Here is a 57,671-nt window from a genome sequence, read left to right as displayed (position 1 = left end):
CATGCGTCGGATGCTGGATGCTCCCCGATCCAGACCGTGGTCCGTAGTAGGGCCTTGGCGGGATCCCAGTGCGGTCTAGGACCGGCACTCTCCTACTTAGTCTCGCTGGACATACCCGCTCGCGTACCCACCGGTGACCCGATCGGTGGACCCGGCAGCCGGCACTGGTCGAAGATTGGCAGACTTCCAGGGCGTTCTGAGACCCTCGGTCCGGCTGCCGTCCGCCTCATATGTTGAGCCCGTTTCGTGTGAGCTCATCCATAACGGAGCGCACTGCACTCTCAGCGATGCCAACGATTTCTTCAACTTCAGCCTTGGTTGTCACCAGAGGCGGAGCGAAGCCCAGAATGTCGCCATGCGGCATAGCGCGAGCGATAAGACCGCGCTCACGCGCTGCCTTGGAAATTCGTGCACCAACCTTGAGCGCGGGATCGAAACGCTGTTTCTTGTCGCGATCGGCCACGAACTCGATTGCGCCCATAAGGCCAACGCCGCGCACTTCGCCGACGATCGGCAACTGCGCGAATTTCTCCCTCAGCAGCGCTTGGAAGAATGCCCCGACCTCGCGAGCGTTACTCGGAAGGTCCTCTTTTTCGACGATGTCCAGCACCGCGTTGGCTGCGGCAGCCCCAATCGGATGACCTGAATAGGTGTAACCGTGAGAGAATGCACCGACCTTGTCCGCCCCGTCCTCCAGGACCTTATAGACCTTCTCGCCAACAATTGCCGCGGAAAGTGGGAAATAGGCCGAAGTCAGACCCTTTGCGACGGTGATAAGGTCTGGCTCGATGCCGTAGTGCTGCGAGCCGAACATGGAGCCAGTCCGACCAAAGCCTGTTATGACTTCATCTGCAATGAGGAGCACATCGTGCTTTTTGAGCACGGGCTGGATTGCTTGCCAGTAACCTTTCGGCGGAGGCGTGATACCGCCGGTGCCGAGCACCGGCTCGCCGATGAAGCCCCCAACATTGTCCGGGCCCAGGCGTTCGATGAGCTGGTCAAGTTCCTCGGCGCGCCGCGCTGAAAATTCGCGTTCGGACTCGCCTGGGTTCGCGCCCCAGTAGTGATGTGGAACACCGGTGTGAGCGATCTGCGGAAGCGGCAGGTCCATGTGGTCGTGATAGAAGCTCATGCCCGTCATTGAGCCGGACACGACACTGCAGCCGTGATAGCCGCGCTCACGCGAGATGATCTTCTTCTTGTTCGGCTTGCCACGCAGATTGTTATAGTACCAAACAAGCTTGGCCTGGGTCTCGTTGGCGTCCGAGCCGGACATACCGTAGAACACTTTGCTCATCTTGCCAGGTGCCATCTTTACGAGGCGATCGGAGAGAATCGCGAGCTCGTCCGTCGTGTGCGCCGCATACGAGTGGTAATAAGCGAGCCGATAGGCCTGACGCGAGATCGCTTCTGCCACTTCGGTGCGGCCATAGCCGACATTGACGCAGTAGAGACCGGCAAAACCATCGATAAACTTGTTTCCATGCGCGTCTTGAATGCGGATTCCCTTCCCGGTCTCGACGATCGTTGGCTCGCCAAGCTTGCCGGTGGCAAAGTCCTTGAGTTGCGTGAAAGGGTGTAGGACAGCGTTTCTGTCCTTCTCGCTGATATCCTTGATGTTGATAGTCATGGCGCTTTCCTTTCAGGCTGCGATGTTGCCGATGCACACGTATTTGGGTTCGAGATATTCGACGAGACCATGTCTCGATCCCTCGCGGCCAAGGCCGGATTGCTTCCATCCGCCGAAGGGTATGGGAGCTCCGGTAAATTTCGGGGTGTTGACGGCGACCATGCCGTATTCCAGTTGATCAGTCAGCCGCATGGCGCGGTTGAGATCCCGCGTGTAGACATATGCCGCAAGGCCCATTTCCGAGTTGTTGGCCCGGGCGAGCACCTCCGCCTCATCGTCGAAAACCAAGATTGCCGCCACCGGACCGAAAGTTTCTTCCTTGGCAACCAGCATGTCGTCTGTGACGTCAGCGAGCACAGTCGGGGTTATGAAATTGCCCCCTAGTCTTACTGAGTCAGAAAGTCGCGGATGCGGGGGATTCGCGCTGGTCGCGGATTTGTTAGCGTGCTGATTCGTGATCAGGGAAGCGCGCCATGGCCAACTGGACGACGGAGAGTGAAGCGGCGTTCGACGCCTATGTCGATGCCTTGATTGGGGTGATCGGCCACGCCGACCGCGCTGAGCCGCTGAAGGATTACTGTCTCGGACTTCTGATGCCGATTGAGCGCAAGAGCGTGGAGCCGTTGGCGGCCGTCACGGCGCCGTCGCGGGTGGCGGCCAAGCATCAGTCTCTGCTGCATTTCGTGGGACAGGCGCCGTGGTCGGACGCGGCCTTGCTGGCACGGGTTCGCGACTGGGTCCTTCCACGGATCGAGCAGCGTGGACCGATCCGGGCGTGGATCGTCGACGACACGGGCTTTCCCAAGAAGGGCAAGCACTCGGTGGGCGTGGCGCGCCAGTATTGCGGCCAGTTGGGCAAGCAGGACAACTGTCAGATTGCGGTCAGCCTGTCGATCGCAAATGACGCAGCCTCGCTTCCGATCGCCTACGAACTGTATCTCCCGCACAGCTGGGCGGAGGATCCGGAACAACGCAAGAAGGCCAAGATTCCGGCGGAGATCACGTTCCGGACCAAGCCGCAGATCGCGCTCGAGCAGATCAGGACGGCCAAGGCCGAGGGCGTCGCGCCCGGCGTGGTTCTGGCCGACGCCGGATATGGCGCCGACGGCGGTTTCCGCGCGGGCCTGTCCGAGCTCGGTCTGACCTATGTTGTGGGCGTTCAGCCGACCCTCAGCGTCTGGCGCCCAGGCGAGAGCCCGCTGCCGCCCAAGCCTTGGAGCGGAAGAGGCCGGCCGCCGTCTCGGGTCGGCCGAACCGACAATCACAAGCCGATCTCGGCCAAGGCCCTGGCCGAGGAGTTCGACGCCGAGACCTGGCGCACGATCGCCTGGCGTGAAGGAACCAACACCGAGCTCAATTCCCGCTTCGCCGCCGTGCGCTTGCGGCCGGCCTCCAGGGACTACAATCGGCCCGAGGCTCACGCCGAAGAGTGGCTCCTGATCGAGTGGCCTGAAGGCGAGGTCGAGCCGAGCAAGTATTGGCTCTCCACCTTGCCGGCCGACGCTACGATCACCCAGCTGGTCGACGCCGCCAAGCTGCGTTGGCGGATCGAGCGAGACTATCAGGAGCTCAAGCAGGAACTGGGACTGGGCCACTACGAAGGCCGAGGGTGGCGGGGCTTCCACCACCACGCCAGCCTCTGCATCGCCGCCTATGGCTTCCTGGTCTCTCTGCGGGAGACGATTCCCCCCTCAACTCCAACTCGCGCCCAGGGCCGCCAAACACCTGGTCTTCCCAGCGGTTATCGACCCCGCGGATCCTCCGATCCGACCAGAGCGGCACGTCCCGACCTCGATCCCGACCATCAGGCGACGCCTGACCGTGGCCCTGGCCAACCGTCTGCAACGATGTCCGTGCTGCACAAGGGCCATGGACAGTCCGCGTCACGCCAATTTATGACGCAGTAAGACTAGCAGGCTGTTGAAGAAGTCACGCGCGCTCGCAGACGAAGCCTGAATCGTCGGCATTGTGGATGTAGAAGTGGCCGACGAGGCGACCCGCGGTGCCGATCATCGCCCATCCGCGACCGCAAGCGGGATCGCTTTCGTCGTGACCCTCCCACGAGAATTCCGCGCAGGCCGAGCCGTCTCGCGCGCCGTAGCGGACATCAAGGAAGCCTTTGAGGGCGCCGAAGCCGATCTCGCCTTCCGCCGCGCCTTTGAACGTCAGATGCGCCTCTTCGACGAGATCGAGGAAATCGTTGTCCCAGACATCCATTTCGACGATACGCCAGCGACCGGCAAAGGCCTTGGCGATGGCTGGAACCTTGGCCATGTCAGCTGGTCCCCGCGATGAGCTTCGGCAGCCGCACCAGATTGTAGGCGGCGGCAGCGAAGGTGAAGCCCCATCCGACGCGGTCCCGGCCGCGGAACTTGGTTTGGCGCTGACCGGCGACCGTCTTGATCCAGCCGAACGCCTCTTCAATGCGCTTGCGAATACGCTGACTGACAGCATAGCCGCTATGCCGGGTGGTGCGCCCGTCGATGGCCGAACTACGGCCGCTGGTGTTCTGCGCCACATGCGGCGTCACCTTCATCGAACGCAGTTCGTTAACGAAGTCCTCCGCATCGTAGGCCTTGTCGGCACCGAGCGTGATCGCCTGCGGTCGGTCGGCGCGAGGCTCGACCATGTGCAGTGCCGCTACCCGCTCGGCATGCCCGTCGGCCAGTGTCAGGCAGGCTTCGACCAGCAGGCCGTGGCGGTTCTCCATCAGCCCATGTCCCATGAAGCACAGCTTGGCCTCCTTGCCTTTACCCTTGCGATAGAGCCTGGCGTCAGGATCGGTGGTCGAGCCATGTGTATCGTTCGACCGCTTCTGGCCATGGAAATCCGCTTCGGCGTTGCGCCCGTCGCCTTGAGCCGGCGGCTCGCCCGAGCCGTCTTTCGGCTTGACGCTCTTCATCGACGCCCAGGCCTCGATCAGCGTCCCGTCGACCGAGAAGTGATCCGTCGACAGAAGCCTCTTGACCTTGGGCTGCGCCAGCACCGCGCTCAGGAACTTTGCAGCGATGTCGCCCTCCAGCAACCGGTCGCGGTTCTTGGAGAACACAGAATGATCCCAGGCCGCATCGTCAACGCCAATCCCGACGAACCAGCGGAACAGAAGGTCGTATTCCAGCCGCTCCATCAACAGCCGCTCCGAGCGGATCGAATAGAACGCCTGCAACAGCATCGCCCGCAGCAGCTTCTCCGGCGGGATCGATGGCCGTCCGATCGGCGAATACATCGCCGCGAAGTCCCGCTCCAGCGCCGACAGCGCCTCGCTCACGATTAACCGGATCGCCCGCAACGGATGATTGCGCCGCACCCGCGCCTCAAGGTCAACATAGCTGAACAGTTCGCCAGTTCGATCGTCGCCGCCGCGCACTCGTCACCTCCGAATCCCTTCGGAACCAGTGAATCACCGCTGCGGTCCGGTGGCGAGTGCCTTTTTCAACAGCCTGCTAGTCTTACTGAGTCAGAAAGTCGCGGATGCGGGGGATTCGCGCTGGTCGCGGATTTGTTAGCGTGCTGATTCGTGATCAGGGAAGCGCGCCATGGCCAACTGGACGACGGAGAGTGAAGCGGCGTTCGACGCCTATGTCGATGCCTTGATTGGGGTGATCGGCCACGCCGACCGCGCTGAGCCGCTGAAGGATTACTGTCTCGGACTTCTGATGCCGATTGAGCGCAAGAGCGTGGAGCCGTTGGCGGCCGTCACGGCGCCGTCGCGGGTGGCGGCCAAGCATCAGTCTCTGCTGCATTTCGTGGGACAGGCGCCGTGGTCGGACGCGGCCTTGCTGGCACGGGTTCGCGACTGGGTCCTTCCACGGATCGAGCAGCGTGGACCGATCCGGGCGTGGATCGTCGACGACACGGGCTTTCCCAAGAAGGGCAAGCACTCGGTGGGCGTGGCGCGCCAGTATTGCGGCCAGTTGGGCAAGCAGGACAACTGTCAGATTGCGGTCAGCCTGTCGATCGCAAATGACGCAGCCTCGCTTCCGATCGCCTACGAACTGTATCTCCCGCACAGCTGGGCGGAGGATCCGGAACAACGCAAGAAGGCCAAGATTCCGGCGGAGATCACGTTCCGGACCAAGCCGCAGATCGCGCTCGAGCAGATCAGGACGGCCAAGGCCGAGGGCGTCGCGCCCGGCGTGGTTCTGGCCGACGCCGGATATGGCGCCGACGGCGGTTTCCGCGCGGGCCTGTCCGAGCTCGGTCTGACCTATGTTGTGGGCGTTCAGCCGACCCTCAGCGTCTGGCGCCCAGGCGAGAGCCCGCTGCCGCCCAAGCCTTGGAGCGGAAGAGGCCGGCCGCCGTCTCGGGTCGGCCGAACCGACAATCACAAGCCGATCTCGGCCAAGGCCCTGGCCGAGGAGTTCGACGCCGAGACCTGGCGCACGATCGCCTGGCGTGAAGGAACCAACACCGAGCTCAATTCCCGCTTCGCCGCCGTGCGCTTGCGGCCGGCCTCCAGGGACTACAATCGGCCCGAGGCTCACGCCGAAGAGTGGCTCCTGATCGAGTGGCCTGAAGGCGAGGTCGAGCCGAGCAAGTATTGGCTCTCCACCTTGCCGGCCGACGCTACGATCACCCAGCTGGTCGACGCCGCCAAGCTGCGTTGGCGGATCGAGCGAGACTATCAGGAGCTCAAGCAGGAACTGGGACTGGGCCACTACGAAGGCCGAGGGTGGCGGGGCTTCCACCACCACGCCAGCCTCTGCATCGCCGCCTATGGCTTCCTGGTCTCTCTGCGGGAGACGATTCCCCCCTCAACTCCAACTCGCGCCCAGGGCCGCCAAACACCTGGTCTTCCCAGCGGTTATCGACCCCGCGGATCCTCCGATCCGACCAGAGCGGCACGTCCCGACCTCGATCCCGACCATCAGGCGACGCCTGACCGTGGCCCTGGCCAACCGTCTGCAACGATGTCCGTGCTGCACAAGGGCCATGGACAGTCCGCGTCACGCCAATTTATGACGCAGTAAGACTAGTGGACTGTCCTGTCCACCAACAACGATCCGGGCTCCAGCACAAAGAGCTTCGGACACCTGTCGCCTGCACTTTTCGGCGACGGAAGGTTTGGTCATTGGGCCAATATCCACCCCAGACTCGAAGCCGTGCCCGACTTTTAGTTTACTGCTGGCCTTCGCGAATTCTTCCACAAATCGGTCATAGCTTCTCCTTTGGACATAAATCCTGTTGGCTGCCAGGCAGTCCTGACCGGATGTCGCGAATTTGGCTGCCACGCACCCTGTCACGGCAGCCTTCAACGGAGCGTCATTGAAAACGATGAAGGGAGCATTGCCACCGAGCTCAAGTGAGGCCTTCTTCATGGTCTTCGCGGACTGCTCAAGCAGGATCCGACCAACTTCGGTCGAGCCCGTGAAGGAGAATGCCCGCACATCGCTATGCTCGAGCAGCCGCTTCGCAAGCACGGGAGCGTCTCCCGTGATTACTTGAAACACGCCGGCGGGGAGTCCTGCGTCCTCGGCAAGACGGGCAAGGGCCAGAGCTGACAAGGGCGTTTCCGGGGCGGGCTTGACAATCATGGTGCAGCCGGCGGCGAGCGCGGCTCCAGCCTTCCTAGTGATCATCGCCGATGGAAAGTTCCAAGGAGTTATAGCGACCGTCACTCCGACCGGCTGCATCTGCACGGAGAGTCGGCTGCCCCTAAGATGGCTCGGGATAGTCTCGCCATATGCTCGCTCGCCCTCGGCTGCAAACCAGTCAAGAAAACTAGCGGCATATGAAATCTCACCGCGCGCTTCGGTCAATGGTTTGCCTTGCTCGGCGCTCATGATGATGGCGAGATCTTCCGCGTTCTCGCGCATACCTGCGGCCCATTTCCGCAGGTATGCACCCCGCTCCGAAGGAATAACATCGCGCCACTGTTGAAATGCGCTTCTTGCGAAGTTGACGGCAGTGTCCACATCGGAAATCTCACAGGCTGCTACCTGAGCCAGTTCCTCGCCACTAGCCGGGTCCACCACCGAAATTGTTTCGACCTTGGAGAGCCAAGCACCATTCACATAGGCGCATTTTTGCAGGAGGTCTTGCCGTTTGAGCCTCTCTAATGCGGCGCTTGCTAAACCTCTCATCTTTAACTCCAAATCGACCATTCGCTTTCATCAAACTAGCTCGGTAGCTGCGGTTATTGGCGGCGCGATGCAGGGCTGCCAAGGCGTTCTCCTGCGAATAATGCCGTTCTGCTGAGTTTTTCTCCGTTTGCTCTCTTTCAGCTTTGTTAGGGCGTCATCGAGCAAAAAGGATTGTTTGGCGAGCTCGATATGACAGGGGCATCAGTAGAGCCGGCCTCGCCATGGCGAGTATGGACATGATCAAGATGAGGCCAACCTCCTCAACATCGGGCGGAGCCTCCTCCAGGTGGATGGCGGAATCGATCAGCGGCGTGCGAGGCGATAAGAATGAACAGCTTCGCCGGCACCCACCGCTGGGACTAAGTTGCCGAGGCGATCTGCAAGGTCAGCGTCAACGTGCGATGTGGGTTCCGCACTCGGGCATCAGGTCCACTAAGAATGCCTCATCCTTCCAACCCTGGGCGAGGCGGTAATTGTCGCGAAGACGTTCGCCGAAGATCGGTATTAACGGCGAGCCGATCAACCGCTTGTCCTCCTCAGAAAGCGCCGACTCTTCCAGACCAGGAAGCTAAGCTGCGGGCAAAGTCACAAAAACGCAGGTTTTCTGCACCCGAACAGCCGGGTCCTCGCGAAGCAGTGCCCTGAAGCATGCTAGGTTGTCGATTGGTACGGATAGGCAGGGACGAACGCTTGGTCCGGCAACCACCCACTGCAGAGGACAATTACGAATGGACTATGACAAACCCTTCCTGCCTGCGGAGTATCGACGCCGTGTTCATGACGTTAAGACACGGATGGAGGAAGCAGGACTTGACCTGCTAATCTGCCAAGATCCCGCCAACATGTGCTGGCTGACCGGCTATGACGCCTGGTCCTTCTACACGCCTCAAGTGGTCCTGCTGCACCTCCAATCGGAAACACCGGTGTGGATCGGACGGCTGGTGGACGTAAACGGTGCTCGAGCTACGACAGACCTGCCATCTGAGAACATCATCAATTTCTCAGATGACCGACTCCATCATGTGGAACTGCATCCCTACGATGAAGTCGCCGAAATCATAAAATCGCGGGGGTGGGGATCTGATCGGATCGGGGTTGAGCTTGATGCGCATTTCTATACTGCGCGAGCACACCAGCACCTTGTTAAAGGTCTTCCAAATGCGAAGTTTTCCGATAACCGTGGGCTCGTCAATTGGGCGAGACTCGTTAAATCTGACGCTGAACTCGTCTATATGAGGGAAGCCGGCCGGATTGTAAGCTACACTATGCGCATGGCGATCGAAAATCTGAAGCCGGGTGTGCCGGAGTACGAAATTGCGGCTCAGATTTACGCTTCTCAAACACGAGGTATTGACGGAAAATACGGTGACTATGCCAGCCTCTGTCCGTTGATTCAGGTTGGCGAAAAAACGAATGCTCCACACCTCACATGGTCGGATAAACCGTTGCCGTCATCGGGGCTGGTTCTCTTGGAGATTGGCGCAGCGAGACGTCATTATCATGCGCCACTGACCCGTACCATTTACATGGGAAAGCCACCTGAAGAAGTCAGGCATCTCGCCAATGCCATCGTGGAAGGTGGCGACGCTGTACTCGAAATGGCAAAGCCGGGTGTAGTCGTCGACGAGTTGAATGCCGTCTGGCATAGCGTCCTTAACCGGCACGGGTACATCAAAAAAGGCCGTTCCGGCTACTCAATCGGCATGAACTTTCCGCCGGACTGGGGCGAACGTACAGTCAGCATTCGCGCCGGTGAAAAGGCTGTGCTCCAGGCGGGCATGTGCTTCCATTTCCAATCCGGGGTGAGACCTGCTGCCTTCGGAGCCGCAATATCAGAGTCGTTTGTTGTTACCGAAAAGGGTGGTGAGAGGCTGGCCGATGTAGCCCGTGAGTTGATAGTCGTGGGCTAGCCGCAAGCTCGATTATTTTCTCAGCCGGATTGGGAAGGTGTACCGAGTGATAGCTTCCCGATCCATGACCTACCATTCTTACCCAAGTGATTCTGCGTGCCGAGCTTTAGCGAACGGCCCCATGCAGTCGGGAGACGCGTGGTCAAAAACAGGGGCGTTGTTTCCATTGGTCGGTGATGTGATACCGAGAAATCAATGGAGTGCGACCACCTGGCGCGAAGTGTGGCCCTTGGGCGCTGTCGTCCTGTCTAGAAAGCACAGGGGATGACGGAACCTTACAAGCCGGCGCATTTTGTTGCTGGAAGACGGTGCGCGTTGGGAGTCAACCACTTTCGCATCCATTGGTACATTGCTCGACCACTTCTTTCTCGCCTATCCCTTTCCTTGGTGCCGCCGGTCAGGATGCCAGAGCAGTTCGCGTCGACGTCAGGCTGATCGAAGGCCGGGCGTATCGATGAAAAGCGCCAAGCCGAAGCGAGCGTCCTCGTGCGCAGCCCGATGACGGCTCAGGTGAGCCGCCGGCTGGGCCTTCAGCGCCGCAGTTCCGCGATCGATGGGCACGACCCCTCACGGCGGTCTGCCGTCAGCCAGCGCATAAGGACGTGCATCGAGGACGGTAGCCGCCAAGCAAAGAAGCAGCCTCTGTTCGTAGCATCAAGGCCACACCGAGGCATCGATAATAGTCCACCCAGCACTGCGCTGGCCACTCGGCGCACATATTCGGCGGAAGGACAGCGAAATACGCAGAACGGAACCGTCCCGGTAGCTGATTAGCATGATTCCGCGCGCGGTCGTCGCCTAACCTGTCGGAAAATGACCGGCTCTGGATCGATTGGCGGATACGGCGGAAGCGATTCACAAAGCTCAAGCTGTGCTGCCCGCGAATGAAACCCGAACAGGAATACATATGACCACCAATCCGCCCTTCCGTCCTCGAGAAGTCCCCACTCGCCACCACGAGATTGTCATAGTTGGTGGGGGCATTGCCGGAGCGAGCGTCGCCTTTCATCTTGCAAAGAACGGTAAAAAGGACATTGCGCTTCTAGAGCGCAACACTCTGACGTCAGGCACGACTTGGCATGCTGCTGGTTTGATCATGCAGACCCGCGGTACACATGCACTGACTGAGATCGCAAAATATAATGCAGAACTCTACGCCACTCTGGAGGCCCAAACTGGACAAGCGACCGGGTTCAAGCGAAATGGTACGCTTGGGGTCGCCAGAACCAAAGAGCGCCTTCACGAAACGGCGCGCAATGCCTCAATTGCCAAGAGTTTCGGTCTTGAGGCCAATATGATCTCGCCGAGCGAGGCGAAGAAGCTCTATCCGGCCCTCAACGCTTCAATCATCGAAGGTGCAGTCTTTATCCCGGGAGACGGTCAAACTAATCCTGTCGACACATGCATGGCACTAGCTATTGGCGCCAAGAAGAATGGTGTAAAGATCCTTGAGAACACTGGAGTCATAGACCTTTGGCGAACAGCAGACGGCCACTACCAGGTTCGAACTAACTCAGGTGTCATTGAAGCTGAAGTTCTTGTCCTCGCGTGCGGGCTTTGGACCAGAGACCTGGCATCCAAATTGGGCGCGCGGGTCCCGATCTACGCGGCCGAGCACTTTTATGTGGTCACCGAAGCGATGGATTTTGCGTCGCCCAACCTACCTGTCCTGCGCGATACCGATGGTCATGTGTATCTGAAAGAAGACACGGGCAAGATCCTGGTGGGTGCCTTCGAGCCTTGGGGCAAGCCTTTGCCGATGGGGAAGCTTCCGAAAGAGACAGCCTTCATCGAACTCTGGGAAGACTGGGAACACTTTGAACTCCCGATGACCAAGGCGATAGAAATTGTTCCTGATCTCGCCAATGCGGGCATTGCTAAGTTTTTTAATGGTCCTGAGAGTTTCACTCCCGACCTTCTGTTCATGATTGGTGAAGTTCCTGGGTCGAAAAATCTTTACGTTTCGACCGGTTATAACTCGGAGGGTATTGAATACGGCGCGGGAGCAGGGCGTGCTCTGGCAGAGTGGATCATTGCCGGCGAGCCGCAGATGGATACGAGCTTCGTCGATGTTGCCCGATTTCATCCCTTCCAGATCAATAAGACATATTTGCACGATCGTACAGCCGAAGTGCTGGGCCTTCACTACAAGATGCACTGGCCGAGCTACCAACCTGAGACCGCTCGCGGTGTGCGCAAAAGCGTACTACACGACCGGTGGGAGAAGCTTGGAGCTAGCTTTGGGGAGGGCATGGGCTGGGAGCGGCCCATGTGGTTCGCAGGGGAGGAAGGACGGACGAAGAACGTCTATTCCTACGACGAGCCGAATTGGTTCAAATACACCAGTCAAGAATGCCATGCCGCTCGGAATGATGCAATTCTGTTAGACCAGAGCTCGTTTGGAAAACATCTGGTCCAGGGCCGTGACGCTTGTCGTTTCCTTCAGTGGCTTTGCGCGGGAAATGTGGATGTGCCCGCAGGGAAGCTTGTGTATACACATATGCTTAACCAAAAAGGTGGGATTGAAACAGATATCACAGTAAATCGCTTGTCGAAGACTGAATTCCTGATCATTTCGTCGGCGACGGTTCATCCAAGGGATAAAGCGTGGATTGAAAAGCACATCACAGGTGAGTGGAACGTCACGATCACAGACGTTACGTCTGCCTACGCGGTGCTGTCGCTGCAAGGGCCAAAGTCGCGCGAGATTCTGTCCCAGGTTACTGATACAAATCTTGCCAACGAAGCCTTTCCATTCGCGACCAGCCAGGAAATCGACATCGGGTACGCACGGGTGATAGCTAACAGGCTGACATATGTTGGAGAGCTTGGTTGGGAGCTTCATATTCCTACCGAAATGGCTCAACATGTCTTTGATGTTGTTTGGGACGCTGGTAGAGCGTTTGGGCTTAAGCCAGCAGGGTACCACGCGCTCGAACATCTGCGGTCTGAACGCGCATACCGGGAATACCAGCTCGATCTTACTCCAGTGGACACATTGCTCGAGGCGGGTCTGGGATTTACAGTCGATTGGGATAAAGAATGCGGCTTTCTCGGCAGGGACGCGTTGAAAGCCCAAAAAGACGCGATGCCCCTGAGAAAGCGGCTGGTATCATTCAAGCTTCGTGATCCAAAACCTGTTCTCTTTCACGAAGAACTTATCCGCTGCGACGGCCGGATTGTCGGGTATATTTCGTCTGGCGTGAAGAGCTTTACCCTCGGAACGTCAATCGGAATGGGATATGTAAGCGATCCCGCCGGTGTCACGAAGGAATTGATTGAAAACAGTCGGTGGGAAATCGAGATCGCCGGCAAACTCTATGAATCCGATGCGTCACTCCGGGCGTTTTTCGATCCAAATGGAGATCGGGCTAAGCAATAGGGTCCCGCTACTTACTTGCGGATTCTAAGGCTAGCGGCGGCAATCAGCTGCGGCATTTCTCAGCACTTTCAGCCTGGCCCTTCTTGAAGGGGTGACATCTCGCCGACATTAACGACCCTTGTGCTCGAGGGCGGCTGGAAACAGGCCCTCGGGTTTGGAGCCGGACAGCGGGAATTTCGTCAAGGTGGGTAAGACCGTATGTCCGCCTCTGTCGGTGAGGTGGCTCGCCCTACACTGCGCGTCCGAGGGTTGCTCGGGCGGGCCGAGCCGATCCTCATCACAGGAGGACGAGCCGTGGCAGATTGTAGGGAAGCATTTGTCGGAATCGATGTCGCGAAGCTGAGGAACGCCATCGCGGTTGCGGACGCGGGCCGGGAGGGAGAGGTACGCTTCTTCGGCGAGGTCGACGCGTCGGAAGAGAGCATGCGCCGAGTTATCCGGCGGGTCGCCACCAAGTTCGATCGGGTGTATTTCTGCTACGAGGCTGGTCCGACCGGCTATGGTCTCTATCGGCTGATCCGATCGTTGGGCCATGAATGCACTGTGGTCGCGCCATCGTTGATTCCAAGGAAGCCCGGCGATCGAGTGAAGACAAACCGCCGGGATGCTCTTGCGTTGGCTCGGCTGCTGCGCGCCGGCGAACTGACCGGGGTTTGGGTTCCTGATGAAGGTCACGAAGCCATGCGGGATCTCGTCCGCGCCCGGGCGGCCGCGGTCGAGACGCTTCGCGTCCATCGGCAGCATGTGAGCGCCTTCATGCTCAAGCACGGGCGTATCTATCCCCGCAAGAAGGGCTGGACGATGCGCTATTTGCGCTGGCTCCAGGAGCAACCGTTCGATCACCCGGCGCATCAGATCGCGCTTCAGGAAATGGTCGAAGCGGTGCGTGTCTCGAAAGAGCGGGTCGATCGGCTTGAGGGCGTGATCGAGGAGTTCGTTCCGGCTTGGTCGCTGGCGCCGATCGTGCGGGCGCTCCAGACCCTGCGGGGCGTAGACCTGATTGTTGCGGTGACATTTGCCACCGAGGTTGGCGACGTGCAGCGGTTCGAGAGCCCGCGCCAACTCATGGGGTATCTCGGCCTCGTCCCTGGAGAGCGATCGACCGGCGAGACCGTCAGACGGGGCGGCATCACCAAGGCGGGGAACGGCCGCGTTCGCCATATGCTGGTCGAGAGCGCATGGACCTATAGGCATCCGCCGAGGGTCGGTGCGAAGAAGCTGTACCGTCTGGAGCAGGCACCACCAAAGGTGCGGGAGATCGCCTGGAAGGCGCAGACCAGGCTGACGGCCCGCTATCGAATGTTGAGCGGACGTGGCAAGAGAACAACGGTGGTTTGCACAGCGATTGCCCGTGAACTGGCCGGCTTCATGTGGGCCGTTGCAAGGGAGGTGCAGGCGATCAGATCGTAGACCGCTGCGATGGCTTTCATCTCGCGCATGGGCGGAGGCGGGACCACGGCAGGGGAATGCCCGTCAGACGCTTTGTGGCCGGCAAATCGACCGACGCCCGCAGTAAGATAGGAACAGCCCCGGACGCACAATCGGAAATGCGGTAGCCAACCCGCGCATCAGAGCTTGATCACCGACGTCCTTCAGTTCCGCCTCCACCCATTCGCGATCATCAGAATGAGCAGCCGTTCCTCGGATCGGACGACCTCCTGTGTCCCAAACCTTGACAGCGGACATCAGAGCGCTGTCCTGTCGCCACCTTTCGCGCGTGGTCGTGAGCAGCGATGTTCGGAGCCTTTGAGGGCTTCGACACATGACGATTTCAGAGCTTACGCTTAAGTCCAGCGATCCTGAGCCGGCGCGACGTTTCGAAGTGTTCACGGGTTCCGGCCGACGGCGCGAATGGTTGCCGGAGGAGAAAGCGCGGATTGTGGCGGAAAGCTACGATGAGGGCGAGACCGTGAGCGCTGTGGCTCGGCGACATGCATTGTCCCCGCAGCAGCTGTTCGCCTGGCGCCGGTCCGCGCGGGTGCCGTTGGCGAATGCGCCGGAACCGGAGCCATTGTTTGTTCCCGCAGTTGTCGCGGCACAGGAACCCGAACCGGCGGGGAAGCGCGCGAGATCGACACGGAAGCGGAAGGCCGCGCGAGAAGCCGGCGTGATCGAGCTGGAGATTGACGGTGTCGCCATGCGGGTCGGTCGTGGCGCCGACGCCAGGACGGTGGCGGCGGTGATCCGTGCGCTGAAGGCGCCGTCGTGATCGGGCCGACGGGTGTGGTCAAGGTGATGGTCGCGACGAAGCCGGTGGACTTCCGCAAGGGGGCCGAGGGCCTGGCGGCGCTGGTGCGCGAGACGATGGGCGCCGATCCGTTCTTATGTGTCGGGCGAGATTATGTGGCGGAGCCGCCCTGACCCCTTTCGGGCCGGCCAAACCCAGCTTGCCTTCGCCACATAATATTTCATGCCTCTCTCATGGCGCGGGATTCCCCTGTGCCACAACGCCGGAGGGGCAGAATGCTCGAGTTCTATTTTTCCTATTGTGGGGTGCTCAAGCGCCTGCGTAGCGGTGCACTCGGTGGCGAGATGGATCGCCTCGCGGAGCATTTTTTCACCCTCGGTTATAAGCGAGCGTCCGCCAAGATTTACCTGAGCCGGATTGCGCGCTTTAGCCGGTTTGCCGCAACGCGCTGTGGTCGGATGCCGATCCATCAAGATGTCGTCGACAGCTATTTATGCACGTTTACTACGGATTCTCCACGCATTGGGGCAGCATCGGCGCTGGGACATGCACGGCGAGTGGCTCCGGAGCGCTTCATTGCTTCCCCTCCCAAGGTAGATGATGATCCGGATACTCCGCTTCTGACCTCATTTTCCGACTATTTGCGCAAGGTGCGAGGACTTGAGCCGAAGACCCGCGAAGGCGTTCTTCTGGGAGGCCGCCGCTTTCTGGATTGGTTCCGCCATCACCATCCCGGTCAAGACCTCGAGGCGTTGACGGCTGAGCACGTACTCGCTGCTGTCGAGCATCGGCTGTCGCTATCGGCGACCACCGGCACCCGCACGGCAGCGACCTCTCACATCCGAACATTTCTTCAGTTTTTATGTTGGGCTGGCCACCATGATCAGGATCTCGACCGCGTCGTCCCAAGGACGCCTCATTGGCGTTTGGCGCATTTGCCGCCGCGCCTTGCCTGGGATGACGTTCGGCGGGCAATCGATGCGATCGGTGCAACGACGCCGGTCGACATCCGCGATCGAGCCGTCCTGCTGCTACTCGCCACCACGGGCATTCGCAACGGTGAGCTACGCGCCATTCAGCTGCAGGATATCGACTGGCGTGCTGGCGAGGTTTGTGTCCGGCGCACCAAGGGCAAGCGGGATCGGGTGGCGCCGCTGCTCGAGGAGACTGGCGCTGCGCTCGCCGACTACGTCCTGCGCGCTCGACCGAAAGTGGATAGTCCGTATCTGTTCCTGTCCTTCACGCCGCCCGTGGCACCGTTCAAATGCGCGTCGCCTGTTTCGAGGATCGTGCGGAAGCGGTTGCGACATGGCGGGGTTGAACTCGGGCAGGTCGCAGGTGCGCATCTCCTGCGCCACAGTCTCGCCACCCAGCTCGTCAAGCAGCGAAGGCCGATCAACGAGGTCGCCGATCTCCTGGGACACCGCAGCATCAATACAACGGCGCTGTACGTAAAGGTCGCGACCTCGCAACTTGCCGAGGTCGCACTCCCCTTTCCGGGAGGCGTGGCATGACCGCCTTTGCCCGATTCCTCCGCGGGAAGGCCGAGTGTTACATCGAGCTACGCCACTCCCTCGGCTATGCCTTCAGCAAGCAAGCCGGCACATTGCGGGCTTTCGTGAGGTACGTTGAGCGCGCTCAGTTCGATGGGCCCGCCACTCGAACGTTGGCGCTGGATTTCGCCCTGTCGTTCAGCGGCGCCGCCAACAGCCGCGTCACTCGTCACGGCGTGCTGCGCCGGTTTTACGAGTATCTCGCCGTCTATGACGCGCGAACCGAAGCCTTGGAGCGCAGAGCTTTCCCCAGATCCAGAGCGATTCCGCCTCCGCGAATCCTCAGCGAGGCCGAGTTGGCATCACTCATCGACGCATGCCGCCGCATCTCGCCGGGAATCCTTCTCAAGGGGCGGACAATGGCCACGCTGATCGGATTATTGGCGAGCTCGGGGCTGCGATCAGGCGAAGTGGTCAGACTTGATCGTTCCGACGTTGATCTGGCCAACGGGATTCTCGTCATTCGGAAGACGAAGTTCCGCAAGGACCGTCTCGTTCCAGTTCACACGACGACCCAGGCTGCCCTTCGTAGCTACGTCCATGAGCGGATGCCGCTTTTCCCATGCCCAAGGACCAGGCCTTTTTCCTCAGCTCTCGTGGCAATCGCCTCTCGGCGACGGGCCTGCAAAACGGCTTTGCCGAGGCCCGCAAGCTTGCTGGTCTCGATGGCGGCAAGCCATTAAGGCCACACGATCTCAGGCACCGGTTCGCCGTGACCCGTCTCGGCCTCTGGCATCAGCAGCGCGCAGACGTTCAGGCGTTGCTCCCGTTGCTCGCCACATATCTCGGCCACGCCAGTTACAGCGACACGGCCTACTACCTCACGGGCTCGGCGGAACTCCTCGCCATCGCGGCTGAGCGTGCCGCCCTCGATGGAGGCGCAGCATGAGCGAAGACCTGCTCCTAGCGCCGCTCCTGGAGTCGTATTTCCGCCGGCGCCTGACCAAGCAGCGGAACGCGACTCCCGCGACCGTGGCCAGCTATCGGGACGCCTTGCGCATGCTGATCCTCTTTGCCGCCGCCCGATTGCGGAAGAAGCCCGCCGCCTTGGCGCTCGAAGAGCTTGATCGAGACCTCGTTCTCGCTTTTCTCGACGAACTCGAGGAGAAGCGGAACAATTCCGTCACCACGCGCAACGCCCGCTTGGCCGCGATCCGATCTTTCTTCCACCACGTCGCTGCCGCCGACCCGGCGTCCTTCGGCGTCGCCCAACGCGTGCTGACGATTCCCATTAAACGGACGCACATTGAGGTGACGTACCACCTCACCAAGGCCGAAGTGGACACCCTCATCGCGGCGCCCGATCCAAAGACGCCCCGTGGTCGGCGCGACCGAGCCTTTCTGCTCTTCTTGGCACGGACCGGCGCCCGGGTCTCCGAAGCCACCGGCGTCAACGCAAACGACCTTCAGTTGGAGCGGCCGCACCCACAAGTGCTGCTGCGCGGCAAGGGGCGCAGAGACCGCGTCGTCCCCATTGCTAAGGACCTGGCGCGGGCGCTGACATCCTTGTTGAGCGAGCGCGGGATCGCCCATCACGAGCCGCGACCGATATTCGTCGGCGCCCGCAACGAGCGTCTGACTCGTTTCGGAGCGACCCATATCGTGCGGCGTGCGGCCACCGAGGCCGTGCCTACCAAGCCGGCCTTGGCCGACAAGCCCATATCGCCGCACATCTTCCGGCACTCCCTCGCCATGAAGCTTCTTCAGTCCGGCGTGGACCTTTTGACGATCCAAGCCTGGCTCGGGCACGCACAGGTCGCCACGACCCACCGCTATGCCACAGCGGATGTCGAGATGATGCGCAATGGACTCGAGAAGGCGGGCATCGAGGGCAATTACGGGGCGCGCTTCCGGCCCACCGATGCCGTTCTGCAACTGCTGAACTCCATCTGAATATTATGTGGCGGAGGCAAGCTGGGTTTGGCCGGCCCGAAAGGGGTCAGGGCGGCTCCGCCACATAATCTCGCCCGACACATAAGAACGGTTGGACTAACCCGCTCCGCGATTGCGGAGCGGCAAGGAGGGTGTGCCGCCGGCGTGGTGTTGATCGGGTCGTCTGTCGCGCTGGTCATGTGTCCACAACAAGCTCCGACTGCGTCAGCATGGAGTGGCTGCTTGCAGCCCATTCCATCGGACAAAGGAGTTTGTCATGACCCAACTTCGCCAGCGTATGAGCGAGGACATGGAGGTGCGCAACCTCGCGCTCAACACCCAGCTCTCCTACCTTCAGCAGGTCTCGCTGTTTGCGCGTCACTTCGGCAAGTCGCCGGACTTGCTCGGGCGAGAGGATATTCGGACCTATCAGGTCTATCTGACCAACGAGAAGAAGCTGTCGCCCGGCTCGATCCACACCGCCATTGCGGCGCTGCGCTTTCTCTACAAGGTGACGCTCGAGAGGGATTGGGCGCCTGAAGAGGTCCTGCCGCTTCCCAAGAAGCCGCAGAAGCTGCCGATCATCCTCAGCCCCGAGGAAGTTCAGCGGTTCCTCGGTTGCGTCCTCGACGTCAAACACCACGCCATACTGACCACTTGCTATGCCGCCGGCTTGCGCATCTCGGAAGCGGTTCAGCTGAAGCCCACGGGCATCGACAGCCAGAGAATGGTCATCCGCGTCGAGCAGGGCAAAGGCCAGAAGGACCGCTACGTGATGCTGTCGCCCAAGCTGCTGGAGATACTGCGCAACTATTGGAAGATGCGGCGGCCAAAGGTGTGGCTCTTCCCCGGCGATCGCGCCGGCCAGCCGATCACCAGGGATGCGGTGGGACAAGCCTGCGCGAAAGCGCGCGACCTCTCCGGATTGTCCAAACCGCTCACGCCACACAGTTTGAGGCATGCCTTCGCCGTCCATCTGTTGGAGGCCGGCGCCGACGTGCGGACCATTCAACTGCTGCTCGGTCACCGCAGCCTCGCGACCACCGCCCATTACCTGCGGATTGCCACCAACAAAGTCTGCGCCACATCGAGCCCCTTCGAGCTCTTGCCGCGTCCGGCGCCCACCGTGCCGCCGCCCGCCAAGCCGCAATACTTCTGAGCGGCGCGGCAATGGCCCGCTCGGGGCCGGAGGTGGCGGATATCTTCCGCTGCTACGGCGAAGCCTATCGCGCACAGCATGATGCGTCGCTGTCGACCGCCCAGCGCCGTGTCATGACGGCGATTGAACTGTGCCGGACCGCCGCGCTCGGCGGGCACGTCGAAGCATGCGATCAATGCGGCCACCGGCGCATCGCCTTCAACAGCTGCCGCGACAGGCATTGCCCCCGCTGCCAATCGCTGGCCCGCGCACAATGGCTGGAGGATCGTCGCGCCGAGCTTCTCGACACACAATACTTTCACGTCGTCTTCACGCTGCCGGAGCCCATTGCCGCCATTGCCTATCAGAACAAGGCACTCGTCTACAGTCTTCTCTTCCGCGCCACCGCCGAGACCATGCGCACCATCGCCGCCGATCCCAAGCACCTGGGCGCCGAGATCGGCTTCTTCGCCGTGTTGCACACCTGGGGCCAAAACCTGCTTCATCATCCGCATCTGCACTGCGTTGTCACCGGCGGAGGCTTGTCTCGCGACGGCCATCGATGGATTGCCTGCAAGCCCGGCTTCTTCTTGCCCGTCCGGGTGCTCTCGCGCCTGTTCCGACGATTGTTCCTGGAGCATCTTGCGAAAGCCTTCGACGCCGGCCAGTTGAAGTTCTTCTCTGACTTGCAGGCCTTGAGCGCGCGCAATGCCTTCCGGCGCTATTTGGCGCCGCTACGAAAGGCCGAGTGGGTCATCTATGCCAAGCCGCCATTCGCCGGACCCGAACAGGTTCTCGACTACGTCGGCCGCTATACCCACCGCGTCGCCATTTCCAACAATCGCCTCGTCGCCATCGAGGATGGCAAAGTCGCCTTTCGCTGGAAGGACTATCGGCAAAGCAGTCGGCAGAAGGTCATGACGGTCGCGGCCGACGAGTTCATCCGCCGCTTCCTGCTACACGTCCTGCCCGAGGGCTTTCATCGCATCCGCTATTACGGCTTCCTCGGCAATCGCCACCGGGCGGAAAAGCTCGCCCACTGCCGCGACCTGCTCGGCATGCCGGTTCCCGAGGCGTCGGACAGCCGACCCGTAAAGGACTACCGCGACCGCTACGAGCACCTCGCCGGGCATTCCCTCAGGCAATGCCCGGCGTGCCATCGCGGGCAGATGATCATCATCGAAACATTCGACGGCGTCACCGGACGCCCGCCATACCAGGACACGTCATGAAGCAGGGGCGTCGCCTTCCTTGTCATCAGCATCGCGCCGGCCCGCTCGGAAGCCAAACTGAGCCGGTCCCGCAAAAGTGTGCGCCGTCATCACCGGCAACCTCTTCCAGGCAGGGCGCGGCGCCGATCCTCACATGCCGGAACCGGTATCCGTGCCGCTTTCAGCGCACGCCACGCCTCAATCGCCGCGTCCGCGACCGCATCCGCACCGCCACGCGATGCCTGTTCATGGGTGCGGCCCCAATTGAAAACCCATAGCGGCCACCCGCGCCGGCGGCTTAGTCCAACACGTTTTTAGCTCAGCGCCGCGATCCACCCCAGCGCACTCTCGCAACCCGCCTTTCAGCGCGACGCCAAGCTAAAAACGCTCTGCATTATGTGGCGCGCCACATAACCGCATTCTGGCGCGGTCTACGTCTTCAGGGCCAAGCGCGCCGACCGGGTCAAGCTGGTGTACTTCGACGGCACCGGCGTGTGCCTGCTGGCGAAGCGTCTGGAGGACGGGAAGTTCTGCTGGCCTGCCATCACCGATGGCGTAGTGAGGTTGTCGGCGGCGCAATTGCAGGCGCTCCTGGAAGGGTTGAATTGGCGGCGCGTGCATGACGCCCGCGAGACGCGCGTGCCGGTCGCGGCAAGTTGATTCCATGGGTGGCCAGAGACGCTGGCAAAGCATTGGAATGCATGATTGAATCGGCCTTGTGAGCAACCCGGCCGAGCCTCAGACCAACGATCCGATCGCCCTTCAGGCGATGCTGGCGGCGGAGCGCGCCGAGAACGAGCGGCTGCGTCAGATCATCAAGGAGCTGCAACGTCACCGCTTCGGCCGCAGGGCAGAGAGCCTGCCCGTTGACCAGCTGCTGCTGGGCCTTGAAGAGGCCGAGCAGGTCGAGGCCGAGGGCTTCGCGGCGCAGGACGCCGCCGATCCTGCCAAGCGGGAGGCTCGCGCCAGGAAGCGCCGCGCCAACCGCGGTTCACTGCCCGCGCACCTGCCGCGTATCGAGCAGGTCATCGACATCCCCGACAATGTCTGCCCGTGCTGCAAGGGGATACTGCACGTCATGGGCGAGGATCGTTCCGAGCGCCTCGACATCGTGCCGGCGCAGTTCCGCGTGATCGTCACGCGCCGGCCGAAGTATGCCTGTCGGAGCTGCGAGGAGATTGTAGTGCAGGCGCCGGCTCCGTCGCGGCTCGTCGAGGGCGGCATCCCAACCGAAGCGACTGTCGCTCATGTGCTGGTGGCCAAGTACGCCGACCATCTTCCCCTGTATCGCCAGTCCCAGATCTACGCGCGCCAGGGCATCAATCTTGATCGGTCCACGCTCGCCGACTGGGTTGGCAAGGCGGCCTTCCTGCTCCGGCCGATCCACGAGCGGCTGTTTGAGCGGCTGAAGGCGTCCGGCAAGCTCTTCGCCGACGAGACCACGGCGCCGGTGCTCGATCCTGGGCGCGGCCGCACCAAGACGGGCCAGCTGTTCGCTTATGCTCGCGACGATCGCCCCTGGGGCGGGATCGATCCGCCCGGCGTCGCCTATCTCTATGCGCCGGACCGAAAGGCCGAGCAGCCACTGCGGCATCTGCGCGACTTCGTCGGAATCCTCCAAGTCGACGGCTACGCCGGATACCGGGCGCTGGCCGAGCGTAATGCCGTCAGTCTGGCCTTCTGCTGGGCCCATGTCCGTCGCCGCTTCTACGAACTGGCCCAGTCCGGACCCGCGCCGATCGCGACAGAGGCGCTCCAGCGCATCGCCGAGCTCTACAAGATCGAGAGCGAGATACGAGGCCGCTCGCCCGAAGAGCGGCGCACCGCGCGCCAGGAGAGAAGCCGACCCATCATCGACGCCCTCGAGCCGTGGCTGCGCGGGAAACTCGCGCTGGTCAGCCAGAAGAGCAAGCTCGCCGAAGCAATCCGCTACCCGCTCTCGCGCTGGGCCGGACTTGGTCGCTTCCTCGACGATGGCCGGGTCGAGATCGACTCCAACGTGGTCGAACGTTCGACAAGGCCAATCGCCCTCAATCGAAAGAATGCGCTCTTCGCCGGTTCCGACGGCGGTGGCGAGCACTGGGCGACCATCGCCTCGCTCATAGAAACCGCGAAGCTCAACGGCGTCGACCCGTACGCTTACCTCGCTGACGTCATCGCCCGCATCGTTGCCGGCCATCCACAAAGCCAGCTCGACGACCTGCTGCCCTGGGCCTACACCCCTGCGCCACTCAAGGCCGTGGCCTAAAAACAGCGGTTACCAAGGTGGCAGATTGCCTAGAACTCGACCGGCGACCTCGTCGGCTGCATTCGCGGTCACCTTTTCAGGCGGCGTTCATAAGGAAAGCCGTCCGTTGATCAGGCAGTGCGCCCGTCAGTCATCGTGTTGGTCGTCTGAGATCTTGGATATCAGCACCAGATCCAAGGGCGAGCGAGCGGCACGGGTGCCGCCGCATTTAGCAATGAGCTACCCGCGGTCCCGCCCGAACAAACCGAAATCGAAGGGTATGAGAAAAGGCTCCCAGTTGGCCGAGCCCCGCTCAGCCGAGCCAGCCGATCATCAATGTCAAAGAACCCAACGAGCTACAGGTGCTGCACCTCGAGGGAGGCTGCATGCGGCAGACATCCGTTGTCGACGTCTCAATGTCAAAAGCAGCCCTGCAAGCCACTGCCAGTGGTCCATTGTACATAAGTGAACAACGGAGTTCGTTGCCGCGCGGCCAATGGAATCGATGTTAGTGCGCAGAATTTCGCCAGACTGTCCCCGCCATACGCATAAGACGGTCGTGGTTCAGGCAAAATTCGACGCTAAAAGCCTCGCGCCGATGGTATCATGAAAATGCAGAAAAATTACGCTGAATGCGTACCAAAATGGGGAACAGTCATGTTTAAGGCCACGCGACGTGAATTTCTCAAAACCGCCGCTTCCACTGCGGCTGTCGGCACTGGCATGTGGCTTGCAGGCCCCGGTAGAGGCCAAGCCGCGGAGACCATCACTGCCACCGAATGGGGCGGGGTCTATGTAGACTCCGTGAAAGCGGTTGCAAGCAAGCAATCGTCTGTCGATATCAATTGGCAACTTTATACCGGCGGAGGCGCCACAATTCTGCCAATCATCAAAGCTCGCTGGCCAAAACCTGGCATAGACCTTGTGGCAGGATGGACCGGCATGTGGAAGACTATCGCCGACGAGGGGTGGGCGGAGCCGATCACCCTGGAAAAAGTGCCGAATCTCGCCGACATTCCGCAAAAGTTACTCTACAAGGATAAAGCGGGCAACATTATAAACATCCCTCGCAAAACAAGTAGTACCATATGGTACTATCGAGAAGACACTACTCCCTTCCAGTTAGCCAATCTCGATGACCTTTTGGACCCCCGACTAAAGGGCAAGATTTGTTTTCCAGTCCCTACGTTGGGCGGCAACCTCCAAATGGTGTCAATGGCCCTGCACAAAGGAGGCGACGAACGCAATATGGAGCCCGCCTGGGATTTCATTAAAAAATTGGCGAGCAGCGGAAATATCGGACGCGTCGCGAATTCGGATATCGATATTCAGAACTCCATCACCTCTGGCGAAACTAGCGTTACCATTCAGGCCAGCAGTGCTGTTGTGGCAATGTCTTCCGACTTCAAGATCCGATATCTGACTAAGATGGAACGGCAGACCGGTTTCTTAACATTTATCTTCGACGAGGGCTGGTGCGTTCTGAAAGGCGGGAACACGGACGCCGCGTTCAAGTTTGCGAACTTTGCCATCAACCCTGAGAACGACGAAGAGTTGAATCGGATTAGCGGCGGTGTGCCTGCCAACGTCAAGTCGAAGGTATCCGACATTATGAAGCCCTTCGCGCTCAACAACGAAGAGACGGATCGATACGCCTACCTACCGGATTGGAGCTACCTCTCCGAACAGTCCAATGCCTGGATGCAGCGCTGGGAACAGGAAATCGTCCCTCTGCTTTGAGCTGAAAGCGCCTAAGGCTGGGCGGGATATCTGCTGGAGAGAACTAGTGATCCGTACGAGAGTAAGCCTAATGCTACTGCTTCCTGCGGTGGCTGTATTTCTGCTTTTTCTTGTGTTCCCGGTGTTACTGGTTCTCGAGGAGAGCTTTCGGGCATACGTACCCGGTCGCATTGGAGGGGTGGAGGGGGTTCCGCTTACCGTAAAAAACTATACGGAACTTCTCCACCCAGCCTATGCCCGCTATTTCATTCAAACATATTTCCTGTCGTTCTGCGGGGCCGCGCTTGCCATTCTGGTTGGCTTTCCAATAGCTTACCACATTGCGAGGAACGCTTCCCCCCGAGTACGACAGGCGTGGATAGCCGCACTTATCGGTCTGTTGTTCCTGAGTGGACTCGTCAGGATCTTTGCAATTCAATTGACGTTCGGCTCCGTTGGCATGCTTGCGCCGATCACCGCATTCCTGGGGGTCAACATTAATGGCAACGCCTACACCAACTTTGTCATCGTCGCGGGATTGCTTCACTACGAGATACCGTTGTCGATCTTGATTCTGATGGACCCGATATTGAGTCTCAATCCGCGCTTGACGGAAGCTGCTCAGTCCCTGGGAGCGTCGAAACTGGAGTCCCATCTAACAGTAACAATACCCATGTGCATTAAAGGATTAGTCTCGGCATTCCTGGTGTCAATGACATTTGGTGTAAGTGCTTTTGTCATACCTTGGATACTTGGACGTGGGCGGGTAGTATTCATTTCGAATCTCATTTATAGCCGCTTCAGTGAAGTCGCCAATTACCAGAGCGGGGCGGCGATCTCTATAGTCATGATGGTTCTTTCGGCGCTACTAATTTTTATTCTGTCCAGATTGACAACATTGCTTGACCGGACCTGAACAAATGATTAGCAGAAGAAACATGGATTTAGCGATGACCTTTCTACTAAAGGTTATTATGCTGGTATCGGCATTGTTTCTGATGCTGCCGGTAATCGTAACTATCCTCACGTCGTTCGACTCCCGCAACTACATTGGCCAGTTTCCGCCGACGAGCCTGTCTGGGCAATGGTATGTCAGATTTTGGAAGAACGACTATTTGTGGTCTGGCCTGGTAACAAGTCTGCAGCTGGCGATTGCAACAACCGTGCTTGCAACCGTGATGGGAGCATTGGCGGCGCTTGCAATAAACCGGATGCCACCTCGGCGGCGCGATTTGGTCTCCACGGCATTCATGTCGCCTCTCCTTTTGCCAGGGGTCGTTCTTGGTTTCGGACTACTCATGTTCCTGTCCACTTTTGTCTGGCTGCCGCCGTTTCCACAACTGCTGGCCGGTCATCTGATCATCTCCCTGCCATTTACGATCAGGATGACACTAACCGGGCTTGCGGGGATAAGCGAAACGCTTCGGGAGGCGGCCTTGAATCTCGGCGCTAATGAGCGGCAGACATTCTTCACGATCACGTTGCCGCTTGCCAAGAACGGCATTGCGGCAGGGGCAATTTTCGCATTTGCCTTATCGATGGACGAACTGACGATCAGTATCTTTCTGAGCAATTTCAAAACCTATACGTTGCCAGTAGCGCTCCTTACTATGATGAGATCGCAATTTGATCTTACTCTCGCCGCGGCCGCAGTGGTACTAATGGGGCTTATCATAATCGTGTTGTTTGCTCTCGACCGCGTCATCGGTCTGGAGAGAGTAATCGGCCAGGGTACATATAGGGCGTAATCTTATGAATGTTCTCGAACTGAAAAACATCACCAAAAAGTATGGACCGCTGGTAGCGGTCGATGATGTTTCCCTGGATGTAGAGCGTGGGCGCGTGATCTCTCTGTTGGGGCCAAGCGGCTGCGGAAAGACGACTACTCTGCGCATAATAGCGGGCTTTACGTCGAACGATAGCGGTTCCCTGAAAATCGGCGGCAAGGACGTTAGCCGCCTCAAACCTTATGAGCGCAATGTCGGCCTGCTTTTCCAGGACTACGCTCTCTTTCCCCATATGACGGTCGCTCAGAATATCGCTTACGGGTTGCGTTACCGCGGAACGCAGGCATCGGGCATACCTTCTCGCGTGGACAAGATGCTTTCGCTCGTGCAATTGACCGGCATGGAAAGGAGGTACCCGCGGGAACTAAGTGGTGGCCAACAGCAGCGTGTGGCACTGGCCCGAGCGCTCGCGATCGATCCGCAAATCGTCCTTCTCGACGAACCTTTGTCGGCGCTTGACGCTAAGCTCCGACTGGAACTGCGCATCGAGCTGAAGGAAATCCTCAGATCGGTCGGCGCGACGACGATCGTCGTCACTCACGACCAAGAAGAAGCTCTCAGTTTGAGTGATGAGGTCGTCATCATGCATGCGGGAAGGATTGTGCAGCGGGGGTCGCCTACTCAGGTCTACGACACGCCCGCTGACAAGTTCGTCGCCCAGTTCGTCGGAAGGTCCAACTGGTTCAGTGGATTGAGGCGTGGCGGTTCGGGTGGCGTTAGCTCCTACGTCACCGGAGAAGGGCTCGAAATCCGGGCGAGGTCAACTCCGTCCGAAAAGCGAGACAGCGCCGACCTTTGCGTTAGACCGGAAAATATCGAAATCATTGATGGCGCCGCGGCTAAGGTGGCAGAAGGCGCCGATTCAAATGTCCTGGCCGGTGTTGTGATCGATGTTGCGCCCCTTGGCGCCGACGTGCACGTGGTCATCGAACTGCAAGGCAAGGTCCGGTTACTCGCAATCCGTAAGAATTTCGGGAGAGTTCCAGAACTGGTCTCTGGGCAGCCTGTTGTTGCTCTTTTCTCGGCATCGGATGTCCTCGTGTTCTAAGACCCTCGTTCTGGCTTTCAAGGATGGCCACCCCAAGACGGAAGAGCAGTTAGTTCATAGCTTGTCGAGGATTGAGATGCCAAGGCGTGAGCCATTCGAAGCGGAGACTATCCAGCCTTTGACGAGTGCCGCAAGGGTTTGCTGTAAACCAACTGATCAACGCGACTCGAAGCTGTACGTTGGCCATAACGAGGACATTGAGCATGAATAAGATCGCCAGTGAAAGAGTATTTACGGAAGTTAAAATGTCAGGAGCCTATGATCAGGGCCCCGGAATTCATCGAATTGGGCTTATTGCGCTATCAAACGATTATACGACAGAACGTGACTTTATGAATATGCGTCCATCGGATGACGTCACGGTTTTTACAAGTCGTCTGCATAGTGATCCGGATTGCTCGCTCGAATCGTTACCTAAGATGGGCGCTCAAATTGCCGATGCGACCTCGTTGCTTATTCCAGAGGGCCGGCTGGATGTGGTGGCGTACTCATGCACCTCTGGCACTGCGGTGCTTGGATTTGACAAAGTCAGGCAACTGATTCAATCGGTTCGACCCGGGATAGCCTGCACGACGCCGTTGACCGCATCGATCGAGGCACTGAACGCATTCGGATCGAAGCGTGTTGCGGTTTTGACGCCTTACACCGACGAGGTCAACGAAATGATCGCGAGGAGTCTTGAAGCCGCAGATAAGGAAATCACCTCATTTGCAAGCTTCAAAATTGTGGAATGCGAACTGATGACGCGAGTTCCTCCGGAGGCACTCTTACGTGCCGCCTTGGCAATGGACACGCATGATGCGGACGCACTGTTCATCTCGTGCACAGCGCTGCGCGCCGTAGATGTGGTTGCCGAGATCGAGCGTAGACTCGGAAAGCCGGTAATAACGGCGGTGCAGGCTCTGTATTGGCACTCCCTGCGACTTGCTGGATATTCTAAGCCGATCGATGGCTTCGGAAGACTTTTTGCGCTCTGATCCAGAAACGGCACTTATTACTTCTTCTGGTCGTGTTGCCGCGCACCTCGGCGACGGCGATCTCGGACAGCACGGCGTGAAAGGTCGAGCAAGCTATATGTGATGGATCTGTCCTCGTCGATCGAGAAGGCGCCTGTTGTCCGTCGGGCACCAGGCGCAGGCCGCAGGCCCCGGGTCGCGCGAATCGCGATGCAGAGATTTGGTCTGAGGCAGGGCTGGCAGCAGCGGCATTGCGGCGCGTATCGAGCGAAATGACGTGATCGCCCTTCTTCACGCTGATCAAGCCCGGGTCAATGTCGACGACGATGCTCGCGCCTTCATGGCCGAGAATGGCCGGGCCAAGGCCTTCCGGTCGACTTCCGAGAAGGTGCCGGTCGCCGGTAATACGCCCAGCACTTCCCTGGCCCTTGGCGGCCGCGCGAACGCCGATGGGAGGCTCCCTTATGCTCATGTTGCAGAAGTCTTTTGCGCCAAACCCGGGCGATTTGCTTTTTCAGGGCTAACGCCTCTTTCCAGCGGTCAATTGTGTCCTCGCCATCCGATCCCGTAATGGCATAGGGCTTCGGACCAAGCTAACAGGTAAACGCCACGGTGTCGTTTTCTCCGGCCCGTTTTCGCCAGCTCCGGAATGCGTATTCCCACCAATGGAGGAACTGATCGACACACATTTTGTGTTGAGGGTAGGTGATTTCGATCTGCACCTGCTCGCGGGTCGCAACGCGGCCGTGGAAGGCCCAGGAATTGTCGAGAATTCGATCAATTTGCTCATGGTGATCATCGGCGATGGGCCATGGAAATTCTCGTCCGACGACGAAATGCGAGATGTCACCAAACAGCCTGAGATCCGGAAAGCAGTCGAGTAGGTCCAGGGTGAAGAGAAGATCGGTGGTCATCCGGTCACGGTGGGTCTCGATATAGACCTGAATCCCCGCTTCGTCGGCAAGACGACGACAACCTTCAAGGAGCGGCACGCACTCTTGGATGCGACGCGGCCGTACATCTGGCTGAAGGTTGATGTGATGAACTCCGAACTCCGCGGCGTTTTCCAGAACAGGTTTGAGATCGCCGATCGTCTTGGGGAAGAATTGGCCCTCGGCCTGCATCCCCGTGAGCAATCTTCTCGATGTTCAGCTCTAGCGTGGGTTCAGGATGGTCGGCTGCGAAGCTCCATGGCCCACAGCGATTGAAAATATCAGAAGATCTTGCATGGAATCGCCTTTGAGTCGCTTGTTGAACCCGCAGAAGCTCTCATAGGTCGGCAGCCCCGCGAGGGAGAAATGCCGCGCTGAAATTCTAGACTAAGTGAACAGCCTTGGCGACCAGCCCAATCGCAACCGTGCGAGAATGCGCCGACCTTGTCCGCCCATCCTCCCGGACCGTTTAACCCTCTCGCCCACAATTGCGGCGTATGCCCGGTGGCGAGAGGGCACGCGATGCGCGACGGCCCAATTCCCAACCCGGACAAAGCCATTGTAGGCCTGGAACGAGCACGATCTTTCCGCAAAGGAAGGTCGCTACGATGCGGCACGATATTTAAACCTATGAACACTACCTGCGAGGTTCACAAATAAAGGAAGAGCGTCAGAAAGATGACCTAATAGCTCAGCATGATCTTTTGGTAGATTTCGACCGCTTTGGTTAGCTGCTCAATTTCCACGAACTCATTGGTTGTATGGGCCTGATCGATACTTCCAGGGCCGAGAATTACGCAGGGAATTCCCGCCAACGAGAGCTGGCTTGCATCGGTACCATACGGCACCCCGACGTGCTTGCCCGTCCCGGCAACTTCAGCACACGCCTTGGCCGACACCGCGGCAATTTTCGTTGCCTCCGCGCTAGGGGGCGCAGGATCTTCCAAAGCAGGTAGCAATGAGCGCACCTTGATCTTATCCGCGCCTTGGCGCAGCTTTTCCAGTATGTTCTCAACTTCCTGAAGTGCGTCCTCCGGTCGCTCTCCAGGCGTGAGTCGTCTGTCGATCCAGACGCGGCACGATGGCGGTACAGTCGCCAACTCTGCCCCTCCTTCAATGAGAGTAACTGTGAGAGTCGGAGGGCCTACCAACGGATGCACACGTTGCGACAACGTCTCATTGCTTTTGTCGATCGCCAATATGACCTTGGCCATTCCTGTAATCGCATTGACTCCAAGATGAGGCTTGGAGCTATGAGCGGGCACACCCTCCACTTCAACCTGCCAGCGAACCGAACCCTTATGTGCGACGACAAGCTCTAGGTCTGTGGGCTCACCGACTATGGCTGCATCGTATGCAACACCTGATTGGGCAATTGCTCGCGCTCCTTTCTTGCGGTACTCCTCGTCCACGCTTGCGGCCAGGACGATCGTGACTCTGGGCTTTCGCTCTCCGAGGGTGCTGAGAGCGATCAACATCGCTGCCAACGGGCCCTTGTCGTCACAACTTCCTCGGCCATATATCCTTCCTTCTCTTTCTTCCGGAGAAAAAGGGTCCACCGTCCAGTTATCAACGGGCACTGTGTCCATATGGGAAATGAACAAAACGCGCTTAGTGGGGTCCTGCCCTGGGACCCAAGTAAAAAAGTTCGAGCGGCCGTCGGTCACTTCCTGATATTCATAGGGTAGATTGCGCTCTCGGCAAAAGGCCTCGAGAAACTCGGCGACCTTTTTTTCCCCGCTCCCCTGTGCTGACGCTGACGGGTTGATGCTCTCAATCCTCACGAGTTGCTGGAGGAGCTCGACGGCCTGTGTGCTGATAGACGGCATAGGTACTCCTATTCTCAAAATTTGGGTTTCGGCTACGCCAGCCAATCTTTGGCCAAGCTGACGACCTGGTCAGCGTCGTCTGCGGTGTTGTATAGATGAAGTGAGAAGCGCAGCATGCCCCGGCGCACTGAGACAATCACTTTGTTGTTCGACAGATGCTCGTGCAGCGAATGAATGCGGTTATCGGCGTCGCGAGAACCAGCAAGCGCTGCTAGTTCTCCAAGAGCAATAATACTTCCGGTGTGATCCCCGGGCGCCCCTCCGCACACGGGTAGCCCGAGGTCTAGCAGGCCCGAAACCAGTCGCCTTGCAACCGATGAAACGCTTCGTTCAATGGCCGGCGTGCCGATTTCTAGCAGCTGGCCCATCGATGCGTAGGCCGCTATTACGCCTGGAAAATTGTAATGCCCAATTTCGAAACGAGGCGCGCCGGGGCGCAGTTTTACAGTATCGAATATGGGAGCCGATTCTGGTGCGTTCCCGAGATCGACACTAAAGCGGGCGAGGTAGGCGGGGCTTAGGCGATCAGCCCATTCTTGGCGGCAATACAGAAATCCCAACCCATATAGACCCATTAACCCTTTGTAAGATGATGCGACCAAACCGTCGACGCCAAGCCGAGTAACATCAGTGTGGAGTATGCCAACTGATTGGGACGCGTCTGCCAAAAGAAAAGCGCCAACCCGCTTGCAAGCTCGGGCAATCGGCTCCATCGCTGTCTTGAAGCCTGGGACCATTGTGACTGTCGATAATGTGACAATACGAGTGCGAGCGTCGATGGCCTTGGCAAGAGCATCGCACGGAATTGCGCCGCTATCAGCTTCTACCACCCGAAGTTCAATTCGGTATCTGTCCCTGAGTTGGAGCCAAGGCAAGATGTTGTTAGCATGCTCTAATTCCCGACACAGGACAACGTTGTCTCCGGGTAACCAAGCAAACGAGTTTCCAATTATATTGATGCCTTCCGATGCGTTCTTCGTGACGGCGATTTCATCTTTCTCAGCGCCAATGAATTGAGCGAACCTGGAACGTGTCCGCTCGACAAGTTCCATCATTCCTTCTTCGTCATTCAGGCCATTCAATCTATTGTCGAGATGCTGATCCATAGACGTGCGGGTCGTTCTGGATATGAGCCCTTGATTTGCAACATCCATGTAAATGGTGCTCTTAGTGGCCGGAAACTCCTGCCGGAGGACGTCCAAGGGAAGAAAATGGGTTGTCATGTTCGTCATCAGTTCCGTGTTCGTGGGTAGGGAGTCCACGCGTGGCAACAAATCAGCTTAACAGACCGCTGAGCTGGTCCTCACGCTAGCGGTCCGCGGGTCCGATTTGCCAAAAGATTCACTGCGGCGGGCTGGGCGCAGGGACTGGCTAATCATCTCATTTTATAGCTTGATCATTGCGGAAGTGGGGCTATTATCCCCAGAAGCGAGCAGTTTTTCTGCGCAATTGTACTCTTTTTTGCAGTGATCGTGAAATGGACCTGGATCGAGTTGATCGGAAGCTTCTCAACGCTGTGCAGCGCGACAATCGCCTTACGACAGCCGAGCTGGGCGAACTTGCGGGCCTTTCTGCGACTGCCTGTCAGCGGCGACTGAAGCGACTGCGCGATGATGGTGTGATTGAGGCTGACGTTGCCATAGTCTCGCCACAAGCAGTGGGTCGGCCCATGCTCATGCTGGCGTCTATCAGTCTCGAGCGCGAGCGGGTAGATATCATTGATCGCTTCAAGCAAGCGGTTCGGCGCACGCCTGAGATCATGAGTGCGTATTATGTGACTGGTGAAGCTGATTTCGTTCTCATGATCTCTGTGCGCGACATGGCTGAGTATGAGGCATTCACCCGCCGATTTTTTCACGAGTCTGACATTAAGGCAGTTAAGACGATGGTCGTAATGGACCGCATCAAGGCATCGTTAGCTCTGCCTATTGAAGAATAACGGCGATATTCGCTCTCGCATCGAGTGCTGCGCTGGGACTTCCTGTCTTTAAGTGCATCAACCTAATATCGATCGCGGTTCGTCCGGGTGGATTTGGGGCGCGGTGAAGTGCGCCGACCTTCTTCTTTACCTCGACGTACTATATCTCGCGGCGACATCGATGACCGTCGCCTTCGGTCGGCTTCGCTTGTGGCTTCACGAATTGCGCCAGGTTAACCGCCAGGCACCTCGTCCAGTGGGTCGGCAGTGCATTGCTGAAACCACAGCTGTGACCGCGGCGAGTCGACAGTCGCCACTTCTTAAGAGGTCGAGGTTGCGCGCGCGAAAGAGCAGAAAAACGCAGCTTTCCTGCGTTGAAACAGGGATTATTTACGCAAAGCGCATATTGCTGGGCCCTACATCTAAACAGCGCTGACAGCCTCGCGTGGACAGGATCGACTCGAGATTGTCTCGGCAGGCAAGCCGATCGACCCGCTCACGCGCAAAAGGCTTTCGATCCACTTCGTTTGGAGGTTTGGCAATGGATGTGACGACGCAAATCATAAGGCACGTTCTCAGTTCCGGGTTGGAGACGATCCCTGAGAAAGCGATCGAACGTGCAAAGCTCTCCATCCTCGATACGATTGCTTGCGCAATCGGCGGATCGAACGATCCGATCGCGCACAGCGCGCGCCAACTGGGTGCTTTGTACGGTGGCAAGCCAGAATGCACAGTTTGGATTTCCGGAGAAAAGCTCCCATCGAGCTTGGCGGCACTCGTCAACGCCACCACAGCCAGGGCACTCGATTTTGACGAAACCTACGAGCTTTGTATCAACGGCTGCCACGCAAGCGCATATAATGTCCCGCCGGCGTTGGCACTCGCTGAGCGCGATCTTTCTATAACCGGAAACGAATTGCTGACCGCGGTCGCGACGGCTATCGATCTGCACGTGCGTCTCGCGCGTAGCGTTACCACTTATTCTTCAAATACGGGCCGCGACAATATGGTCTCGGTCTGGGGCGCGACCGCGGTTAGTACCAAGTTGCTACGGCTCGACGAAGAGAAAACCCGGAATGCGTTCGGAATCGCTTACGCCCACGCCGCCGGCGAATACCAGATGTATGAAGAAGGTGCCCACACTGTGGCGTTGCAGCAGGGATTGCGGGCCCGCTCGGGAATTGAGTCGGCTCTATCAGCTATGGTAGGCTTCAACGGCCCGCGGGAGCCGTTCTTCGGGAAGTATGGTTTCTACAAGGCTTTTGAACCTGAGTTCGACCTCGATATGCTTATGGACGAACTAGGTTACGATTATGTAAACGCTTCCATAAGCTTCAAACCCTGGCCGTCTTGCAAGTGTAATCATTTTGGGATCGATGGGCTGCTGCAATTGCGCGAGAAGCACAACTTCGCGGGCGAGGATATTGTTTCAATTGAGCTCGGGTTGAATCGTCGCGCTGAGAGTCTTGTGGTCCAGCCGCGCGACCAAAAGTGGAACCCAAAGGATCCGGTCGTAGCGCGTTTCAGTCTGCCTTACGCCATTTCTGTCGCAGCGCAATATGGCACAGTCGCAATTGACGATTTCAGTCCCGAAGCGCTCCACGATCCGGCTGTGCGCCGGATTATGGCCGTTACCAAGGTCGAAGTTGATCCAGAGATCGAGCGCACTCACGGCCAGTATGGGAATTCGCCGACAACAGTTAAAGTAAGGCTAAAGAGTGGATCAGAACATTTTATTCGAATGGATACACCGTTCGGACATCCGGAAAACCCAGCTTCGCTCATCGATGGCGTGCGGAAACTTAAGGATTGCGGCCAAATGTCGATGTTACCTTTCTCCGAAAAACGACTCGGGTTGATCGGAGACTTCATCGGCGACCTTGATAAGCAACCAACATTGGCACCGCTATTTGATTTGCTAGTAGGGGGTAGGTAGTCTCGGGTGGTGTATGAGGGTACACAAAGGCGAGCTGATAGAGTTAGGCGATTTTTATGAAACCAAATTTTAAAGCTGCTAACTCGCTGTCGAAAGCGATTGGGAGTTTCGTCAGCGGGATAGAATTCGGTGCCTTGTCGCCAAGCGATCTTAGTATGCTGAAATTCGGGGTAATGGACTGTCTGGCCTGCGTGATTGCGGGTGCACGGGAGCCGGTAACCCAAATCGTGCTCAACAGGTTAGTGGCCGAACACGGCGGCCATCAGAGAGCAACAGTTCTTGCTCATTCCGTTCAAAGTTCCGCGCTGGATGCCGCGCTCGCCAACGGCGTGATGGCACACGCGTGCGATTTTGACGACGTCAGCGACCCGATGTGTGGGCACCCTACCGCGCCCGCACTCCCTGCGATTTTGGCGGCTGGTGAACTGGCAGAAAGTTCGGGCCGAGATGTCCTTCTCGCATACGCCGCTGCGATCGAGGTGATGACAAAGCTCGGCCGGGTTGCCGGTTACGAGCTTTATCAGTCCGGTTGGCACGCCACCGCCGCCCTCGGCGTGTTTGGCGCTGCCGCCGGAGCCTCGAAGATACTTGGACTCGACGCCGAACGTACAACTAACGCCATCGGCATTGCCGCCTCACGTGTTGCCGGTATACGTGCGAATATCGGCACGATGGTAAAGCCAATGCATTGTGGTTTCGCAGCGAGGGATGGCCTAGAGGCGGCGCTTTTGGCTGCAGCAGGGGCCACGGCAAGTCTGGATGCGCTTGAAGGTTCGAACGGCTTTCTTAACACGTACGCATCGCAGCGGGGACGTGTCGTCGACGTCGCTTCGCTCCTCGGCAATCCGTTCGATATCCGAGAGCCAGGTATTGTTTTCAAGAAATATCCGGCCTGCCTCGATACCCATTCAGCCATCGATGCTATTCTCGAATTGCGCAATAGCCATGGCATCCAACCTGAACACGTAAAGTACATTCGATGCGTGCTTGCTCCAGGGGTGGGCGGGGACCTAGCATACCATGCCCCCCAAATGCCTATGGAGGGGAAGTTCAGTATGGAGTTTTGTTCCGCGGTCGCGCTGTCGCGAGGGCGTGTATCTCTTGCTGAATTCTCGCAAGAAGTAGTCGATGACCCAGCTATCCGACGGCTGATTGGCATTTCTAAGCTCGACTTCGATCCTGAACTGACCAGCCAGGACCCGAGAAGCTTTTGCGCGGCCGCGCGGGTTGAAATTTCTCTTCACGACGGGCGGGTGGTTAAGACAACCGTGCATCACATGCGTGGTCATCCAAAAAATCCAATGTCGGAATCCGAGTTTGTGTCTAAATTCAAGGACTGCGCAAACGCGGTGTTGGATCCCGACCGCACCGATCGAGCGCTTGCGATGATCGAGCAGTTGGACCAGTTATCCGATTTGCGCCCCCTCATGTTGGCCCTCGTAACTGAGTGACGACATCAGTCGACCCGACAAACTATGCCCGAGACAAAAAACGTCTCACCCCTGTGAGCAGGAGGAAACAGTGTTAGCCGGTGGTGGCAGGATGGCGTTGACAGCATTCCCTGCTCGTCGACAACGTAGTTGCGGCCATTTAATGCTCGCCCCTGATCGCGCGCGGTGGATAAGCTTGGCGTCGGTCGGGAACATCCCGTTCTTAGGCTCCACGGCGGTGTCGACATGACTTGGCGCGTGTGGGCCGGTTTCATCGTGCCGGTCTTGACCGCCATGGAGAGAGGCTCTCCTGCAAGAGGCTGATCCGTTCCTCGTCATCGAGTGGATCACGCCTCGCCAGCGAACGGAAACGCAAAACTGAAATTGCAAGGAAACGAGGCTCGTGAAGACATGAAGACAGCCAAGCAATCGATCCCTTGATCCCCATAGAGCGAGGAATTTTCCAGCCAGCGTCGCCTTCATGTGCGTAGGGTGAGAAAACGCCGGTTTTCTGCGTTCGCCCGGGGGAATCTCAGATGCGAGGCTCAGCTGGATTTGGCAGCTGCATGGGCTATCCGATCGATTCAGAGTGATCGCGCTTGATCAACTGCAATTCGGTGGGACGGACGATCCTACTCCAGGCAAATATATCAATCGGCTCGGTCGTGTAGACCATGTCATTGGTTTCATCGAAGCAATGGGGTTGAAGCAGATCACGCTGGTCGGCCATTCAGAAGGATCATTCGTCGCCGCGCGGGTGGCGATCGTGCGTCCCGATCTTGTTTCGAAAGTCGTCCTGCTCACCGCCAGCGCCGTATCGCCGCCAATCGGACCCGAGCCATTTGGAGACGAGCGTGACGATGCATGGCTCCATGCCGCCAGCACGTCATACGACTATACCGGGCCAATGCCGAGTGAAGAGGAATATGTGCGGGGAGGGGCCATCGACTACGGGCAGGATCCGTATAAGGCGGAGCTAGAGGAGTATCGGCAAATAGCCTATCGGCGGCCCGCGACGCGCGGAAAATGGGAGGTCCGGCAACACCTGCCTTTGGAAGAAACCGACATGAGACAATATGTCCTGATGCAGCAGAAGTACATCTTCCCCAACATTGATCGGCTTCAGGGCAAGACAATGCTTATCTGGTCCACGGACGACGCCTCCGTGGCGCCCGACCGCGGGTGGAAGCTGGCAAAGATGATAAAGAATTCGGAATTCCACCTGCTGAAAGCGGCTCACACGATCCAACGAGACCAGAGCGAAGCCGTAAACTGGCTCATCGGTCACTACAGCCTTACCGGAGGCGCATCGCCATATCTTTGAGGCAGCGGGCGCGACCGTAGCTGTTCTAACACTCGTCCTGCCGGCAATCTGCGCGGCGTCATTGACTGCGATCTGCAGTGCTTTGTATCTGGCGATCAAAAACCAAGGGCTCATGACCGCGCCGCGCGTGTCCTCAACCGTTGTCATCGCATCTCTGCGAACTTCTTTGATTTGGCAAGCCTTACCCGTTGGAGCCTCAAGCAACGCGCCCTTGTGCGCTGCGGGTTGTAAAAACGCCGATTTCCTGCGTCGAAGAGAATGATTTGCGCAAATGGGCCCAATGGCTTTGATATCATCCAACACAACACAGCCGTATTGTGGCCCCAGGGAAATATATAGCGAGGAGCATTCCATGTCGCAGGAACTCGACTATCTCGGCCGCCGCTTCGCTGCGGGCCGGTTGAGCCGACGTGAATTTCTCGGCCGTGCGACGGCGCTCGGCGTTTCTGCGACGTTCGCGAATTCGCTTCTTGCCGGTGCCGCGAAGGCACAGGCCCCGCGAAAGGGCGGCATCCTCAAAGCGGGTCTCAACGGCGGCGCGGGGACCGACAGTCTCGATCCAGCGGCCATCGGCAGTGGAGTCCCTATCAACTTCAGCAAATCTTGGGGCGAGGTGCTGATAGCGACAACTCCCGACGGCGGCCTTGAATACCGCATCGCCGAGGAAATCGGCGCGTCGAAGGACGCCAGAACCTGGACGATGAAAATCCGCAAAGGCATCCAGTTCCATAACGGCAAGGAAGTCACTCCCCAGGACGTAGTCGCCTCGCTAGAGCGGCACTCCAACGAAAAATCAAAGTCCGGGGCGCTGGGCATCATGCGTGGCATCGAATCGCTCAAAGCTGATGGCGGTGACGTCGTGATCACGCTCAAAGAACCTAACGCAGATCTGCCCTATCTGATGACCGACTATCACCTGATCATTCAGCCCAACGGTGGCAAGGATGATCCTGCCTCCGGCATCAGCGCGGGCCCCTACAAGGTCACGGTGAACGAGCCGGGTGTGCGTTACGGCGGCGAAAAGTTCAAAGACTATTGGCAAGGCGACAAGCTCGGCCATGCCGATCAGATCGAGATCATCGTCATCAACGACTCGTCGGCGCGTTTGGCTGCCCTACAAGGCAACCAGGTGCACATGATCAACCAGATCGAGCCGAAGATCGTGGACCTTTTGAAGCGGGTTCCCGATGTGACGATTCAGGCCATTTCGGGGCCCAGCTACTGTAGCTTCAACATGTTCTGCGACACCGCGCCGTTCGACAACAACGATCTCAGAATGGCCTTGAAGCAGGCCATGGACCGCGAGGAAATGGTGGACAAGATCCTACGCGGATATGGCACAATAGGAAACGACTTTCCTATCAATGACGCCTACTCGCTATTTTCCGACGACATCGAGCAGCGCGCTTTCGATCCGGACAAGGCCAAGTTCCACTATAAGAAGTCGGGCCACAGCGGTTCGATCCTGCTCAGGACCTCAGAGACGTCCTTCCCCGGCGCAGTCGATGCCAGCCAACTCTACGCGCAGAGCTGCGCCAAGGTGGGCATCAGCATCGAGGTGAAGCGCGAGCCGGATGACGGGTATATGTCGGAGGTTTGGAACAAGCAGCCCTTCTCGACCGTCAGGTGGAACGGCCGAGCGACGCAGGACCAGGCGTACTCGACCGTTTATTTGTCAACAGCGCCATGGAACGACACGCGCTTCTTCAACGAGAAGTTCGACAAGCTCCTCATCGAGGCGCGCGCCGAATTCGACCAAGACAAGCGCAAGAACCTTTATCGCGAGATGGCCATCATCGTCCGGGATGAGGGCGGCGCGATCGTGCCGATGTTCAATCAGTGGATCGATGCGACAGGACCCGGCGTAAAGGGATTCGTGAAGCATCCTCAGTTGTCGATGAGCAACGGCTACGCGTTGGCGCAATGCTGGCTCGAAGCCTGAACGGAGTTTTTAGGGGTTCGCCTGTTCTGAGGCTGGTGGCCCGCATTGCGCTGGACATCCTCCTTCTGTCGGCCGTCTCGGTTCTGATCTTCGCGGGCACCTTCTAGGCGACATCCATCCTCAGAAAGGCGGCCACGCCGGCGGCCACGGCTTTTTCTTGGACAAAGCAATGAACATGGGGATCTGGAGGAGGGGCAAGCCCGACAGCCTGCTGCATCACTCCACCAAGGATCGCAATACACGAGCAGTTCCAGCGCCTGATGACCGACCACGGCATCAAATGCTCGATGAGCCGGTCGGGCAATGTCTGGGACAACGCGGCCGAAAAACCGGCAGCAAACCAGAGGGCTGGTTGCCCAGAGCATCGCGCTATCTCCTTGTTGACTTCGGGGCAGCCAGACACTTCCGGACGACCTGGCGCAGGCAACCTCGATTCGACGTTACGCTTCTGCGAACGGCCGACCCTGGGGTTCGGTCGAGAGGTGTGACAGAAGTTGCTTATTATGGGCGGCGGGCTGAAGGCGACGGCCAGGTGAAGGGGGGGCGCGGCCCTAAGTCGGCCATTCCTTCCGATCGGGTCCTCCGACGGCTCCGCTAAAACCACAGCGTCACCGATGTCTAACCCATACCGATCGAAATCCTTGCGCGACTCGTTTTCTTAGAGCTGGAGGCTATTTCCAGTGTGTCGCGCTTGAAGCGGAGAGATAATTGCAGATACCGACAACCACTATCGATCGAAGATACCCACTCTAGCATTCGGCGACTTTGTGCATATGCAGATACACAAACGCCGAGTTCCTGCACTGTGACTAGGACTTTAGGAAAAAGCGCACCTATCTTCCACCATATATTCAGAAGCCATCATTCGTAGACGCGTCGGTCGTGTGGACCTGTATCCCGAGCTAGTTGCGGCGTCAGAGTCTGGGCAAGCGATGAGAGATCTGTACGATTACATCACTTGGAGGTTTGGCTATGGATGTGACGACGCAAATGATTAAGCACGTTCTCAATTCCGGGTCGGAGACGATCCCTAAGAAAGCGATCGAACGTGCAAAGCTCTCGATCCTCGATACGATTGCTTGCGCGATCGGCGGATCGAACGATCCGATCGCGCACAGCGCGCGCCAACTGGGCGCGTTGTCCGGTGGCAAACCAGAATGCACAGTTTGGATTTCCGGAGAAAAGCTCCCATCGAGCTTGGCGGCACTCGTCAACGCAACGACAGCCCGGGCCCTCGATTTTGACGATACCTACGAGGTTGGCATTAATGGCTGCCACGCAAGCGCATATAATGTCCCGCCGGCGTTGGCACTCGCTGAACGCGACTTTTCTATAACCGGAGGCGACTTGCTGTCGGCCCTTGCGACCGCTATCGATGTGCATATTCGTCTGGCGCGCAGCATCACTACCAATGCCATAGACACAGGCCGTGACAATATGGTCGCTGTCTGGGGCGCCACAGCGGTCAGTACCAAATTGCTACGGCTCGACGAAGAGAAAACCCGTAATGCGTTCGGAATCGCTTACGCTCACGCTGCCGGCGAATTCCAAATGTATGAAGAGAGTGCACACACGGTGGCGCTGCAGCAGGGACTCAGGGCCCGCTCAGGCCTGGAATCCGCACTCTCAGCCATGGTGGGCTTCAACGGCCCGCGAGAACCATTCTTTGGGAAGTATGGCTTCTACAACGCCTTTGAACCGGCCTATGATCTTGATTTGCTCATGGGCAAACTCGGCGACGACTATGTAAACGCTTCTATTAGCTTCAAACCTTGGCCGTCGTGCAGGGCTACGCATCACGGAATTGATGGTCTGCTTAAATTGCGTGCGAGGCACAACTTCGCTGCCGAGGATATTATTTCAATTCAGCTCGGGTTAAATCAGCGAGCTGAGGGCGTTGTGGCCCAGCCGCGCTATCAAAAGTGGAACCCAAATGACCCGGTTCTCGCGCGGTTCAGCCTTCCGTACGTCGTCGCTGTCGCGGCGGTCCGTGGTTGCGTCGCTATTAGCGATTTCCGCGCCGAAGCGCTTGACGATCCCGCTGTGCGCCAAGTGATGGCCGCCACCAAGGTCGAAGTTGATCCAGAAATCGATCTCACTCATGGCAGGTACGGTAACTCGCCGACTTTGGTTAAAGTGCAGCTAAGGTCTGGAGCACAGTATTCCATACGCATCGACAAGCCATTCGGCCATCCCGAAAGCCCGGCTTCGCTCGATGATGGTATGCTGAAACTTAAGGCTTGTGCCGAAATGTCGATGCGGTCGTTCTCCGAGAAGCAGCTCGGGTTGATCGGCGAGTTCATCGACGACCTTGATAAGCGGCCCACATTGGCGCCGCTGTTCGATCTGCTGGTTGGCGCTAAATAGGCGAGGGTGTCCCACGAGCTTTTTGTGAGCTAGCAGGCTGTTGAAGAAGTCACGCGCGCTCGCAGACGAAGCCTGAATCGTCGGCATTGTGGATGTAGAAGTGGCCGACGAGGCGACCCGCGGTGCCGATCATCGCCCATCCGCGACCGCAAGCGGGATCGCTTTCGTCGTGACCCTCCCACGAGAATTCCGCGCAGGCCGAGCCGTCTCGCGCGCCGTAGCGGACATCAAGGAAGCCTTTGAGGGCGCCGAAGCCGATCTCGCCTTCCGCCGCGCCTTTGAACGTCAGATGCGCCTCTTCGACGAGATCGAGGAAATCGTTGTCCCAGACATCCATTTCGACGATACGCCAGCGACCGGCAAAGGCCTTGGCGATGGCTGGAACCTTGGCCATGTCAGCTGGTCCCCGCGATGAGCTTCGGCAGCCGCACCAGATTGTAGGCGGCGGCAGCGAAGGTGAAGCCCCATCCGACGCGGTCCCGGCCGCGGAACTTGGTTTGGCGCTGACCGGCGACCGTCTTGATCCAGCCGAACGCCTCTTCAATGCGCTTGCGAATACGCTGACTGACAGCATAGCCGCTATGCCGGGTGGTGCGCCCGTCGATGGCCGAACTACGGCCGCTGGTGTTCTGCGCCACATGCGGCGTCACCTTCATCGAACGCAGTTCGTTAACGAAGTCCTCCGCATCGTAGGCCTTGTCGGCACCGAGCGTGATCGCCTGCGGTCGGTCGGCGCGAGGCTCGACCATGTGCAGTGCCGCTACCCGCTCGGCATGCCCGTCGGCCAGTGTCAGGCAGGCTTCGACCAGCAGGCCGTGGCGGTTCTCCATCAGCCCATGTCCCATGAAGCACAGCTTGGCCTCCTTGCCTTTACCCTTGCGATAGAGCCTGGCGTCAGGATCGGTGGTCGAGCCATGTGTATCGTTCGACCGCTTCTGGCCATGGAAATCCGCTTCGGCGTTGCGCCCGTCGCCTTGAGCCGGCGGCTCGCCCGAGCCGTCTTTCGGCTTGACGCTCTTCATCGACGCCCAGGCCTCGATCAGCGTCCCGTCGACCGAGAAGTGATCCGTCGACAGAAGCCTCTTGACCTTGGGCTGCGCCAGCACCGCGCTCAGGAACTTTGCAGCGATGTCGCCCTCCAGCAACCGGTCGCGGTTCTTGGAGAACACAGAATGATCCCAGGCCGCATCGTCAACGCCAATCCCGACGAACCAGCGGAACAGAAGGTCGTATTCCAGCCGCTCCATCAACAGCCGCTCCGAGCGGATCGAATAGAACGCCTGCAACAGCATCGCCCGCAGCAGCTTCTCCGGCGGGATCGATGGCCGTCCGATCGGCGAATACATCGCCGCGAAGTCCCGCTCCAGCGCCGACAGCGCCTCGCTCACGATTAACCGGATCGCCCGCAACGGATGATTGCGCCGCACCCGCGCCTCAAGGTCAACATAGCTGAACAGTTCGCCAGTTCGATCGTCGCCGCCGCGCACTCGTCACCTCCGAATCCCTTCGGAACCAGTGAATCACCGCTGCGGTCCGGTGGCGAGTGCCTTTTTCAACAGCCTGCTAGACTTGGCACGAACCCGCTAGCGCTTTTCAGATAGCTATGCATACAGGACTGCAGGTTCCACGCGCGACGGCGTGGAACTCGCAACGGATGTCTGGAGCCCTCTCGGGGTATCCCGGCAAGAACTGTCCGCAATCTTGATCCGGGCAAAGTTACCTATCGCCGCCCGAACCCAGCAAACCCGCGCTAGATGTTTGCGGCGCAAGGCTATGCAGTCCTGGGCAGGAAACTCGCGGCCATTCGATTCCCGACGCCCTTTCGCGTCGCCCGTGATCGCCGAATTCGTTGCTTGCGGTCGAACAGGCAGTCCGACCCGGGGCGGGACTCGTGCTCTCTCACCGCCAGCGCTGCCGTTTATGCGTATGGAGCAAAAAAACGCCGATTTGCTGCGTTCACAAGCAAAATTTGCGTCGAGTTGACCAGTTCCGCTGGCGTACCATTCAGTTTGCGTAACAAGGATGCCAAACCGTATTGTTTGCGCTGTGGGAGATCTCAATGTCGCAGGAACTCGACTATCTCAGCCGGCGGGTCGCTGCAGGCGGGCTGAGCCGACGTGAATTTCTCGGCCGCGCAATGGCGCTCGGCGTCAGCGCCGCCTTCGCCAACTCGCTTCTTGCTGGTGCTGCGCTTTCCGCGGGACCCGTTCGGGGAGGCATCATAAAAGGCGGTCTCAACGGTGGCGAAGCGACCCAAAATCTTGATCCGGCGAACTTTTTGACGACGATGGTCAACTTCGGCAAATGCTGGGGCGAATATCTCGTGGCGGTTGGGGCCGACGGTGGACTGGAGCATCGCCTCGCCGAGGAAATCGGCTCTTCCAGCGACGCCAAGGTATGGACCTTCAAGATTCGTCAGGGCGTGGAATTCCACAACGGCAAGACCGTGACGGCGGAAGACGTCGTGGCGACGCTGGAACGTCATTCCGACGAGAAATCCAAGTCCGGGGCCCTGGGAATTTTGAAGGCCATAGAGAGCCTCAAGGCCAACGGCCGGGATGTAGTCATCAGTCTCAAGGAACCGAACGCCGACCTGCCTTATTTGATGACGGACTTTCATCTCGTCATTCAGCCCAACGGCGGTAAGGATAATCCAGCCGAAGGCGTCAGCGCGGGGCCGTACAAAGTGACCGTCAACGAGCCGGGTATCAGGCACGGCGGCGAACGCTTTGCCAATTTCTGGCAGTCCGACAAGATGGGCTTCGCCGACCAGATCGAGATCATTGTCATTAACGACGACATGGCCCGCATCTCCGCGCTGCAGGGGGGCCAAGTGCACATTATCAACATGGTCCAGCCCAAAATCGTCGACCTCATCAAGCGCGTGCCCAACTTGAAGGTCCAGACCACATCGGGCCCAGGCCACTACGTTTTCGACATGGTGTGTGACAAGGCGCCGTTCGACAATAAGGATCTCAGGATGGCGCTCAAGCTGGCCATGGACCGAGAAGAAATGGTGAATAAGATCCTGCGCGGCTACGGTGCGGTCGGCAACGACTTTCCGATCAACGCCTCCTATCCGCTCTTCTCCGACGACATTGAGCAGCGCGTCTTCGATCCGGACAAGGCCAAGTTTCACTACAAGAAGTCGGGCTACGGCGGGCCGATCCTATTGCGCACGGCGGACGTTGCCTTCCCCGGCGCCGTCGATGCCGCGCAGCTCTTTCAGCAGAGCTGCGCCAAGGCCGGCATGACCCTCGAGGTCAAGAAAGAGCCGAGCGATGGTTATTGGTCGGAGGTCTGGAACAAGCAGCCGTTCTTCAGCAGCTTCTGGCTTGGACGCCCGACACAGGACCAGATGTATTCGACTACCTATCTGTCAAAGCAGCCTTGGAATGAAACGCACTTCTCCAGCGAAAAATTTGACAAGCTTCTCATCGAGGCACGTGGCGAACTGGACCAGGATAAGCGCAAGAACCTCTATCGCGAGATGGCTATCATCCTTCGGGACGAGGGCGGCGTGATAGTGCCGATGTTCAATCAATCCATAGATGCGACTTCGGACAAGATCGGCGGATTTGGCGGCGGCCGTAGTGAGCTGATGGATGGCTACGCGTTCGCCAAATGCTGGCTTAACGCGTAGTCTGCAACGCGGTGTGCTGGTCCTTCTGAGACGAGGCGGCGTTAGTATGTCGGGTTCGACGTCTCGCCAGCACACCGATCTTATCGAGCGAAGTGGCCCTTCGATGCTCGGCGAACAGTGACGCCTTTGGTCCTGTCCACTTCCTGACACGCGTGGCACACATCCGAAAGTCACAGGTTGAAAAATGGAATTTGACTACATCGTCGTCGGCTCCGGGAGCGCCGGATCGCCCGTCGCCGCACGTCTCGTCGAGAAGGGCGCTCGGGTTTTGTTGCTCGAAGCCGGTAAGCGCGAGAAATTTCATGTCACGCGGATCCCGGCATCGTCGATGTATACCGTCGGCAACCGGCGCTATGACTGGAACTATATGACGGAGCCGGATCCGACGCGCAACGGGCTCAAGGAATCATGGCCGCGTGGCCGCGTCCCGGGCGGCTCGTCCGCCATCAACGGTATGATCTTCATTCGCGGTGCCCAGAGCGACTTTGACGCTTGGGGGGAGCTCGGCAATAACGGATGGGATTGGAATTCCGTACTTCCTTATTTTCGCAAGATGGAGACTGCGGATAAATATACAGACAATGACGTCTATCGCGGGGGTATGGGTCCGCTGCACGTTTCGACGCTGCGTTGGCGCATCCCGGTTGCCCAGAAATTCATCGACAGTTTTGTGAATTTGGGCGTCCCGCATAACCCTGACCTCAATGGGTCCTCACATGAGGGGGTTGCTTGGAATCAGGGCTCCACGAAGAACGGTCTGCGCCAGTCAGCATTCGACGCCTATATTGGACCGCTGCAGAAAGACCCTAATTTGGTCGTCATGGATGACGCCTTGGTCAACAGTCTGAGCATGGAGACGAATCGTGCGAAGGGCGTCGTTTTTACGCGCGGTGGTCGGGTCATCCGTGCAAGTGCGCGCCGCGGCGTCGTGCTGTGTGCGGGCGCACTCAATTCCCCACAGATCCTGATGCTGTCAGGCATTGGCGATCCCGGCGAACTCTCGAAGCATGGCATAAAAACCGTTGTGGCCAGCCCCGAGGTGGGCCAGAACCTTTTAGAGCATCCGTGTCTCCATGTCCTTGCAGAGATGAATATAGCGACGGGAAACGCCTACGCGACGGGGCTTGGACGGATTCGCGCGTTCGCAGAATGGGCTTTTGCAAGAAAGGGTGTGCTCACTGAATCCTTGGCACAAGTCATAGCCTTCATTAAGTCTACCGCTGATCAAAAAGTGCCCGATCTCCAGTTCCATCTTTTGGCCTTCGGGTTTTTATTGAAGAATGGGAGGCGGCACATCCCATCTCGAAATCTCGTAACGATCTACGCCAATGTAAACCATTCGAAGAGCAAGGGCTATTTGTCGCTTCGATCGAACAATCCCCGAGACCCTATAGCTATATATCCCCGCCTGCTCGACCACCCAGACGACCTAAGAGGGGTCTTGCTCGGCCTAGATTGGGTTCGGCGGCTGGCTTCCACGCCACCCTTCGGCAGTCATGTGCTCCAGCTTATCGACGTGCCTTCTCGTGAAGCGGGGCCGGTGGCGGACGAAGAATATGTGCGCAACTCGACCGGACCAGGATTCCATCCCGTGGGGACATGCCGAATGGGCATCGATGACCAGGCCGTGGTGACTCCCGACCTACGCGTGCGTGGAACTGAGGGCTTATGGGTTGCGGATGCTTCGATATTCCCAACGCATATTGCAGGCAACACCAACGCGACGTGTATCATGATCGGTGAGCGCGCGGCAGACCTTATTCACCCTGGCTGAATAAGGATAGTCGTTGCCGCCACGATACGATTGCACCTTGGCGGTAAACTCCTTGACGTCTGCCAAGGGTCAGTTGAGCTGGAATCGAATTCGCGGAAAGCCGCGTGCCAGAGATTTGGGCAAAGAGTTAACAGGGGTAAGAATTGCAGCACGAACGCGAACACTATGTGAATGGGGAGTGGGTAGCACCTCTGGAACCAACTCTACTTGACGTGATCGACCCCTCGCTTGAAGAACCATTCACTCGAATCGCCTGCGGCGGATCAAGGGATGTTGACCGCGCCGTGGCCGCCGCTCGCACGGCGTTTACGAAATTCTCCATGACTACCCGGCTCGAGCGCCTAGATTTGCTGCGTTCCGTCCTTGCAGAATACGAGAGGCGACAAGAAGACATTGCTGCGGTTCTTGGCACGGAATTGGGCGCGCCGCTTCAGATCGCCCGCGAGTGGCAACTGGCGTCGGCTGAGCTTGAAAGCGTTATAAGGGTTTTGGAGCACTATCAGTTCGAGGAATTACAAGGAACGACCAAGATTGTCCGAGAACCGATCGGAGTCGTGGGATTGATCACGCCTTGGAATTGGCCGGTGGGTCAGATCATAATGAAGGTTGCCCCGGCGATTGCCGCGGGCTGCACGATGGTGCTCAAACCTTCCGAAGTGGCTCCGTTGAATGCTATTATCTGGTCTGAAATCATGCATACCGCCGGTGTGCCCGCGGGCGTGTATAATATGGTCCAAGGCCAAGGCGCTGTTGTGGGCGCAGCGATGTCAGCGCATCCAGGGATAGAGATGGTGTCATTTACCGGCTCCACCCGTGCCGGTATCTTGATAGCCCAGTCCGCTGCGAGAACCGTCAAACGTCTGTCGCAGGAGCTTGGAGGAAAATCGGCAAATATTCTGCTGCCTGATGCCGACTTTGAGGAAGCCGTGACAAAGGGTGTGCTTGGAGTGATGCGCAATAGCGGGCAAGCTTGCAGCGCGCCTACCCGTATGTTTGTCCCGGCGGACCGCCACGACGAGGTCAAACGGATCGCCAAAGCGGTCGCGGGAAGGCTGGTCGTTGGGAATGTACGCGACCCCAAAACGAATGTGGGTCCAGTGGTCAATAAGAATCAATTCGACAATGTGCAACGCTTTATCCAGACTGGTATCGACGAAGGGGCAGATCTCGTTATCGGCGGTCCTGGCAGGCCAGAGCATCTCAACCGAGGTTATTTCGTTCGTCCCACCGTGTTTGCTAATGTCCACAATGACATGACCATTGCGCGCGAAGAGATCTTCGGTCCAGTTTTGGCAATTCTGCCATACCGGGATGAGGAAGAGGCGATCGAGCTCGCGAACGATACGATCTTTGGCCTGGCGGCATATGTTCAATCGTCCGACCTTGTGCGCGCCCGCAGGGTGGCAGCGCGTATGCGAGCCGGCACTGTGCATATCAACTATCCGGCATCCGACAGGGCCGCGCCCTTCGGTGGCTACAAACAATCGGGGAATGGGCGCGAAAATGGCAAATGGGGCTTGGAGGAGTACCTCGAAGTGAAAGCGCTTCTCGGCTACGACGCCCCCACGGCATAACCCGCGTTGTGGCCGTCTTTGGGCGTCCCAAAAGGGACGCAGTCTGTAGCACGCTGGCGGAACGATCTGGAGATTCTAAACCAGCTGGGACTAACAGCCAAGAAAACGGCTGCTAGGCCAATTCGAAAAATCGGTGGCGTGTGGGAAGCATAGGCTTGCGAAGAAACTGCGTTTTTCAACAGACAGATCGGCGCCGGCGAGCGAGACGTATTGATAATCCACCGAGGGAGGGCTTGGCGGGACGAGCAGGCGCTGCACAACGGCTCAAGGTAGCTTCCGAATGCGCGGTTGATTTCGCCGGAGTCACAGCATCGGCACCCGACGGGGAGCCGTTAGGCCGCGTACATAGCTGCAGCCCTTGAGCCATTTCAGGCAAGAAAGTTTGTCCGCGCACGCCATCTTTTTTCCAAGCTAGTTCGACCAGCCCGAGTGCGTGACGCGCGAGACGTCGTCGCGCCGTCGCATTAGGTACTTGAGGGAAAGAAAACGCCGATTTCCTGCATGCAGAGAAGGTAGATGTGGGCAGAGCGGCTCAATAGTGGAGTTACGATCAGCAAAACGAACAACGGAGGAGAGCCAATGTCGCAGGAACTTGCCTATCTCGGCCGCCGCGTCGCTGCGGGCCAGTTGAGCCGACGTGATTTTCTCGGCCACGCGACGGCTCTCGGCGTCAGCGCCGCCCTTGCTAATTCGCTTCTTGCCGGTACCGCTAAGGCACAGGTGCCCCAAAAGGGCGGTATCCTGAAAGCTGGCCTTCAAGGCGGCGGGTCCGCCGACAGTCTCGACCCTGCGCTTCCGGCAGGGGCCCCACCAATCACTTTTGGCCGATGTTGGGGCGAGATCCTGCTGGAAGTTACCCCCGAGAACGGCCTTGAGTACCGTATCGCCGAGGAAATTGGCTCGTCCAAGGATGTTAAGACGTGGACTCTGAAAATTCGAAAAGGCATCCAGTTCCACAACGGCAAAGAAGTGACGCCCCAAGACGTTGTCGCCACGCTAGAGCGTCATTCCAATAAGGAGTCGAAATCCGGCGCCTTGGGCATCCTGAAAGGTATCGAAGCTATCAAGGCCGATGGTCGTGACGTCGTGATCACGCTCAAAGAACCCAACGTTGATCTGCCGTACCTGATGACTGATTATCACCTGATCATCCAGCCAAATGGCGGCAAGGACGATCCTGCTGCGGGCATTGGGGCCGGCCCATATAAGGTCGTAGTGAACGAGCCTGGTGTGCGGCACGTTGGCGAAAAGTTCAAGGATTACTGGCAGGGCGATAAGCTCGGACACGCCGATCAGGTCGAAATCACCGTAATCAACGATGCCACTGCACGTATCGCGGCCCTGCAAGGCAATCAGGTCCACATGATCAACCGCGTCGAGCCGAAGGTCGTCGATCTCGTGATACGTGGCAAGGGTATCACGATTCAGAATGTGACCGGCCGCGGTTGCTATCTCTTCAATATGTTCTGCGATACCGCGCCGTTCGACAATAGCGATATCAGGATGGCATTAAAACTTGCCTTGGACCGCGAACAAATGTTGGACAAGATCCTTCGCGGCTACGGCGCAATAGGTAACGACTTTCCGATCAATTCGTCCTATCCGCTGTTCGCCGAGATCGAGCAGCGCAAATACGACCCCGACAAGGCCAAGTTCCTCTATAAGAAATCGGGCCATAGCGGGCCGATCCTGCTGCGTACTTCGGACGTAGCCTTTCCTGGCGCAGTCGATGCCGCGCAGCTTTATCAGCAGAGCTGCGCCAAGGCCGGCATCACCCTCGAGGTCAAGCGTGAGCCTGGAGACGGCTATTGGTCGGAGGTCTGGCAAAAGCAGCCCTTTTATGCCTCCTACTGGAGCGGGCGCGCAACGCAGGACCAGATGTATTCAAGTGCCTATCTGTCAACGGCACAGTGGAACGACACGCACTTCTTCAACGAGAAGTTCGACAAGCTTCTCACCGAGGCACGCGGCGAACTCGACCAGGACAAGCGCAAGAACCTCTATCGCGAAATGGCCATCATCGTTCGCGACGAGGGTGGCGTGACCGTGCCGTTTTTCAACCAGTTCATCGACGCAACTGGCCCGCACGTGAAGGGCTTCGTGAAGCATCCAGCCCGGGATATGTGCAACGGCTACGCGCTCGCGCAATGTTGGCTCGAACCCTGAGACGCATGCTTATGGGCTCGCCTGTTCTGAAGCTGGTTGCCCAGCGCATTGCGCTGGGCATTCTCCTCTTGTTGGCCGTTTCGGTCCTGATCTTCGCCGGCACCCAGGTCCTGCCAGGCGACGTCGCGCAAGCCATTCTCGGGCAATCGGCGACACCGGAGTCGCTCGCCAATCTGCGCGAGCAGCTCGGCCTCAACGACCCTGCCTATCTTAGATATTTCCGCTGGCTCGGCGGCGTGGTGACCGGCGACCTCGGCACCGCCATGTCGAGCGGCCAGGATATCGCCACGTCGATCAAAGGGCGGCTGTGGAACACGCTGTTCCTTGCCTTCTGGGCGGCGGTCGTCGCAGTGCCGCTGGCGATCATCCTCGGCCTGATCGCGGTGCGCTACCGCAATGGCTGGGTCGACAAGCTGATCTCAGGGCTTGCGCTCGCTTCGACCTCCTTCCCCGAATTCTTCATCGGCTATGTGCTCGTCTATTTCTTCGCCGTGAAATGGCAGATATTTCCCGGCATTTCGACCGTCTATGACGGCATGCCGTTCGGCGAACGCATGCAGGCGATCGCGCTGCCGGCGACGGCACTGACGCTGGTGGTGCTGGCGCATATGATGCGCATGACGCGCGCGGCCATCCTCAACGTCATGCAGTCGGCCTATGTCGAGACGGCGGAACTGAAAGGCCTGTCGGCCTTCAACGTCATCCGCAAGCATGCTTTCCCCAATGCCATCGCGCCGGTCATCAACGTCGTCATGCTCAACCTCGCCTACCTCATCGTCGGCGTCGTCGTGGTCGAGGTGATCTTCGTCTATCCCGGCATGGGGCAATATCTGGTCGACCACGTCACCAAGCGCGACGTGCCGGTGGTGCAGGCGGTCGGCCTGGTCTTCGCCGCCGTCTATATCAGCCTGAACATCATTGCGGACATCGGGGCGATCGTCGCCAATCCGCGCCTCAGACATCCGAAATAGGGGGGCGGGCATGCTCGATATCAAACGCATCCCCATCCCCGCGCTGATCGGCATCGTGCTGACGGCGATGTTTGTGCTGGCAGCGGTCTTCGCGCCTTTGATCGCACCGTACGGCAATGCCGAGATCGTCGGCGACGTCTGGGAACCGATGACGGCGGCACATTTGCTGGGCACCGACAATCTCGGCCGCGATCTGCTGTCGCGCATGATCTATGGCGCCCGCATTACACTGTTCATCGCGGTGCTGGCCACCGCGCTATCGTTCTCGCTCGGCGCCATACTCGGCTTTTCGGCGGCGGTGTTCGGCGGCTGGTTCGACACGCTTTTGTCGCGCCTCGTCGATCTCCTGATGTCGATCCCGACGCTGATCATGGCCCTTGTCGTGCTCTCCGTGCTGCCGACCAATCTGGTGACGCTGATCCTGGTGATGGGCGTTCTGGACTCGACCCGCGTCTATCGCCTGTCACGGGCTGTGGCCGTCGACATCAACGTCATGGACTATGTCGAGGCGGCCAAGCTGCGCGGCGAAGGCGAGGTCTGGATCATTTTCCGCGAGATCCTTCCCAATGCGCTTTCGCCGCTGGTTTCGGAACTCGGCCTGCGTTTCATCTATGCCGTGCTGTTCCTGTCGACACTGTCGTTCCTCGGCCTTGGCGTCCAGCCGCCGGATGCGGACTGGGGTGGTATGGTGAAGGAAAACAAGGACGGCATCGTCTTTGGCATTGCGGCGGCGCTTATTCCCGCCGCGGCAATCGCAGCACTGGCAATCTCGGTCAACCTTGTCGCCGACTGGATCCTCAACCGGACGACAAGCCTGAAGGGAGGGCGCGGGTGATGGCCGACAGCAAAGCGAACTCTGGCCTTCTGCTCGACATCCGCAATCTGCGCATCGAGGCCACTGTCTTCCCGCCAGGCGAGCCGCCGAAGAACATCGTGCTGGTGCACGATGTCTCGCTGACTTTGCAGAAGGGCAAGGTGCTTGGCCTGATCGGCGAATCCGGCGCCGGCAAGTCGACCATCGGCCTCTCGTCCATGGGCTATGGCCGCGGTGGTGTGCGCATCACCGGCGGCGAGGTGATCCTCAACGGCCGCGATATCCTCAAGGGCGGCAAGGACGGCTTCCGCAAGCTGCGCGGCCGTGAGGTCTGCTACGTCGCGCAATCGGCGGCCGCCGCCTTCAACCCGGCGCACAAGCTAATGGACCAGGTGGTGGAAGCCACCCTCCTGCACGGCACGGCGACCCGCGCCGAGGCGGAGAAGCGCGCCGTTGCGCTGTTCAAGAAGCTCAGCCTGCCCAACCCCGAAACCATCGGCGAGCGCTTTCCGCACCAGGTCTCGGGCGGCCAGCTGCAACGCGTGATGACGGCGATGGCGCTGTGCTCCGAGCCGGACCTGATCGTCTTCGACGAGCCGACCACGGCACTCGACGTGACGACGCAGATCGACGTGCTGGCTGCGATCAAGGATGCCATCCGCGACACCCATGTGGCGGCGCTCTACATCACCCACGACCTTGCCGTCGTCGCCCAGGTCTCGGACGAAATCATGGTGCTGCGGGACGGTAAGATGGTGGAGCACGGCGAAACGCGGCAGATCCTCGAGGCGCCGCGCATGGACTACACGAAGGCGCTGGTGTCGGTGCGTTCGATCGAGCATGAGCAGAAGGAACTGACGCCGAAGCCTCTATTGTCGGTGAGGAATGTCACAGCCGCTTATGGTGGCGGGGCCGTGAAGGTTTTGCAGGACGTCTCGGTTGACGTCCATCCCGGCCAGACACTCGCTGTCGTCGGCGAGTCGGGCTCCGGAAAATCCACCCTGGCCCGCGTCATCACGGGGCTGCTGCCGCCCATCGCCGGCAGCATCACCTTCGCTGGCCGCACGCTGGCACCCAGGCTAGCCGAGCGATCCAAGGATGATCTTCGCGAATTGCAGATGATCTATCAGATGGCCGATGTGGCGATGAATCCGCGCCAGACGGTCGGCACCATCATCGGCCGACCGCTCGAATTCTATTTTGGCATGCGAGGAAAAGGGCGCGACGCCCGCGTCGGCGAACTGCTGGACGAAATCGAGATGGGCAAGGGCTTCATCGACCGCTACCCGGCCGAGCTTTCCGGTGGCCAGAAGCAGCGCGTGTGCATCGCCCGTGCGCTTGCCGCCAAGCCGAAACTCATCATCTGCGACGAGGTGACCAGCGCTCTCGACCCCTTGGTGGCCGATGGAATCCTCAAGCTATTGCTCCGCCTGCAGACGATCGAGGATGTGGCGTATCTATTCATCACCCATGATCTTGCGACTGTGAAGGCCATTGCCGATTCCATCGCTGTCATGTACCGCGGCGAGGTCGTCCGCTACGGCTCAAAGACGCAAGTGCTCAGGCCTCCCTTCGACGTCTACACCGACCTTCTACTGTCATCGGTCCCGGAAATGGAGGTTGGTTGGTTGGAAAGGGCCATGAAGGGACGCCGTATCGAGAGCGCGGGACACTGAGCTTCACGGGAATGCCGGCATAATTCCTCAGCATAAATTATGCGTTGGTGCGGCCGGCATAGCCTGTAACTGCATGGTGCTAACATGCAGTCCATTCGGAGAGGCCGGGCTTGATTTGCTTCCGAGTCTGAGGAAGGTATGCAGGTCTAAAGAGTAGAAATCGATATGCTGGGCGAGTGCACCCTGCCCAAGACGCACCTATCGGCATCCACACGTTTCGGGCAATGGAAAATTTCTGCGTCTCCGGAATCCTTATTCAGGGATTCGTCCAATAACTCGCGATGCTCAAGAAGGCGGCCGGGCTGGCAAACAGAGGGTTGAGCGACTTGATCCGGAAATCGCCGATGCCATTGAGCGTGTGGGGACTCTCGCGGGAAGTTGACGGCAGCAGCGCCCGAAGCCGCATCCCATGACGTATCGTCGCCAACACTTCTTCGCAATCCGCCACTCGCGGGGGCGCGGAGATGAGCAGTCATCCCGAGGTCGATCTTGCTGATCAAGCCGGATTATCTGAGATATTCCTCGATGAAGCCCTGCCGCGAACCGAGTACCACGCTCGAAAGAGTGGCAGCGGATTGTCTCGAAAAACGGCGGTCCTGCACCGGTCCCCTTGTTGTGCTCGTCGAAACTCATCCCTCCTCCCTGTCCACTTGGTTGACGGTTCTATCGGCGTGTCCGTGCTAGTTGGCCAAAGGAATTGGCATTTTTTGTAATACACGCAGTGTGTACGCCGTTGCAGTAAAAGAGCGTATTCAGCAAAAGATTACAGCTTTCCTGCACCGATCGTTTCCCATTTGGGGATCTCCGCCGCAAAATTGCGCTAGTTTGAAGCCGAGTGAGCCTCTGCAATCTGCAAATATGAGGTCACGAAACACCAGCTCACGCTTACAAACTGGAAAGCGAGCTATCTTCTCAAAAGAACAGTCCTGGCGGTCGCAATTATTGCGACCGCGGTGACGCTCCTGTTCCTGATGATCAGAGCAGTGCCCGGCGATCCTGCCGCGGTTCTGCTCGGACCACGGGCGACAACGGAAATGATGGCGCTGCTGCATCAGCAAATGGGGTTGGATAAGCCGCTCGTCGTGCAGATTGCTATCTTCTTCGGCGGGCTGCTCCATGGCGATCTCGGCTTCGACGTGTTCAGTCAGAGGTCGGTTGCCGACATTGTCTTTCAGCAATTGCCTTATACGATCGAACTGATTCTGGTCTCGATCTTCTGGGCGGTCGTGATAGCCGTGCCGCTCGGCTGCTACTCAGCGATGCGGCGCAACTCCTTGGCAGATCAGATGGCCGGCGTAGTGACGGTCGCCACTATCGCAATTCCTTCGTTCGTCGTGGCGGTCTACGCGCTGATGATTTTTGCGGTGACTCTGCGCTGGTTGCCAGCGGTCGGAGCCGGCAACGGCTTTTGGGACGGACTTATCCATCTCATCCTCCCAGCCTTTGCCATAGGGATTGGCTGGGTCGGCTACATTTCCCGACTGGTACGTGCATCCATGCTTGAGATCCTAAGTGAAAACCACGTGCGCATGGCTCGCTCGTTCGGAATCTCGGAAGGGCGAATTGTTGCGCGCTACGCGCTGCCGCTCGCGATCCTGCCGACCGTGACCATCCTCGGCGTAGGCATTGGTTGGCTACTTTCGTCCGCGGTTTTTGTCGAAGTGGTTTTTGCGAGACCTGGCATTGGCGCGTTGATCGTGAATGCGGTCAATACGCGGAACTATCCGATTGTAATGGGCGTCGTGCTCGTCACCACGTTTCTTATTGTTACCGCAACGACGCTCTCCGATCTTGTCAACGCATTCCTCGATCCGCGAACCCGGGAGAAGCTCTGACATGGTGAGTATGGAAGCAATCCGTCCCGGACCCAGCGATGCGATGGCTACTGGCGCCTTTCGCACCTTTTTAGGGCAATTTCGCAATAGCCGCCTAGGCATGCTCGGAGCAGTGCTTGTCGTACTCATAGCAGTACTTGCAATCTTCGCTCCGCTGATTATCACGCACGATCCGATCCGGATCATGGTGGGGCCGCGTCTGGCCCGACCTTCGATGGACTTTCTGCTGGGGACGGACCAACTGGGCCGCGACACGTTTTCTCGCACCCTCATGGGTAGCCGCATCCCGCTGCTCGTTGCTTTCGCGTCTCTTGGAAGTTCACTGGCAGTCGGCCTTATGCTTGGTTTGATTGCAGGGTTCGGTCCTCGCTGGCTCGACAATGTGCTCCTGCTTTTCTTCGATACGATCCGCTCGTTTCCCGGCATCATTCTCGCGCTTGCCATGATCGCGCTTCTAGGACCTAGCTTGGCGAGTGTCATTTTAGTAATTGCACTAACGTCTATGCCCGTTTACGCGCGTGTCGTGCGCACCCAGACAGAAGCGCTGCGGAGCAGTGAGTACATCGCCGCGGAGCGCAGCATGGGTGCCGGCACGACACGCATTCTCGCCGTGCACATACTGCCCAATGTGCTCGGCCCGCTTCTCATTCTGGTGAGCATGGACGTTCCGGCCGTCATCGCCGTGGAGGCGGGTCTCAGCTTTCTGGGAATGGGCGTACGGCCTCCGACGCCCGATTGGGGAGCTATCCTCAACGATGGCTATAGCTACATCGATCAGACGCCCTGGCTTGTCATAGCCGGGGGTGTTCCCATCGTTCTCGCAACGCTTGGCTTCA

General features: G+C 58.7%; 42 protein-coding genes and 6 pseudogenes (1 of these 48 running past the window's edge). 36 read left to right on the top strand and 12 right to left on the bottom strand.

Features of this window, described 5'->3' with window-relative positions; translation table 11 throughout:
- Positions 1-226 precede the first annotated feature (226 nt).
- The gene (locus EB233_RS30005; RefSeq protein WP_064987244.1) at positions 227-1,630 is read right to left on the bottom strand and encodes an aspartate aminotransferase family protein; all 1,404 of its coding nucleotides are present in this window, start codon (positions 1,628-1,630) and stop codon (positions 227-229) included.
- Positions 1,631-1,642: 12 nt separating this feature from the next.
- Positions 1,643-2,014, bottom strand: a pseudogene (locus tag EB233_RS30000) (aldehyde dehydrogenase family protein); the annotation flags it as partial.
- 89 nt (positions 2,015-2,103) lie between these two features.
- Here EB233_RS30000 and EB233_RS29995 point away from each other — a divergent pair.
- A complete protein-coding gene (locus tag EB233_RS29995; protein WP_064987259.1) occupies positions 2,104-3,537 on the top strand; it encodes an IS701 family transposase in 1,434 nt (477 codons plus the stop codon).
- A 22-nt stretch (positions 3,538-3,559) separates the two neighbouring features.
- Here the strand turns inward: EB233_RS29995 and EB233_RS29990 are convergent, their stop codons facing one another.
- The gene (locus EB233_RS29990; RefSeq protein WP_064987258.1) at positions 3,560-3,904 is read right to left on the bottom strand and encodes a hypothetical protein; all 345 of its coding nucleotides are present in this window, start codon (positions 3,902-3,904) and stop codon (positions 3,560-3,562) included.
- A gap of 1 nt (position 3,905) precedes the next feature.
- Positions 3,906-4,997, bottom strand: coding sequence for an IS5 family transposase (locus EB233_RS29985; RefSeq protein WP_064987257.1), 1,092 nt, complete (start codon positions 4,995-4,997; stop codon positions 3,906-3,908).
- 169 nt (positions 4,998-5,166) lie between these two features.
- On the opposite strand from EB233_RS29985, the gene EB233_RS29980 reads away from it, so the two are divergent.
- On the top strand, positions 5,167-6,600 hold the full coding sequence (locus EB233_RS29980) for an IS701 family transposase (RefSeq protein ID WP_064987259.1): 1,434 nt from the start codon (positions 5,167-5,169) through the stop codon (positions 6,598-6,600).
- A 3-nt stretch (positions 6,601-6,603) separates the two neighbouring features.
- Here the strand turns inward: EB233_RS29980 and EB233_RS29975 are convergent.
- Positions 6,604-7,713: pseudogene (locus EB233_RS29975) on the bottom strand (aldehyde dehydrogenase family protein); the annotation flags it as partial.
- Between the two features lie 728 nt (positions 7,714-8,441).
- Between EB233_RS29975 and EB233_RS29970 the strand changes: the two are divergent.
- From EB233_RS29970 to EB233_RS29890, 18 genes and pseudogenes are all read left to right on the top strand, one after another.
- The gene (locus EB233_RS29970) at positions 8,442-9,623 is read left to right on the top strand and encodes a M24 family metallopeptidase (protein WP_064987192.1); all 1,182 of its coding nucleotides are present in this window, start codon (positions 8,442-8,444) and stop codon (positions 9,621-9,623) included.
- 907 nt (positions 9,624-10,530) lie between these two features.
- Positions 10,531-13,005, top strand: a complete 2,475-nt coding sequence (locus tag EB233_RS29965; RefSeq protein ID WP_064987193.1) for a GcvT family protein — start codon at positions 10,531-10,533, stop codon at positions 13,003-13,005.
- A 294-nt stretch (positions 13,006-13,299) separates the two neighbouring features.
- Entirely contained in the window at positions 13,300-14,415 is a 1,116-nt protein-coding gene (locus EB233_RS29960; protein WP_081288652.1) for an IS110 family RNA-guided transposase, read from the top strand.
- A gap of 352 nt (positions 14,416-14,767) precedes the next feature.
- The gene (gene tnpA / locus EB233_RS32245) at positions 14,768-15,214 is read left to right on the top strand and encodes an IS66-like element accessory protein TnpA (protein ID WP_064987195.1); all 447 of its coding nucleotides are present in this window, start codon (positions 14,768-14,770) and stop codon (positions 15,212-15,214) included.
- A 26-nt stretch (positions 15,215-15,240) separates the two neighbouring features.
- Positions 15,241-15,327 (top strand): annotated as a pseudogene (gene tnpB, locus EB233_RS32390) (IS66 family insertion sequence element accessory protein TnpB); the annotation flags it as partial.
- 141 nt (positions 15,328-15,468) lie between these two features.
- Positions 15,469-16,707, top strand: coding sequence for a site-specific integrase (locus EB233_RS29945; RefSeq protein WP_081288646.1), 1,239 nt, complete (start codon positions 15,469-15,471; stop codon positions 16,705-16,707).
- The gene (locus EB233_RS29940) at positions 16,704-17,429 is read left to right on the top strand and encodes a tyrosine-type recombinase/integrase (protein WP_244277729.1); all 726 of its coding nucleotides are present in this window, start codon (positions 16,704-16,706) and stop codon (positions 17,427-17,429) included. Before EB233_RS29945 ends, EB233_RS29940 begins: the two co-directional genes overlap by 4 nt.
- Positions 17,369-17,635: a site-specific integrase gene (locus tag EB233_RS32240; protein ID WP_279626493.1), complete on the top strand. Its 267-nt coding sequence runs from the start codon at positions 17,369-17,371 to the stop codon at positions 17,633-17,635. Before EB233_RS29940 ends, EB233_RS32240 begins: the two co-directional genes overlap by 61 nt.
- Complete coding sequence (locus EB233_RS29935) at positions 17,632-18,639, top strand: tyrosine-type recombinase/integrase (RefSeq protein ID WP_064987198.1); 1,008 nt, start codon at positions 17,632-17,634, stop codon at positions 18,637-18,639. The genes EB233_RS32240 and EB233_RS29935 overlap by 4 nt, the downstream gene beginning before the upstream one ends.
- A gap of 256 nt (positions 18,640-18,895) precedes the next feature.
- On the top strand, positions 18,896-19,777 hold the full coding sequence (locus tag EB233_RS29930) for a tyrosine-type recombinase/integrase (RefSeq protein WP_064987199.1): 882 nt from the start codon (positions 18,896-18,898) through the stop codon (positions 19,775-19,777).
- 11 nt (positions 19,778-19,788) lie between these two features.
- Positions 19,789-20,988, top strand: a complete 1,200-nt coding sequence (locus EB233_RS29925) for an IS91 family transposase (RefSeq protein ID WP_064987200.1) — start codon at positions 19,789-19,791, stop codon at positions 20,986-20,988.
- Positions 20,989-21,438: 450 nt separating this feature from the next.
- Positions 21,439-21,627: an IS66 family insertion sequence element accessory protein TnpB gene (tnpB, locus tag EB233_RS29920; protein ID WP_081288647.1), complete on the top strand. Its 189-nt coding sequence runs from the start codon at positions 21,439-21,441 to the stop codon at positions 21,625-21,627.
- 109 nt (positions 21,628-21,736) lie between these two features.
- Positions 21,737-23,215 (top strand): IS66 family transposase, encoded by a 1,479-nt coding sequence (gene tnpC, locus EB233_RS29915; RefSeq protein ID WP_155765406.1) that lies wholly within the window; start codon positions 21,737-21,739, stop codon positions 23,213-23,215.
- A gap of 585 nt (positions 23,216-23,800) precedes the next feature.
- On the top strand, positions 23,801-24,934 hold the full coding sequence (locus tag EB233_RS29910; RefSeq protein WP_081288648.1) for an ABC transporter substrate-binding protein: 1,134 nt from the start codon (positions 23,801-23,803) through the stop codon (positions 24,932-24,934).
- Between the two features lie 70 nt (positions 24,935-25,004).
- Entirely contained in the window at positions 25,005-25,829 is an 825-nt protein-coding gene (locus tag EB233_RS29905; RefSeq protein ID WP_081288649.1) for an ABC transporter permease, read from the top strand.
- Positions 25,830-25,851: 22 nt separating this feature from the next.
- On the top strand, positions 25,852-26,661 hold the full coding sequence (locus EB233_RS29900) for an ABC transporter permease (protein ID WP_171892274.1): 810 nt from the start codon (positions 25,852-25,854) through the stop codon (positions 26,659-26,661).
- A gap of 4 nt (positions 26,662-26,665) precedes the next feature.
- Complete coding sequence (locus EB233_RS29895; RefSeq protein ID WP_064987203.1) at positions 26,666-27,748, top strand: ABC transporter ATP-binding protein; 1,083 nt, start codon at positions 26,666-26,668, stop codon at positions 27,746-27,748.
- A 203-nt stretch (positions 27,749-27,951) separates the two neighbouring features.
- Positions 27,952-28,725: a maleate cis-trans isomerase family protein gene (locus EB233_RS29890; protein WP_244277728.1), complete on the top strand. Its 774-nt coding sequence runs from the start codon at positions 27,952-27,954 to the stop codon at positions 28,723-28,725.
- Here the strand turns inward: EB233_RS29890 and EB233_RS29885 are convergent.
- The 4 genes and pseudogenes from EB233_RS29885 to EB233_RS29870 all read right to left on the bottom strand — a co-directional run bounded on the left by EB233_RS29885 (position 28,685) and on the right by EB233_RS29870 (position 32,697).
- Positions 28,685-29,176: an MDR/zinc-dependent alcohol dehydrogenase-like family protein gene (locus EB233_RS29885; protein WP_171892193.1), complete on the bottom strand. Its 492-nt coding sequence runs from the start codon at positions 29,174-29,176 to the stop codon at positions 28,685-28,687. The genes EB233_RS29890 and EB233_RS29885 overlap by 41 nt on opposite strands.
- A gap of 19 nt (positions 29,177-29,195) precedes the next feature.
- A pseudogene (locus EB233_RS29880) lies at positions 29,196-29,831 on the bottom strand (sugar phosphate isomerase/epimerase); the annotation flags it as partial.
- Positions 29,832-30,319: 488 nt separating this feature from the next.
- A complete protein-coding gene (locus tag EB233_RS29875; RefSeq protein WP_064987205.1) occupies positions 30,320-31,465 on the bottom strand; it encodes a M20 family metallopeptidase in 1,146 nt (381 codons plus the stop codon).
- A 32-nt stretch (positions 31,466-31,497) separates the two neighbouring features.
- Complete coding sequence (locus tag EB233_RS29870; protein WP_064987215.1) at positions 31,498-32,697, bottom strand: aminotransferase class V-fold PLP-dependent enzyme; 1,200 nt, start codon at positions 32,695-32,697, stop codon at positions 31,498-31,500.
- A gap of 245 nt (positions 32,698-32,942) precedes the next feature.
- Here EB233_RS29870 and EB233_RS29865 point away from each other — a divergent pair, with 245 nt between their 5' ends.
- From EB233_RS29865 to EB233_RS29855, 3 genes are all read left to right on the top strand, one after another.
- Positions 32,943-33,404, top strand: a complete 462-nt coding sequence (locus EB233_RS29865; RefSeq protein ID WP_023671628.1) for an Lrp/AsnC family transcriptional regulator — start codon at positions 32,943-32,945, stop codon at positions 33,402-33,404.
- 520 nt (positions 33,405-33,924) lie between these two features.
- Positions 33,925-35,319 (top strand): MmgE/PrpD family protein, encoded by a 1,395-nt coding sequence (locus tag EB233_RS29860; RefSeq protein WP_064987206.1) that lies wholly within the window; start codon positions 33,925-33,927, stop codon positions 35,317-35,319.
- Between the two features lie 56 nt (positions 35,320-35,375).
- A complete protein-coding gene (locus EB233_RS29855) occupies positions 35,376-36,770 on the top strand; it encodes an MmgE/PrpD family protein (RefSeq protein WP_064987207.1) in 1,395 nt (464 codons plus the stop codon).
- A gap of 159 nt (positions 36,771-36,929) precedes the next feature.
- Here the strand turns inward: EB233_RS29855 and EB233_RS29850 are convergent.
- Positions 36,930-37,074, bottom strand: a pseudogene (locus tag EB233_RS29850) (IS5/IS1182 family transposase); the annotation flags it as partial.
- A gap of 264 nt (positions 37,075-37,338) precedes the next feature.
- Between EB233_RS29850 and EB233_RS29845 the strand changes: the two are divergent.
- From EB233_RS29845 to EB233_RS29830, 4 genes and pseudogenes are all read left to right on the top strand, one after another.
- On the top strand, positions 37,339-38,073 hold the full coding sequence (locus tag EB233_RS29845) for an alpha/beta fold hydrolase (protein WP_064990669.1): 735 nt from the start codon (positions 37,339-37,341) through the stop codon (positions 38,071-38,073).
- Positions 38,074-38,425: 352 nt separating this feature from the next.
- Complete coding sequence (locus tag EB233_RS29840; protein WP_064987209.1) at positions 38,426-40,015, top strand: ABC transporter substrate-binding protein; 1,590 nt, start codon at positions 38,426-38,428, stop codon at positions 40,013-40,015.
- Positions 40,016-40,181: 166 nt separating this feature from the next.
- Positions 40,182-40,338 (top strand): annotated as a pseudogene (locus tag EB233_RS29835) (IS3 family transposase); the annotation flags it as partial.
- A 649-nt stretch (positions 40,339-40,987) separates the two neighbouring features.
- Positions 40,988-42,382 (top strand): MmgE/PrpD family protein, encoded by a 1,395-nt coding sequence (locus EB233_RS29830; RefSeq protein WP_064987211.1) that lies wholly within the window; start codon positions 40,988-40,990, stop codon positions 42,380-42,382.
- 49 nt (positions 42,383-42,431) lie between these two features.
- Here EB233_RS29830 and EB233_RS29825 read toward each other — a convergent pair whose 3' ends face one another.
- The gene (locus EB233_RS29825) at positions 42,432-42,776 is read right to left on the bottom strand and encodes a hypothetical protein (protein WP_064987258.1); all 345 of its coding nucleotides are present in this window, start codon (positions 42,774-42,776) and stop codon (positions 42,432-42,434) included.
- Position 42,777: 1 nt separating this feature from the next.
- Positions 42,778-43,869, bottom strand: coding sequence for an IS5 family transposase (locus tag EB233_RS29820; RefSeq protein WP_064987257.1), 1,092 nt, complete (start codon positions 43,867-43,869; stop codon positions 42,778-42,780).
- 572 nt (positions 43,870-44,441) lie between these two features.
- Between EB233_RS29820 and EB233_RS29815 the strand changes: the two genes are divergently transcribed.
- The 9 genes from EB233_RS29815 to EB233_RS29775 form a co-directional block, all read left to right on the top strand.
- Positions 44,442-46,025: an ABC transporter substrate-binding protein gene (locus EB233_RS29815; RefSeq protein WP_064987173.1), complete on the top strand. Its 1,584-nt coding sequence runs from the start codon at positions 44,442-44,444 to the stop codon at positions 46,023-46,025.
- Positions 46,026-46,209: 184 nt separating this feature from the next.
- Positions 46,210-47,799 carry a GMC family oxidoreductase gene (locus EB233_RS29810; protein WP_064987172.1) on the top strand — a complete coding sequence of 530 codons (1,590 nt, stop codon included), beginning with the start codon at positions 46,210-46,212 and terminating at the stop codon, positions 47,797-47,799.
- Positions 47,800-47,942: 143 nt separating this feature from the next.
- Entirely contained in the window at positions 47,943-49,373 is a 1,431-nt protein-coding gene (locus EB233_RS29805) for an aldehyde dehydrogenase family protein (RefSeq protein ID WP_064987171.1), read from the top strand.
- Positions 49,374-49,952: 579 nt separating this feature from the next.
- Entirely contained in the window at positions 49,953-51,539 is a 1,587-nt protein-coding gene (locus EB233_RS29800; protein ID WP_064987170.1) for an ABC transporter substrate-binding protein, read from the top strand.
- Positions 51,540-51,550: 11 nt separating this feature from the next.
- Positions 51,551-52,510, top strand: a complete 960-nt coding sequence (locus EB233_RS29795) for an ABC transporter permease (protein WP_064987169.1) — start codon at positions 51,551-51,553, stop codon at positions 52,508-52,510.
- A 10-nt stretch (positions 52,511-52,520) separates the two neighbouring features.
- On the top strand, positions 52,521-53,345 hold the full coding sequence (locus EB233_RS29790) for an ABC transporter permease (RefSeq protein WP_064987168.1): 825 nt from the start codon (positions 52,521-52,523) through the stop codon (positions 53,343-53,345).
- On the top strand, positions 53,345-55,000 hold the full coding sequence (locus EB233_RS29785; RefSeq protein WP_064987177.1) for an ABC transporter ATP-binding protein: 1,656 nt from the start codon (positions 53,345-53,347) through the stop codon (positions 54,998-55,000). The genes EB233_RS29790 and EB233_RS29785 overlap by 1 nt, the downstream gene beginning before the upstream one ends.
- Positions 55,001-55,953: 953 nt before the next feature.
- Positions 55,954-56,835, top strand: a complete 882-nt coding sequence (locus EB233_RS29780) for an ABC transporter permease (protein ID WP_064987167.1) — start codon at positions 55,954-55,956, stop codon at positions 56,833-56,835.
- Position 56,836: 1 nt separating this feature from the next.
- On the top strand, positions 56,837-57,671 hold the 5' portion of the coding sequence (locus tag EB233_RS29775; RefSeq protein WP_081288643.1) for an ABC transporter permease. It continues 59 nt past the right edge of the window; 835 of the gene's 894 nt are visible here — the first part of the coding sequence; its start codon is at positions 56,837-56,839; the stop codon falls past the right edge of the window.

The organism is Mesorhizobium erdmanii, assembly GCF_013170725.1.
Taxonomy (GTDB): domain Bacteria; phylum Pseudomonadota; class Alphaproteobacteria; order Rhizobiales; family Rhizobiaceae; genus Mesorhizobium; species Mesorhizobium erdmanii.
The sequence above is the reverse complement of the archived record's forward strand: the minus strand, read 5'-3'. Positions and strand labels throughout refer to the sequence as shown.

Bases quoted from the DNA above. Each gene is read 5' to 3' on its own strand.
- EB233_RS30005 (WP_064987244.1), bottom strand. From the start codon at position 1,630: ATGACTATCAACATCAAGGATATCAGCGAGAAGGACAGAAACGCTGTC.
- EB233_RS29995 (WP_064987259.1), top strand. From the start codon at position 2,104: ATGGCCAACTGGACGACGGAGAGTGAAGCGGCGTTCGACGCCTATGTC.
- EB233_RS29990 (WP_064987258.1), bottom strand. From the start codon at position 3,904: ATGGCCAAGGTTCCAGCCATCGCCAAGGCCTTTGCCGGTCGCTGGCGT.
- EB233_RS29980 (WP_064987259.1), top strand. From the start codon at position 5,167: ATGGCCAACTGGACGACGGAGAGTGAAGCGGCGTTCGACGCCTATGTC.
- EB233_RS29970 (WP_064987192.1), top strand. From the start codon at position 8,442: ATGGACTATGACAAACCCTTCCTGCCTGCGGAGTATCGACGCCGTGTT.
- EB233_RS29965 (WP_064987193.1), top strand. From the start codon at position 10,531: ATGACCACCAATCCGCCCTTCCGTCCTCGAGAAGTCCCCACTCGCCAC.
- tnpA (WP_064987195.1), top strand. From the start codon at position 14,768: ATGACGATTTCAGAGCTTACGCTTAAGTCCAGCGATCCTGAGCCGGCG.
- EB233_RS29945 (WP_081288646.1), top strand. From the start codon at position 15,469: ATGCTCGAGTTCTATTTTTCCTATTGTGGGGTGCTCAAGCGCCTGCGT.
- EB233_RS29940 (WP_244277729.1), top strand. From the start codon at position 16,704: ATGACCGCCTTTGCCCGATTCCTCCGCGGGAAGGCCGAGTGTTACATC.
- EB233_RS29935 (WP_064987198.1), top strand. From the start codon at position 17,632: ATGAGCGAAGACCTGCTCCTAGCGCCGCTCCTGGAGTCGTATTTCCGC.
- EB233_RS29930 (WP_064987199.1), top strand. From the start codon at position 18,896: ATGACCCAACTTCGCCAGCGTATGAGCGAGGACATGGAGGTGCGCAAC.
- EB233_RS29925 (WP_064987200.1), top strand. From the start codon at position 19,789: ATGGCCCGCTCGGGGCCGGAGGTGGCGGATATCTTCCGCTGCTACGGC.
- tnpC (WP_155765406.1), top strand. From the start codon at position 21,737: ATGCTGGCGGCGGAGCGCGCCGAGAACGAGCGGCTGCGTCAGATCATC.
- EB233_RS29910 (WP_081288648.1), top strand. From the start codon at position 23,801: ATGAAAATGCAGAAAAATTACGCTGAATGCGTACCAAAATGGGGAACA.
- EB233_RS29905 (WP_081288649.1), top strand. From the start codon at position 25,005: ATGCTACTGCTTCCTGCGGTGGCTGTATTTCTGCTTTTTCTTGTGTTC.
- EB233_RS29900 (WP_171892274.1), top strand. From the start codon at position 25,852: ATGGATTTAGCGATGACCTTTCTACTAAAGGTTATTATGCTGGTATCG.
- EB233_RS29895 (WP_064987203.1), top strand. From the start codon at position 26,666: ATGAATGTTCTCGAACTGAAAAACATCACCAAAAAGTATGGACCGCTG.
- EB233_RS29890 (WP_244277728.1), top strand. From the start codon at position 27,952: ATGAATAAGATCGCCAGTGAAAGAGTATTTACGGAAGTTAAAATGTCA.
- EB233_RS29885 (WP_171892193.1), bottom strand. From the start codon at position 29,176: ATGAGCATAAGGGAGCCTCCCATCGGCGTTCGCGCGGCCGCCAAGGGC.
- EB233_RS29875 (WP_064987205.1), bottom strand. From the start codon at position 31,465: ATGCCGTCTATCAGCACACAGGCCGTCGAGCTCCTCCAGCAACTCGTG.
- EB233_RS29870 (WP_064987215.1), bottom strand. From the start codon at position 32,697: ATGACGAACATGACAACCCATTTTCTTCCCTTGGACGTCCTCCGGCAG.
- EB233_RS29865 (WP_023671628.1), top strand. From the start codon at position 32,943: ATGGACCTGGATCGAGTTGATCGGAAGCTTCTCAACGCTGTGCAGCGC.
- EB233_RS29860 (WP_064987206.1), top strand. From the start codon at position 33,925: ATGGATGTGACGACGCAAATCATAAGGCACGTTCTCAGTTCCGGGTTG.
- EB233_RS29855 (WP_064987207.1), top strand. From the start codon at position 35,376: ATGAAACCAAATTTTAAAGCTGCTAACTCGCTGTCGAAAGCGATTGGG.
- EB233_RS29840 (WP_064987209.1), top strand. From the start codon at position 38,426: ATGTCGCAGGAACTCGACTATCTCGGCCGCCGCTTCGCTGCGGGCCGG.
- EB233_RS29830 (WP_064987211.1), top strand. From the start codon at position 40,988: ATGGATGTGACGACGCAAATGATTAAGCACGTTCTCAATTCCGGGTCG.
- EB233_RS29825 (WP_064987258.1), bottom strand. From the start codon at position 42,776: ATGGCCAAGGTTCCAGCCATCGCCAAGGCCTTTGCCGGTCGCTGGCGT.
- EB233_RS29815 (WP_064987173.1), top strand. From the start codon at position 44,442: ATGTCGCAGGAACTCGACTATCTCAGCCGGCGGGTCGCTGCAGGCGGG.
- EB233_RS29810 (WP_064987172.1), top strand. From the start codon at position 46,210: ATGGAATTTGACTACATCGTCGTCGGCTCCGGGAGCGCCGGATCGCCC.
- EB233_RS29800 (WP_064987170.1), top strand. From the start codon at position 49,953: ATGTCGCAGGAACTTGCCTATCTCGGCCGCCGCGTCGCTGCGGGCCAG.
- EB233_RS29795 (WP_064987169.1), top strand. From the start codon at position 51,551: ATGGGCTCGCCTGTTCTGAAGCTGGTTGCCCAGCGCATTGCGCTGGGC.
- EB233_RS29790 (WP_064987168.1), top strand. From the start codon at position 52,521: ATGCTCGATATCAAACGCATCCCCATCCCCGCGCTGATCGGCATCGTG.
- EB233_RS29785 (WP_064987177.1), top strand. From the start codon at position 53,345: ATGGCCGACAGCAAAGCGAACTCTGGCCTTCTGCTCGACATCCGCAAT.